We start from the raw sequence: 53879 nt of genomic DNA, 5'->3' as shown, positions 1-53879 counted from the left end.
CTGCTCGGCGGGCTCGCGGCCGTCATCCTCGCCGTGGTGCTGCTGAACGCCGTGACACCGACTTACACCGCCGTGACGCAGATCCTGGTCGATCCGGCCGATCTTCCGGTGATCCAGAACGACTTGAGCAACCGGCAGCCCCAGGCGGATAGCGGCGTCTCGATCGCCGAGAGCCAGACGCGGGTGATGCAGTCCGACAACGTCCTGCGGCGGGTCATCGACCGCCTCGATCTGACGCGGGACGAGGAGTTCGTTCCCGCAGCCTCGACAAATCCTCTGGTGCTGAGCCTCAAGGCGCTCCTCGGCATGGAGCCGCCGCCGGCGAGCCGCGAGCCGGTCAATCTCGCCCTCGACAACCTGCGCCTCAAGCTCGGCGTGCGTCGGGCCGAACGGACATTCGTCATCGACGTCTACGTCCAGACCCGGGACCCGGAGAAGTCGGCCCGGATCGCCAATGCCATCGCGGACGCGTATTTCGCGGAGGATGCGGCAGCGCGCACCGATGCGGCGCGCCGTGCCTCCGAGGCCCTGTCGGGCCGTTTGACGACGCTGCGCCAATCGGTCGAGGAGGCCGAGCGCAGGGTCCTGCAATATCGGGTGACGAACAAGCTGGTGACGTCGAGCGGGCGCCTCCTGAGCGACCAGCAGCTTAGCGACCTCAACCAACAGCTCGTCACCGCGACCCTGAAAATGGCCGAGGCCAAGGCCCGCCTCGATCAGGCGCGGCACATGCGCACCGGCGAAGCCGGGACCGCCCTGCCGGAGATGCTGCAATCCCTCGAGATGCAGAACCTGCGGCAGCAATACGCGACGCTCTCGCGCAACACCGCAGAACTCGCCCAGCGCCTCGGCGACCGCCACCCGGCCATGGCCGACCAGTATGCGCAGCAGCGCGATCTCCAACGCCTGATCCAGCGCGAGAAGGAGCGCATCATCGACACCTCGCAGAAGGACTACGACCGGGCCGTGGCGAGCGAGTCCGCCGTACGCCGGAGCCTGGAGCGGGCCAAGACCGAGACGGCGGGCAACGATCGCGCCAATGTCGGCCTGCGCGAACTCGAGCGCGAACTCGATGCCCGGCGGTCGATCTACGAGGCATTCCTGCGCCGCTCACGGGAGACCAACGAACAGGAGCGCGTGAACAGCTCCAACGTGCGGGTCATTTCGACGGCGACGCCGCCGCGGAGCCGAGCCTGGCCACCCTCCCCCAAGCTGGTGCTGCCGCTCGCCCTGCTACTGGGCATGGGTCTCGGCGCCGCCGCCGCTCTCTGGCTCGGGGCCCGTCGCGACCGACGCGTGATGACCCGTCCGCCTCGGACGAGCGGGTCGACCGGGGCCCGCAGCTTCCGAGCTGTCGATGCCTGAACGCAGCGCCGTCCGCCACGGCTCCCACGATCGATCCCCTCAAACCTCCCCCGCGCCAGCCTCCCCCGAGGCGCGATGGATCAGCCCCGGGTTCCCGTCGCTCATCCTCGGGGTGCGCACGGGACAGGTCCCAAAGGCGATGACATGAGCGTTCGCTTATTCGACATCACGTTCACGCCCGGATCGGCCTCCGACATCCTCGCGACCTCGGCCCGCCAGCCGGCGACTCGGCCGCGCATGATCGTCACCGCGAACCTCGATCACATCGTTACGCTGTCGGAGAACGCGGCGTTCCGGAAAGCGTATGAGGGCGCCGTCGCTCACACCCTCGACGGCATGCCCCTCGTCTGGCTCGCCCGGCTCCGCGGGGGCCGATCGGCACAGCGGGTCACGGGCCACGACCTGATCGCGGCCGCCTTCGCTGCGCCATGGCCTGCCGGCCAGCAGATCTTCCTCGTCTGCTCGACGGAGGCCGTCGGGCTCCACCTCGCCGAGCGCCTGGTGGCGGAGGGGATCCCGCGCGCGTCGATCGCCTTCACGGTGCCGCCCTTCGGATTCGAGAACGATGAGACCTATGGGGCGCAACTCTGTGCGGCCGTGCGGGCGCACGGGACGACCCTCCTGGTCTTCGGCGTCGGTGCGCCACGCTCGGAAATCTGGGTCGACCGCCAAGGAAATGCCCTCGGCGGTCCCGTGGTCCTGGCCGTCGGTGAAGCGCTGAACGTCGCGGCCGGGCTGGTGCCCCGCGCGCCCGCCCTGATGCAGCGCTTGGGGCTCGAGTGGTTCTTCCGGTTCTGGCACGCGCCGCACCGGCTGTTCCGCCGCTACTTCGTCCGCTCCTGGGGGCTGATCGGAATTGCCCTGCGCCGATCGCTGCTCATGACATCCCGCCGGCGTCCCCATGCTGCCCGGCCGCGTCCGACCCCCAACGCGCGGCGCGCGCCCGATACGCCCTGAAGCGTCGAGGAGGTATCAGGCCGCGGCGAACAGGTGCGGATGCCGCAGGCGTAGGGTCAGGATCAATGCCAGGGTCTTGATGTCGGTGACCTCGCCGCGATCCGTCATGGCCGCAAGTTCGCTCAGGGCCATCTCGCGAATGGTGATGTCCTCATGCTCCCCGGCAAGGCCGCCGCCGGGACCGACCCGGTCGGGCGCCTCGTACGGGGCCAGGAACAGGTCCATCTGCTCGGTCGAGATTCCCGGCATGCTCCAGCCGCAGGTCACCGGTTCGAGGGCACCGAGACGCAGGCCGGTCTCCTCGTAGGCCTCGCGCCGTGCGCCTTCCTCGGGCTCCGACTCGTCGAGGAGGCCGGCCGGGACCTCCAGCACGGAGGTGACCCCAGCCGCATAGAAGGCCGGGGTCCGGAACTGCTCGACCAGCAGGGCGACCCGCCGGGTCGGGTCGTAGGGCAGTACCGCTGTCGCCCGTCCGTGATCCTCGATCTCGCGCGCAAGGCGTGTGCCGTCGTCCATCGTCACCTCGGCGACGAGAAACCGGCTCCAGCCGTCGTGCACGATTCGGGTGCCGCGGATAATCGGCGCCATTCTGCTCTCCCCCGTCGGATCGCCGAGGCTGCGGCGACCGGATGGGAGGGCCCTAACAGGGCGTTGGCGCATCAATGAGGCGTGAGGCGCGTGTTTTCGGCAACAATCTCGGGGATTGTGCGGCTTCTGCGGATCGTAAACGTCATCCGATCCGCGTCCCGCGCCTGCGCGAGGAGGGTGTCGCCCTCCTCCCTGACTAGGTGCGGAATGTCGATCACCGCCATCGGATCGGTGCACGTCACCACCAGGACGGCGCCGGACGGCATCCGGCGCAGGGCTTTCCGGGTCCGCAGGGCCGGCAGGGGGCACTTCAAGCCGGTGAGGTCGAGATGCTCGGTCTCGCTGCCTCCGTCCGTCATCGGCAACGCATCCCAGCCCGCAGCTTTCCCGCTCACCGCTGCTCTACCCCCTGAAGGAATGAAAAATCCCGCCGACGGCTTTGACCGTCGGCGGGATCATGGACGTCCGATCCGGGCGCTAAGCGCACCCGGACGGCGAGACGTCAGTAACCGTAGCCGTAGGCCGGATAGCCGTAGCCATAACCGTAAGACGGGGCGGCATAGTAGCCATAGGCGGGCGCGCCGTAGCCATAGCCGTAGCCCGTTCCGACGTAGCCGCGATCGTAGTAGCCGTAGCGCGGGGCCTGACTGGCGGCGATGGCGCCACCGATGATGCCGAGGGCCGCACCGGCCGCGAGCGCGCCGCCGACTCCGGGCCCGCGACGGTAGCCACCGTGATAGCCCCGGCCATAGCCACGATAGCGCACGGTTTCGATGGCCGTGCCGCCACCGACCTGGGCGGCGCTGAGCATCGGCATCGGAGCGGCCTGAGCGGCGGTGAAGGAACCGGCCGAAAGACCGATGGCAGTGGTGCCCGCGAGGGCGAAGGACAAGATGCGCGACATGCGAACGTTCTCCGTCACAGGAAGAGATAGTCCTGGAAACGGCAACATTGGCGATCCGTTCCAGATTCGCGACAGTCAAGCCAGGATGGCGGGTGTTTTCGAGCACCTTCGCCTTTTGCCGGCGGATGTGCCCGGCTGTGACGGCGCGTCGTTCAGAAGACGCATTCGGTGAAAGCAGGCTCCACGGAGCGCTGCCAGCGGCCCTCGTAATCGGCGAGGCGCTCCTCGGCGAGGGAGCGTCCGGCGGCGACGATGGCCTCCAGCGGCTGCAGGAAATGGGTCTCGTCCCGCCCCTGAGCGTCGCGTCGCGCCCGGGCGGCAAGCCCGGCGCGGGCGATCGTCAGCGCCTCGGCCGCCACCGCCCCGAGGGATCGACCCGCGATGCGGGCGGCCAGACCGAGGCGGGGAACGGTGGCGCGCAGCCCCTCCCGGTCGCAGGCGTTCCAGTTCTTGGCGATGTCCCAGGCCGCCGTAAGCGAGGCTTCGTCGTAGAGCAACCCGACCCAGAAAGCAGCCTGCGCAGCGATCATCGACGGACCGCCCACATCGGATCCGCGCATCTCGATGAAGCGCTTGAGCCGGACCTCCGGGAAGGCGGTCGAAGCGTGGTTGGCCCAATCCGACACCGTCGCGCGCTCCCCCGGCAGCGTCGCGAGCCGGCCGGCCATCAGGTCGCGGAACGAGGCGCCGGAGACGTCGTGGTAGGTCTCGCCGCGCTTCACGAAGTACATCGGCATGTCGAGCAGCCAGTCGACGTAGGACTCGTAGCCGAAGCCGGGCTCGAAGGCCCGCGGCAGCATGCCGGTGCGGTCGCCATCGGTGTCGCGCCAGATCTCGGACCGGCGCGACAGGAAGCCGTTGGGACGCCCATCCGTGAAGGGCGAATTGGCGAAGAGGGCGGTCGCCACCGGCTGCAGCGCCAGGGCGACGCGCATCTTCGCCACCATGTCGGCCTCGGAGGCGAAATCGAGGTTCACCTGCACGGTGGCGGTACGCAGCATCATGTCCAGGCCGAGGCTGCCGACCTTGGGCATGTACGCCGCCATGATCTTGTAGCGGCTCTTCGGCATCACGGGGGTTTCCTCCCGCGTCCATTTCGGACTCATGCCGAGATCGAGGAAGCCGATGCCGAGACTGTCTGCAACCCGGGTCGTCGCCTCGAGATGCGTCCGCAACTCCGTGGCCGTCGCGTGCACGTCGGCCAGCGGTGCACCGGAGAGCTCGAACTGTCCGCCGGGCTCCAGGGAGATGGCGCCGCCCTCGGCACCGGCGAGACCGATCAGGTGGCCGGCATCCTCGATCGCCTCCCAGCCGGTCTCGCGGCCGAGCCCCTCCAGCAGCGCCCGGATGCCCTTCTCACCCGCATACGGGACCGGGCGGTGTCCGTCGCGGTAGAAGGGCACCTTCTCGTGTTCGGTGCCGATCGCGAAGCGCGCGCGCGGCTTCTCGCCCTCCGCGAACCAGGCGATGAGCTCGTCCCGCGTGGTCAGGGGCGTCGTATCGGACGTGTCGCGCGCCATGCGCTGCCTCTTCAGGAAGGTCGTTCAAAGGAGAGGCGCGCCGGACCGCAGCGGCGTGGCCCCTTACATCGGGTCAACGCGCCTCATAGGCCACGGGACCCGCGCGAACAACGCGGGCAAGCGACGCCTCAGCGAGCGTCGCCGAGCACCGCCTGAATCAGGGCCAGCACCATCACCGCCGCCGTGTCGGCCCGCAGGATGCGCGGACCGAGGGAGAGGGCCACCGTGTTCGGACGTTCCAGGATCATGGCGCGCTCGTCCGGTGAAAACCCGCCCTCGGGTCCGATCAGCACCGCGAGAGGCGGGGCGGCTGCGGGATCGGCGGCCTGCCGGAGAGCCAGGATCGGATCCGAAACCGGGGCGTCCTCGTCGCAGAACACGAGCAGGCGCAAGGGGTTGAGGTTTGCGAGCGCCGCCGGGAGCTTGGCCGCCTCCTGGATCTCCGGCAGATCGAGGATGCCGCATTGCTCGGCGGCCTCGATGGCGTTCGCGCGCAGGCGATCGACATTCAGCCGCTCGCTCTGGGTATAGCGGGTGTAGACAGGGCGAAGGGTACCGGCCCCCATCTCCACCGCCTTCTGGGCCAGGTAGTCGAGCCGGGCCGACTTCAACGGCGCAAACAGGTAGTGAAGGTCCGCGCGTGGCGGCTGCTGGCGTGTGCGCTCTCGCACGATCAGGTCCGCGCTCTTGCGCCCGGTCGGGGCGATCTCTGCGCGCCATTCGCCGTCGCGCCCGTTGAACAGGAGAACTGGATCGGAGGGCCCGCGCCGCAGGACGTTGAGGAGGTAGTTCGCCTGCGCCCGGTCGAGGGGCAGCGTCGCTCCGACGGAGAGGTCGGCCTCGACGAAGAGGCGTGGGGCGGTGAAGTCATAAGCGGCCATACCCGGCGTGGTCGCGTGGGGTGGGTCGGCTGTCAACGGCGCGGTCCCGACCCGCAGCGGCTGATGCAAACCCGCAACACGCGGCAACATTGCGCCGTAAATCCACCTTCGAATGCGACCCGGCGTTTGCGGCTCGAAAGACGCCACATTCCTATGCCGAAACGAAAGCAAGACCGAAAGGCGCGAACTCTTGTGCGCTTCCGGGCACGCATCAGGCCATTCCGCATCCGGTCGCCGGGCTCACCCCCATCGGATCGCGGATGGGGGGAGAAAGGATCTCAAGGCATGTCGTTCAAGACCATCGCGACGCTGGCCGTCGCCCTCGCCGGCACGGCGCTCTTCAGCGAACAGGCCTTCGCGCAGTCCGCCGAGTGCGGCGAGATCCAGCAGACCCTCCAGGCCCGCAAGGACCTGATCGGCAAGGCGAACGCCGCGTCGAACTCGAAGAAGAAGATGACGCCGGCCGAGGCCTGCACCCTGTTCGGCAAGCTCCAGGCCAACGGCACCGCCGGCCTGAAGTGGATCACCGCCAACAAGGAGTGGTGCTCGATCCCGGATTCCTTCGCGGAAGGCTTCAAGGCCGACCACCTCAAGGTGTCGGGCATCAAGACCAAGGTCTGCACCGTCGCGGCCCAGGCCTCCAAGATGGAAGCCCAGGCCCGTGCGCAGGCCCAGAACGGCGGCGGCGGTGGCCTCCTCGGCGGCCCCGGACTCACGGGCAGCCTGAAGATGCCGCAGGGCGCCCTCTGATCCGGTGCTGAAACCTTTCCGGACGAGTCGGCCCGACGCGCCCGTGCGTCCATGGACGGCGTGAGCTCCCCGCACGCGGACCGCCGCGTCGCCGATGCGGTGGCGGGACATTGGGTCGACCGGATCGCGCCGCGCTGGTCCCGGCCCTACCTGCGCCTCGCCCGTATCGACCGGCCGATCGGCTGGTGGCTCCTGCTTCTGCCTTGCTGGTGGTCGGCCTCCCTCGCGGCCATCCGGTCCGGTGCCGCTTTCCCTGACCCGATCCATCTGGCCCTGTTCTTCGTCGGCGCCGTCGCCATGCGGGGTGCGGGCTCGACCTATAACGACATCGCCGATCGGGACCTAGACGCCCAGGTGGAGCGCACCCGCTCGCGCCCCCTGCCCTCGGGCCAGGTCCGGGCGCGCCAAGCCGCCGTCTTCCTCGTGCTGCAGGCCCTGATGGGCCTCGCGGTACTGCTCCAGTTCAACGGTCCGGCGATCGGCGTCGGCATCGCCTCGCTGGTCCCGGTGGTGATCTATCCCTTCATGAAGCGCGTCATGCCGGTGCCGCAGGCGGTCCTCGGCCTCGCCTTCGCGTGGGGCGCGCTGATGGGCTGGGTCGCGGTGTTCGCACGCCTCGATGTGCCGGCCCTGCTGCTCTACGCGGGCACCATCGCCTGGGTGATCGGATACGACACGATCTACGCCGTACAGGATATCGAGGACGACGAGATCGCTGGCATCCGCTCATCGGCCCGCTTCTTCGGGCGCCGGATGCGGGGGGCGATCGGTCTGTGCTACGGCACCAGCGTCGGCTTCGTCGCGCTCGCTGCGGTCCTGGCGGGCGCAGGCCCCGTGGGCCTGCTCGGCGTCGCCCTGTTCGGCGCCCATCTCGGGCGACAGGTGCTGCGCCTCGACACGCGCGACGGGCGCGGTGCCCTGACGCTCTTCCGCTCCAATCGGGAAGCGGGTCTGATCCTGTTTCTCGGCCTCGCGGCGGATGCCGCCGTGACGCACATCCTCTGAGTCTCGCTCGGGATCCGGCGAACCGGCTCAGCAGCGGGCGCCGGAGATGATCTCGTTCTCGCCGCGATGGATCAGGGGACGAACCGGCAGCGCGCCGGTCTTGCGGCGGACGAGGAAGCGCGGGCGGCGGCCGTTGAGGAGGCCGTGACGGCGGCGGGTCCGGGTCCGGCCCAGGGCCACCGGGCCGAGTTGGTTCGAGACGCTGGCGAGTTCGCCGTCCTCCTTGACGATCATCCGTGGCAGGCCCGACTTGGCGGCGACGTCACGCCAATGTGCCACGACCTCGTCCTCGCAGAACGGTCCGAGGCGGGTGACGACCCGGCCGGTGGCGTCGACGAGGAGGAGGTCGAAGCGGTCCTCGCCGCAAGCATCCGAATCATCCTCGGCGTAGGCGAGGGCCACGCCGGCGGGCCGCCCCGGGCCCAGGCGGTCGATTACCGGGAGACGCGACAGCGTCAGAACGGGGGCAGCGCCGACGAAGGTGGCATCCGCCGACATGTCGTTCATGTTCGCGAAAGTGTTCATGGCTCGTACACCCTGTTGGCGCCGGCAACCTCTATGGGCCACCCGTCTATGACAAGCAGATTTACGTCTAACCTCCTCAGGCCAGCTTAAGAGTGAGCGTTAAGCGAGTATGGACAAGGGTGAAGCACGTGGAATGCTCAACGCTTCCTTGCTTCGATCTAAGAGATTTGTCCGTATCGACATCTGCGTCGCTCTCCTTGTGACAACCCGCCCGGCACCCTACAACGAAGGAAGCACCGCCCTCCATGCATCCGTGCCGGGGCGACGGGCCCTTCAACAAGCGCCCAGCCTGACCTCCTGAACCGTATGGAGACGCATGTCCGATCCGATCCCCCCGGAAGCCGCACACGCCCTCGTTCCCGCCCTGCGCGAGACGATCCGCGAAGCGGCCGCCCTCGCGTTGCCGTTCTACAAGGCAGGCGGACAGACGGGGGCGCGGGTCTGGTCGAAGGCGGGCGGCTCGCCGGTGACGGAAGCCGACGTGGCGGTGGACACCTTCCTGAAGGTTCGCCTCAGCGCGATGCTGCCCCGAGCAGCTTGGCTCTCGGAGGAGACCAGCGACAATCCGGTGCGGCTCGATGCCGGCCTCGTCTGGATCGTCGATCCCATCGATGGGACCCGCGCCTTCATGTCCGGGCATCCCGATTGGTCGATCGCCGTGGCGCTGCTGTCGGCCGGGCAACCCGTCCTCGGCTTCGTCCACGCGCCCGTGACCGACACCTTCTATGAAGCCATCGCGGGAGCGGGAGCCACCCGCAACGGACAGACCATCACCGTCTCCGGCCAGCGCGCCGTCGAAGGGGCTCGCGTCACCGGTCCGAAGCCGATGATGGACCGCCTGGCCCGGGGCGCCGGGACGAACGGGCAACAGGCCGAGCTCGTCTCCGTCGAGCGGGTTCCGTCCCTGGCCCTGCGCGTCGCGCGGGTTGCCGAGGGTTCCATCGATGTCGGATTGGTCTCGCCCCATGCGCGGGACTGGGATCTCGCGGGCGCCGACCTGATCCTGCGCGAGGCGGGCGGCACGGTCAGCGATCTTCAAGGCCGTCCCACGACCTACAACCGTCCGGACCCGGTGCATGGAGAACTCGTGGCCGTGTCCCAGACCTTGCGAAACGATGTCGTGGCGGCGCTGACACCCCGCTGAAAACGCCGGCGGAGGCGGCGCGCGGGTGCCTCGAAACAGGAAAGCCCAGCACCTGGGCGCTGGGCTCGATTGTAACGTCGGCTCGATGACGAGGCGCGTGGTCCGCCCCGACAGGATCAGGGCGGCCTCGGATCAGTGATGCTCGCGGAGAGCGACCGCCTCTGGGGCCATGCCGAACCGCTCGGCCAGATGCCAGCGCAGTTCGCGGAGCGAATGGTAGTTGTAGGAGGTGTCGATCAGATGGCTGAGGTCGACGGTCTTTGCCTCATGAGCCATGGTTTGCTTCAGGTGACCCACCTTGAAGGTCGCCGCATCGGTGACGGGCGAACGGACGCCGCGGCGTCGGGTATATTCAAACAACATATTTTTCTTGTGTACTTTCAATAACGTGCAGGTTTTGCGTGCCGTGTCTCGGACGCATCGGGCCGATTGAGCCGCGCGCGTCGTTGGTGTTGCGGGATATGCCGGATGCTAAACCCCTTCTCCCCAGAAGGGTGTCGGTCACCGGCGGCGCAGGCTTCGTGGGAAGCCCTTCAGGGTGACGCCAGCCCGGGGGCTGGCGCCGGGAGCATCAGGCCGCCTGGAGGTTACCAGCCGAGTCCTTGCCGCTGCGCTTGTCGGTCTGAATCTCGTAGGAGATCTTCTGACCCTCGATGAGGTTGCGCATGCCAGCGCGCTCGACTGCGGAGATGTGCACAAACACATCCTTGCCGCCGTCGTCAGGCTGAATGAAGCCGTAGCCCTTGGTCTCGTTGAACCACTTTACAGTGCCGGTATTCACGAAATAGATCCTCGTATCGTTCGTCGATCAACAGCCTGCGTCTGCTCGACACAAGCGGCAGATCCTCTTCGGTAGGCCTGACGGAATCAGCAGGACGTGAGACGCTTGCGGTACAAGATCCCAGCTCACCGATACCCGCTATCTCTCATGTAGTCCGATCATGCGGCGGCAACAAGGCGTTCTACCCGACGGAAACGACCCCGGTTCGGAGCGCCCCTAACGGCGTCCCCTGTGTTATTTGCGCGGCCCAGCGCATATAAGAGTTCCTGAGCAAGCGGTTAGGCGATTCATGGCGGGCATCTCGGTTTCCCTCGAAGGGGCGAACATCCAGCTTTCATTTCAGAAGGACGATCAGGCCACGGCCGTCGTGATGGATGCCCGGGCGGCTCGCGCCCTGGTGCGGGCGGTGGGCCAGCTTCTCACCGCCATCGACGAACCCGACGACAGCGATCTGCCCGAGGACATGTCCGACGAGGAGATTGCGATGCTCGACGTCACGTCGTCGGCGATCGAGATCGGTACGGACGAAAAAGGCCAGGCCGTCGTGGCCCTCCAGGCTGGCGCCCTGCCCCCGTTTCAGCTTCGCCTGACGGATGAAGAGGCCCGTCACGTGGCGACGAGCCTCTCCGAAATCCTGAGTGCACCGCGCGACGTGCGCGCGTCGCACGGGGACCACTGACCCCCCCTACATCCGGACGCCGGGATCGGTCGGACCGCCCGGCAGGTAATCCGGCTCCGAGCCCGGGCCGGCCGGCTCGTCGATCCCCGGATCGTTGACCGGATACGGCGTGCGCGGCCCCGTCGGTCCGATATCGGGCTGTTCGTCCGGCGGGGGCGGCGTCGGCAGATCGCCCGGAATTCCACCCGGCAGCGGCTCGGGAATCGGCAGGCCGGGATTGGCCATCTCGTGATTGGCCATGCGAAGCCTCCTGTCTGTCTGAGGGATGTGCGGACCAACACGGCCGAGCGCGGCCAGGTTCCCGCGCCCGAAGGGCCCGTCCGTTACCCGTGCGGAACCCGCATCTCACGGGACCTGTTCAGTGCCATATCTTTCGCATTCCGGAGAAAATCCATGTCTGACATCAGGCAGGCCAAGGTTTTGATCGTCGCCACCGATGGGTTCGAGGAGACCGAACTCACCGTCCCGCACAGCAAGCTCAAGGAGGCCGGCGCCACCGTGCACGTCGCGGCGCCGCAGTCTCGCACGGCGAAGGAATCCATTCGCGGGTGGGACAAGACCGATTGGGGCAAGAACGTCGCGGTCGACAAGGATCTCGAGTCCGTGTCACCGCAGGATTACGATGCCCTCGTCCTCCCGGGCGGCCAGATCAACCCGGACAAGCTGCGCCTGGAGCCGAAGGCCCTCGCGGTGATCCGCAGCTTCGTGGATTCCGGCAAGGTGGTCGCTGCCATCTGCCATGCGCCTTGGCTGCTGATCGAGGTCGGCGCCGCGAAGGGACGCCGGATGACCTCGTTCGAATCGATCCGGACGGATGTGGTGAATGCGGGCGCGGACTGGACGGACGAGCCCGTCGTGTCGGACCGGGGCCTGATCACGAGCCGCAACCCTGGCGACCTCGACGCCTTCTGCGCCAAGATCATCGCGGAGATCCAGGACGGCAATCACGCCAGCCGCGCCGCCGCCTGACCGATCCACGATCCCGTCGTCGACGGTCGCACGCCCCGGATTCGGGCGTGCGGTCCGTGGCATGGCCGGCTGACGGGCAGTAGGGACTTTGGTCCTAGCGCTTGACGGCCGTCTTCTGCACCTTCGCCTTCTCGGGCGCCGCACCGGCGAAGAGTTCGGAAAGGTGGCGCTGGTCGAGGGTCTTGGCAAAATCCGCAGCCGGCTCCGCCGGGACGGCAGGCTCTGCGTGCCGCGGCGTGATCGATCCGGTGGTGATCGGGTCGGGAAGCTCCGCCTGAGCGCGGAGCGGAAGGGTCGGCTCGCGCTGCAGGCGCAAGGTCCAGTGAGCGGCGGTGGAGAGCGCAGCGACCGCGAGGATCGCCTTGATGCCGCCCGTCAGGAGGCGTCTCATAGTGGTCTGGCCCGAAACTACGCAGTGGCACACGACCGGTTCCCCGGCCGATACCTACACTTGCCGAGGATCCTTAACGACCGGGACCGGGATGCAGCCGAAGACCGTCCCGGGATGAGACGGGGCCGATGAGGTGGGCCTTGCGCCAAGGCTGCGGTTCCTGTTCCCCGCGTCCCTGACACGCCTGTCGCCACCCGGCCCACTAGGCCTCACAGGAACCATGCAGAGAACTGGTCCGCACCGCCCCGTCACGACAAGCCCCGCTGCCATGCCAAGCCCGAGAGGGTTCGCGAAACCATCGAGCGCCTCGGCAGCAGGGACCGCCGATGTAGGCGGCGCCGATGGAGCCGGCAACCGGCTTCCCCCGCGTCATGACGGCTGCGACGATCCGCACGCCGCCGCGAAGGCTCGCAGGCGGGCGCTGTCACCCGCCTCGTCCGCGCCGGACAGACGCGCATAGAGGTCGGCCGCGCCGGCGAAGACCTGGCGCCCGGCGGCATCGTCACCAAGGAAATCGACGATCTCGTGCATCTCGGCGACCCAGCGCTGGGCTTTGGGAAGCATGTCGGGCAAGCCGCGGGCGAAGCGCGCGAGGAGAGCCGGCTCGGTTTCGGCGAGCTCCGCCCGCAGGGCTTCGCCGGCGCCCGCCCGTTCGGCCCCCAGCACCATGAGGGCGGCCAGAGCGGTGAGGCCCTTGTTGATGCCCGCATAGGCCATCTTCAGGCCCGAGGCCGCGCCGATACCACCGGTATTCACCCTGAGGTCGACACCGAGGTCGCGAAGAGGTCGCGCGGATTCGGCGGCATAGCCCGACACGTGGAGGCGCGGACCGGGCGTGCCGGGTTTCGGCGGCAGGCCGATGATCGCACCGTCGAGGAAGGCCGCCCCGGTCGGCGCGACGATCCCGGCGATGCGTCGGACCGTCACGACGTTCACCGCGTTGCAATCGACGTAGACGGGCTTGTGCGCCGCCGCCGCGAGGATCGGCGCCAGAGTGATGGCGAGGGCCTCGGCATCGGCCGGCGGGACGATGGAGAGCAGCAGGTCGGCCCGCATCAGGCCGGGCAGGTCGGTGTCGGTCATGCCGGCGGCGAGCGCCCGCGCCCGGGTCCCCGGGCTGCGTCCGTCGAGGACGGTCAGGACTTCGGCGCCGTTCCCGGTGAGGCGCGCGGCGAGTGCGCTCCCCATCGCGCCGGCGGCCAGGATGGCGATCGTCGTCATGGGCACGGACCTCCGAAAACGAGAACGACCGCGCCGCGGCTCTCGGCCGGGGCGCGGTCGTTCGAGGGACGCAAGATCCGGGCGAGGCCCGCGGGCCGCGCCGGACGCCGCCTTCAGCTCAGGGAGCCGCAGAAGCGCTGGATCCGGGTGCAGGCCTCTTCGAGGGCCGCGTTGGAGGTGGCGTAGGATATGCGCAGGTTGGGGCCGAGGCCGAAGGCCGAGCCGTGGACGGCCGCGACGCCCTCCGCCTGGAGCAGCTCCACCACGAAGTCCTCGTCGGTCGCGATGGTCTTGCCCGCCGGGGTCTTGCGCCCGATGGTCTCGGCACAGGACGGATAGACGTAGAACGCGCCCTCGGGCGTCGGGCACTTGAGGCCCTTGGTCTGGTTCAGCATCGACACCACGAGGTCGCGGCGGGTGTGGAAGGCCTTGCGGAACTCGGCGAGGTGGGCCTGCGTCCCCTCGAGGGCCGCCACCGCGGCCCATTGCGAGATCGTCGAGGCGCCGGAGGTCTGCTGGCCCTGGACGAAGTCCATCGCCTTGATCAGGTGCTCGGGGCCGGCGGCGTAGCCGATGCGCCAGCCGGTCATGGCGTAGGCCTTGGAGACGCCGTTCATCGTCAGCGTGCGCTCGTAGAGGCCGGGCTCGATCTGGGCCGGGGTGACGAATTCGAAGTCGCCGTAGGTCAGGTGCTCGTACATGTCGTCGGTGAGCACCCAGACCTGCGGGTGGCGCATCAGCACGTCGGTAATCTTCTTCAGCTCGTCGCGGGCATAGGCCGCGCCGGAGGGGTTCGAGGGCGAGTTGAGGATGATCCACTTGGTCTTCGGGGTGATCACCCGCTCCAGCTCCTCGGGCTGCAGCTTGAAGTCATGGGCCATGTCGGTCTCGGCGAAGACCGGGGTGCCGCCGCACAGCACCACCATCTCCGGGTAGGAGACCCAGTACGGACGCGGGATCACCACCTCGTCGCCGGGGTTCAGGGTGGCGAGGAGGGCGTTGTAGATGACGTGCTTGCCGCCGGTGCCGACGATGGTCTGGGACGGCTTGTAGTCGAGCCCGTTCTCGCGCTTGAACTTCTTGGCGATGGCCTCGCGCAAGGGCACGATGCCGGAGACGGGCGGGTACTTGGTCTCGCCGCGCCGGATCGCCTCGATGGCCGCATCCTTGATGTGCTGGGGGGTGTCGAAATCCGGCTCTCCGACGGAGAGGCTGATCACGTCCATGCCCTGCGCTTTCAGCTCGCGCGCCTTCTGCGTCATCGCGATGGTCGCGGACGGCTTCACGCGGGACAAGGCGTCGGCCAGAAAGCCCATGGGTGGTCACTCCCGTCTGTTTTCGAAGGTCGGATCGAGCGGCGCGGACCCTAGTCGCGCCGTCGCGCACGGGCAAGGGAGATGGGCGAGGGAGATGACCCTCGCCGCATCGATCCCCGCTTGCAAGCGGCACCGGCGCGCAGCGAACGCAAACCGCCGCGGCTCCGGGAGGAGCCGCGGCGGTGAGGCCGTCGGGGGTGGTCCCGCGGGCCCGGCGCTGCCGGGCCGGGTCCGGACCCGTCAGATCCCGCCGAAGACCCAGCGCAGCTTCGACAGGAAGCCGCCGCCGGAGCGCGTCTCGCGCACCTCCGCGGGCTCGTCCTTGACCGGGGTCGCCGCCGCATCGGCCTGGATCAGGCCGAGGGCCGCCGTGTCGGTGGTCTCGCGGTCGATCAGGATGAAGCCGCCGGTGTCGCGGTTGGCCGTATAGGCGTCCACCGCCACCGCCCGGTCGAGGGTCAGGGTCACGTCGGCGATGTCGTTGGCGGTCAGGCGCGCGGCCGGCTCGGGGTTGCCGGTCTCGGGATCGATCCGGGTCCGGATCGTGGAGACGACGGCGTTCACCGTCACGGTCCCGATCTTGGCGAGCAGCGTGGCGCCGGGCAGCAGCTCGGTCTCGGCCGCCCAGAACAGGCGGGCGTCGAGGCTGTCCGTCACCCGCATCGGGGCGTCCGCGGTGACGATCACCGAGCCGCGCGAGGCGTCGATCTCGTCGGCGAGCACCAGGGTCACCGACTGGCCCTCCACCGCATACGGCAGGTCGCCGTCGGCGGTGACGATGCGGGCGATGGTCGAGGTCCGGCCCGAGGGCTCGACGATGACGGCGTCGCCCGGGGCCACGCGGCCGCTGGCGATCAGGCCGGCAAAGCCCCGGAAATCCGAGTTCGGCCGGTTCACCCACTGCACCGCCATGCGGAACGGGGCGGCCTGCTCCTCGACGCGGACCGGGACCTCTTCGAGGTACTGGAGCAGCGGGGTGCCGGTGTACCAGGGTGCGGCGGCGCCCGGCAGCACCACGTTGTCGCCGTTCTTGGCCGAGAGCGGGATCGCCCGGATCTCGCTGAAGCCGAGGGGGCCTGCGAAGGCGTTAAAGGCCGACAGGAGCTCCTCGAACCGGGTCTGCGACCAGCCGACGAGGTCCATCTTGTTCACGGCCAGCGCCACGCGCTTGATCCCCAGCAGGGAGACCAGAAGCGCGTGCCGCCGGGTCTGCCGGGTGAGACCCTGGCGGGCATCCACCAGGATCACGGCCACGTCCGCCGTGGAGGCGCCGGTGGCCATGTTGCGGGTGTACTGCTCGTGGCCGGGGGTGTCCGCCACGATGAAGGAACGCTTGTCGGTGGAGAAGAAGCGGTAGGCGACGTCGATGGTGATGCCCTGCTCGCGCTCAGCCTGGAGGCCGTCCACGAGGAGCGCCAGGTCGATCTCGGCGCCCTGCGTGCCGTGCTTGCGCGAGTCGCGCTGCAGGGTCGTCACCTGGTCGTCGAAGATCTGCTTGGTGTCGTGCAGCAGGCGGCCGATCAGGGTCGACTTGCCGTCGTCGACGGAGCCGCAGGTGATGAAGCGCAGGACTTCCTTGTTCTGGTGGGCGGACAGGAACGCGTCGTAGCCGAAGGCTTCGGGTGACTGGTGGATAGTCATCTTAGAAATAGCCCTCCTGCTTCTTCCGCTCCATGGCGCCCGCGCCGTCCTTGTCGATGACCCGGCCCTGGCGCTCCGAGGTGCGGGCGGCCAGGGTCTCGCCGATGATCTCCGGCAGGGTCGCGGCGCCGCTCTCGACGGCACCGGTCAGGGGATAGTCGCCCAGCGTCCGGAAACGGACCGACACCTCCTGGGGCGTCTCGCCGGGGTTCAGCGGCAGCCGGTCGTCGTCGACCATGATGAGCTGGCCCTCGCGCTCCACCACCGGGCGGGGCTTGGCGAAGTAGAGCGGCACGATCGGGATCTGCTCCTGCTCGATGTAGAGCCAGACGTCGAGCTCGGTCCAATTCGAGAGCGGGAACACGCGCAGCGACTCACCGCGCTTCTTGCGCATGTTGTAGAGGTGCCAGGGCTCGGCGCGCTGGCGCTTCGGGTCCCAGCGGTGCTGCGCCGTGCGCAGGGAAACGATGCGCTCCTTGGCGCGCGAGGCCTCCTCGTCGCGCCGCGCGCCGCCGAAGGCCGCGTCGAACTTGTGCTTGTCCAGGGCCTGGCGCAGGGCCTGGGTCTTCATCACGTCGGTGTGCACCTCCGAGCCGTGGCTCACCGGACCGATGCCGCGGGCGAGACCGTCCTGGTTGGTGTGCACGATGAGGTCGAGGCCGAGTTCCTTCGCGCGCTGGTCGCGGAAGGCGATCATCTCCTTGAACTTCCAGGTGGTGTCGATGTGCATCAGCGGAAACGGCAGGCGCCCCGGCGCGAAGGCCTTCAGCGCCAGGTGCAGCAGCACCGAGGAATCCTTGCCGATGGAATAGAGCATCACCGGGTTCTCGGTCTCGGCGACCGTCTCCCGCATGATGTGGATGCTCTCGGCCTCCAGGCGCTGGAGGTGGGTGAGCCGGGCGGACCGGCTCGCCCCTTGGGCGGTGGCCGCGTGGGTGGTGAGGGGGGCGGCGCTCATCGGGCCATCTCCAGGGCGTTCGAGGTTCGGGTCGTTTCGAAGGCGGCCGCTTCCTGGCCGGGCGCGACATTCCGTTCGGGCGATCGCTCGTCGGGTGGCTGCTCTTCGGGGGCGTGGACGTGCAAGCCGCATTCCTTCTTGGACGCCTGTTCCCACCACCAGCGGCCGGCGCGCTCGTCCTCGCCGACGCGGATCGCCCGGGTGCAGGGCGCGCAGCCGATGGAGGGGAAGCCGCGATCGTGCAGCACGTTGTAGGGCACGTAATTGTCCGCGACGAAGCGCTCGACGTCGGCGCGGGACCAGTCGGCCAGGGGGTTGATCTTCAGGAGGCCGCGGCCCTCGTCGGCCTCGGCCAGGGGCGTGTCAGCCCGGTTGGCCGACTGCCCGGCCCGCAGGCCCGTGAGCCAGCCGGCGGCGCCCGCCAGGGCCCGGCCCAGGGGCTCGACCTTGCGGAAGCCGCAGCAGGCCTGCCGGGCGGCGACCGAGTGGCGGAACCCGTTGATGCCGGACTCGGCCACGAAACGCTCCTCGGCCTCGCGCTCGGGCGCATAGGCGCGGATGCGGATGCCATAGGCCGATTCGGTCTCGGTCCAGGTGTCGTAGGTCTCGGGGTAGAGCCGCCCGGTGTCGAGGGTGACGATCTCGGTCCGGCCCTTGTGCATCGCGACCGCGTGCGTGAGCGCCTGGTCCTCGATGCCGAGGCTGGTGGTGAACACGAGCCGGCCCGGCACCGTCGCCTCGATCAAGGCGATCCGGGCCTTCAGGTCGCGGCCTGCCATCGCGGACGCGAGGTCCCGCGCCGCGTGTTCCAGTTGAGAGCTCATGAGAGACTTCGCGATGTACCGTGGTGGAGGTGGCTTGGTGGCGAATGTGGCGATGTGACTTGTCTGGCACCTGAAATGTTCGCTATAACGAACGCTGTCAAGGCATGGCGGCCATCGATACCGGGCAACTCCCCGGTGCCGCGCCCCCATTGCCGAAATGGGCCGCAGGGGCATTCTGTTGCTCGACGAAGGAAATTCCTTCTCATTATGCGGCCACGATGTGCCGACCAGCACGTCGCCGCGTCTCACGAACCCGCGAGGCCAGCTTGGATTCGATCGACCTGAAGATCCTGGCGCTGCTGCAGCAGGACGCCACCCTGTCCATCGCCACCATCGGCGAGAAGGTCGGCCTGTCGCAGACGCCCTGCTGGAAGCGCATCCAGCGGCTGGAGGCGGACGGCGTCATCGATCGGCGCGTCGCCGTGCTCGATCCGGTGAAGCTCGGCCTGGGCCTCACCGTCTTCGTCTCCATCGAGACGGCGGATCACTCGCGCGAATGGCTGGAACGCTTCGCCGAGACCGTCTCGGCCATGCCGGAGGTGCTCGAGTTCTATCGCATGGCCGGCGACGTGGATTACATGCTCCGCGTCGTCGTCGCCGATATGCGCGCCTACGATACGTTCTATAAGCACCTCATCGCGACTCTACCCCTCAAGAACGTGACCTCCCGGTTCGCGATGGAAAAGGTCAAGTCCACCACCGCCCTGCCCCTTCCGGCCCCGCCCGCCAACGGACGCTTCACGCCGACGCTGTCGGTGGTGGCCGGGGAATAAAATTCTCTTTTGCCCTGCACACGCAGGCAGCTCCTTCTACCGTGACGTCGTTCTGTAAAACGGACAACCCCGTTGACAGCCGGCCTCTCAGGACGACATGGCTTCCCACATGGCACGACACGCGATCATTCCCCGCACGGCTCCCTTCGGCGACACCGAACGCGCGAGCCTCGACGCCGTCCTCGGCGCCGCCTCCCCGATTCAGCGGGCCTGGCTCGCGGGCTTCCTCGCCGGCCTCGACGCCAGCGGTGCGCCGCAGGCCGCCACCGTCCCCGCCGCGCCGCCCAAGGCCGCCGAGCCGCTGACCATCCTGTTCGCGAGCGAGTCGGGCAACTCCGAGAAGCTCGCCGGCGACATGGCCAAGCTCGCCCGCAAGAACGGCTTCAAGCCGAAGGTCCTCGACTTCGCCGATCTCGACATCGCCAGCCTCGCCAAGGAGAAGCGCATCGTCGCCATCGCGGCGACCTGGGGCGAAGGCGAGCCGCCGGCCCGGGCCGTGCGCGCCTACAACGAACTGATGGCCGACGGTGCGCCGCGCCTCGACGGCGTGTCCTTCGGCGTGCTGTCTCTCGGCGACACCTCCTACGCGGAGTTCTGCGCCATCGGGAAGGCGCTCGATGCCCGCTTCGAGGCCCTGGGGGGCACCCGGGCCCATGACCGCGCCGACCTCGACCTCGATTTCGAGACGCCGGCCGCCGCCTGGATCAAGGATACCCTCAAGGCACTGGCGCCGCCCCCGAGCGCCGACAACGTCGTGGCGGTGGACTTCGCCGCGCGCGCTGCCGGCGACGAGGACGAGGAGGCCGAGCCGAGCCGCGAGCCCCGGGTCGTGGAGGTCATCGACCACGTCAACCTGAACTCGTCGCGCTCCGACAAGGAGACGATCCACCTCGCCCTCGAATTCGAGGACGGCGCGCCCGCCTACGAGCCCGGCGATTCCCTGGAGATCTATCCGGAGAACGACCCGGCCCTGGTGGACGAGATCCTGGCGGCCACCGGCCTGTCCGGCGACGCGGCCCTGCGCCAGGCCCTGCTGGCCGAGCGCGACATCACCACCCTGTCGGCCACCACCGTCGAGCGCTTCGTCAAGGCGACGGGCCATGCCGAGGCGCAGAAACTCATCGACAGCGGCGAGGCCAAGGCCTGGATCGAGGGGCGCCACCTCATCGACCTCATCCAGAGCTTCCCGGCCACCGTCACGGCCGAGCACCTCACCACCATCACCCGGCCCCTGCCGCCGCGGGCCTATTCCATCGCGTCCTCCCGCAAGGAGGTGGGCGACGAGGTCCACCTCGTGATCGCGGCGGTGCGCTACGAGACCCACGGCCGAGCGCGCAGCGGCGTCGCCTCGACCCACGTGGCCGACCGGATCCGCAACGGCGCCAAGCTGCGGGTGAAGCTGAAGCCCAACCGGCACTTCCGCATGCCGCAGGACCCGGCCACCGACATCATCATGGTCGGTCCCGGCACCGGTGTCGCGCCGTTCCGCGCCTTCGTGCAGGAGCGCCGCGCCGTCGAAGCGCCCGGCCGCTCGTGGCTGTTCTTCGGCGACCGGCACTTCACCCACGACTTCCTGTACCAGCTCGAGTGGCAGGAGGCCCTGGAGGACGGATCGCTGTCGCAGATCGACGTGGCCTTCTCGCGCGACCAGCCCGAGAAGGTCTACGTGCAGGACCGGATCGCCCAGCACGCCAAGGAGGTCGTCGCTTGGCTCGACGGGGGCGCCAGCTTCTACGTCTGCGGCGATGCCACCCGGATGGCCAAGGACGTGCGCAACGCCGTGGTGAAGGCCTTCCAGGACGTGAAGGCCCTCAGCCCCGCCGAGGCCGAGGCCGCCGTCGCCGCCCTGGAGCGCGCCCACCGCTACCAGCAGGACGTCTACTGAGACCCCTCCCTCCCCCTTGTGGGGAGGGACCGAGGGTGGGGGTGGTGCAGGATCGAGCGCTCGCGGTGCCTCCTGCACCACCCCCACCTCCAGCTCCTCCCCACAGGGGGGAGGAGAGTTCCCGAACCGGATGCCCGCCATGGCCGACAAGACCACCACCCGCACCTACGAGACCCCGCCCACCGACCGCCCGATCTCGGAAGCGGAAGCGGCGCGCGCCGCGGGCCTGGCCGCCAACGAACACATCAAGATCGCCAGCGGCTACCTGCGCGGCACCCTGGCGGACGGCCTCCTCAAGCACGCCACCGGCGCCATCTCCGAGGATGACGGTCAGCTCGTGAAGTTCCACGGGATGTACCTGCAGGACGACCGCGACATCCGGGCCGAGCGCACCAAGAAGAAGCTCGAGAAGGCCTACAGCTTCATGATCCGCCTGCGCATCGCCGGCGGCGTCGTCACCCCGAAGCAGTGGCTGGCGCTGGACGAGATCGCCACGACCTATGCGGGCGGGGCGCTCCGGGCGACCACGCGCCAGACCTTCCAGTACCACGGCGTCATCAAGTCGAACCTGAAGCGCACGATGGCGGCCATCGACGCGACGCTCCTCGACACCATCGCGGCCTGCGGCGACGTCAACCGCAACGTGATGGCGGCGACCAACCCGGCCCAGACCGGCGCCCACAAGGCCGCCTACCAGCTCGCCAAGGACATCTCGGACTCGCTCCTGCCCAAGACCAGCGCCTGGCGCGAGATCTGGCTCGACGGCGAGCGCGTGGTCGGCGGCGAGGACGCGGCGGAGATCGAGCCGATCTACGGCAAGACCTACCTGCCCCGGAAGTTCAAGACCGTGGTCGCCGTGCCGCCCTCCAACGAGGTCGACATCTTCGCCCACGATCTCGGCTTCATCGCCATCCTCGACGAGAAGGGCGGGGTGACGGGCTGGAACGTCACGGTGGGCGGCGGCATGGGCATGACCCACGGCGAGACCGACACCTTTCCGCGCACCGCCGACGTGATGTGCTTCGTGGCGCCGGAGGATGCCCTGAAGGTAGCGGAAGCCGTGATGACGGTGCAGCGCGACTGGGGCAACCGCAAAGTCCGCAAGAACGCCCGCCTGAAGTACACCATCGAGCGCTACGGACTCGCCGCGTTCCGGGCCGAGGTGGAGACGCGCGTCGGCAAGCCGCTCGCCGACCCGAAGCCCTTCGCCTTCACGGCCAACGGCGACCGCTACGGCTGGACCGAGGGCGACGACGGGCGCCACCACCTCACGCTCTACGTCGCCTCGGGCCGGATCAAGGACTACGAGAACGGCCCGCAGCTGCTCACCGGCCTGCGCCGGATCGCCGAGATCCACGAAGGCGACTTCCGCCTCACCGGCAACCAGAACGTCATCATCGCCAACGTGCCGTCCGAGAAGCGGGCGGAGATCGAGGCCCTGGTGGACCAGTACGGCATGCTGAAGGGCGCCAGCGCCCTGCGCCGCAACTCCATGGCCTGCGTCGCCCTGCCGACCTGCGGCCTGGCCCTGGCCGAGAGCGAGCGCTACCTGCCGAGCCTGATGGACGAGCTGGAGGCAAGCCTCGCCTCCCACGGCCTGCAGGACGACGAGATCACCATCCGGATGACCGGCTGCCCCAACGGCTGCGCCCGGCCGTTCATCGCCGAGATCGGCCTCGTCGGCCGCGGGCCCGAGCGCTACCACCTCTATCTCGGGGCGGCCTTCGACGGCTCGCGCCTCGGCAAGCTCTACGCCGAGGACGTCACCGCCTCCGAGATCAAGCCCCTCCTCGACCCGCTCTTCGCCGCCTATGCCCGGAACAAGCAGGCCGGCGAACGGTTTGGCGATTACCTGATCCGCGACGGCTACGTGACCCGGACGACCAACGGCCCGGATTTCCACGACAGCACGGGCGCGCTGAAGAGCGCCGCCTGATCCCGGAGCGCCCGGGCTCCGTGACGCCGGGAGGCCATCCCCCCGCGGCCACGGACCCGGCGGCAATCTCCGCAAGACCAGGATAGTTGCGGCGCACCATCGGACAGTGCGGCGCGGGGACGCCCAAAGCTAACGGTCAAGCTCGAACTTCGTTAACCGGGAGCGCAACCGTTCCCGTGCCGGCCCGTTGTCTGGTGAGACAGCCGGGGAGGCCCTCATGGCCAAGCATGAGATCTTGAATTTCTTCGAACATCGGCGCGACGGCGCCTGGGTCTGCGTGAAGCCCTTCACGTTGACGACCAAGAGCAGCAGCGTCGACATCCGCCAGGGGATGCGCTTCGACTACGGCAAGCGGATCGGCGGCGTCGATCTGGCCGAGTACCTGGAACAGCTGGGCTCGCAGTTCGGATCCTGATCCGTTCCGATCCGGTTCCAGCCCGAAACTGTCCGGCGCGGTGCCGGGCCGCGTCGTGCGTCGGCAGGCCATCGGCGAGGGACTGTAGGGCGCGGCGTGTTTTTGACGCCAGCGTGGCAACAGCCTAGTTAAACGCTATGACCCGTACAGCGGCCCTCGTCCGCGACATCCCCGACGAAGCGGCCCCCACCACGCGCTGCCGCATTCTCGCGACGGCGGAAGAGGCGTTCCGGCTCGTCGGCTACCAGAAGACCACCGTCGCCGACATCGCCAAGACGCTGCGGATGAGCCCGGCCAACGTGTACCGCTTCTTCGAGTCGAAGAAGGCGATCCACGAGGCCGTCATCAAGCGCCTGATGGACGACACGGAGCAGCGGGTGGCCCACGCCGCCGCCGCGCCGGACCGGACCGCCGCCGCGCGGATCGCCGGGGTCGTCACGGTCATGCACCAGGCCTGCGTCGAGCGTTGCGAAGCGAACCCGCGCCTCCACGAGATGGTGGAAGCGGCCATCACCGAGAGCTGGGACGTCTGCCGCGCCCATGTGGACCAGATCGGCTCGGTCCTGCGCGAACTCGTCCAGGCGGGGGTGGCGGCCGGCGAGTTCGACGTCGCCGATCCGTCGACCGCGGCGGCCTGCATCCATACCGCCGTCATCCGCTACTGCCATCCCGCCCTGGTCAGCCATTACCCGGACGCGGGTGCCCCGCCCCTCGACGCGATGATCGCCTTCCTGCTGGGAAGCCTGCGCGCTAGGAGCTGAACCCCTATCGCATCTCCGCGACGATGCCCTGCGCCACCGCGCGGGGGTCCGCCGCCTGGGTGATGGGACGCCCCACCACGACGTGATCGATCCCGATCCGGCGCGCCCCGCCGGGCGTCATGACGCGCTTCTGGTCGCCCGCCTCGGCGCCCGCCGGCCGGATGCCGGGGGTGACGATGGCGCGGTCCGCCCCGATCCGGGCGCGCACCGCCGGGGCCTCGGCGGCGCTGCAGACGATGCCGTCGATCCCGGCCTCCGCCGCCTGGCCGGCGCGCCGGGCCACGAGGTCCGCCACCGGCAGGGCATAGCCCGCCTCCACCGCATCGGCATCGTCGTAGGAGGTCAGCACCGTGACGGCGAGGATCCGGGGGCCGTTCGCACCCCGGCCCCGGATCGCCGCCCGCATGGTCTGCGGATAGGCGTGGACGGTGAGGAAGGTGGCGCCGAGGTCGGTGAGGGCCCGGACCCCCTCCTCCACGGTGTTGCCGATGTCATGGAGCTTGAGGTCGAGGAAGACCTTGTGGCCGGCGGCGGCGAGGCGCGGCACCAGGGCGAGCCCGCCCGCATAGGCCAGCCGGTAGCCGATCTTGTAGAAGGTCGCCGCATCGCCGATCCGGTCGACCAGACGTTCGGCCTCGTCCACGGTGCCCACGTCGAGGGCGACGATCAGGCGGTCGCGCGGGTCCAGCAATGCGGTCATGGGGCTCTCCGGTTCCGCCGCGAGCGATCCCGCGCAGGGCCGTTCCTGTCAACGGGCAATCCCGCCGGGGGGAACGCCGTCAACGGGGCGCCATCGCCCGCGCCACCTCGGCCTTCAGGACCGGCAGTAGCTCGGCCTCGTACCAGGGATTGGCCTTGAGCCAGCCGCTGTTGCGCCAGGAGGGATGGGGCAGCGGCAGAACCCGCGGCGTGCCGGGGCTCGCCAGGATCTCGCGCCAGCGCCGGACCGTGTCGGTGAGCCCGGCCTTGGCGCGGCCGAGATGCCAAGCCTGCGCGTATTGCCCGATCACCAGGATGAGTTCGAGGTTCGGCAGGCCGGCGAACAGCTCGTCCCGCCAGCGCTCGGCGCATTCCCGGCGCGGGGGTTTGTCACCCCCCTTCGCGTCGTAGCCGGGAAAGCAGGCCCCCATGGGTACGATGGCAAGGCGGCGCGCGTCGTAGAAGGCCGCCTCGTCGAGGCCGAGCCAGTCCCGCAGGCGGGTGCCCGAGGGATCCATGAAGGGGATGCCGCTCTTGTCGGCCCGGTTGCCGGGCGCCTGGCTCGCGACGCAGAGCCGGGCCGAGGCCAGGCCCTGGACGATGGGGCGCGGCTCCTGCGGCAGGGGCGCGCCGTAGTGCGGCGCATCCCGGCAGATCCGGCAGGCGCGCAGGCGCGCCACGGTGGCGTCGAAGGGCGTCTCGGTGGGCTTGATCTCGGAGAGCATGATGCCCTCCGAGATAGGCGGCGCCGGAGCGGCGGGCGAGGGCCCGTGTCGTCGCGCCGGCTCAGGCCCCCTTCAGGCCGCTGAGGTCGAGGGGCAGCGAGCGCAGGCGCTGGCCGGTGGCGGCGAAGATCGCATTCGAGATCGCCGGCGCGATGACGGGCACGCCGGGCTCGCCGATGCCGGTGGGCGCCGCGGTGGAGGGCACGATGTGGACCTCGACCACCGGCATCTCGCTCATCCGGGTCGGCTCGTAGGCGTCGAAGTTCTTCTCCTGCACCACGCCGTCCTTGAGCGTGATCTTGTTGCGCAGAACCGAGGACAGGGCGAAACCCACGGCGCCCTCGACCTGGGCGCGGATCACGTCCGGGTTGACCGCGATGCCGACATCCACCGCCGCCACGATGCGGTTCACCTTCACCTTGGCGTCCTCGGCCGTCACGTCCGCCACCATGGCCACGTAGGAACCGAAGGATTCGTGCGCCGCGACGCCGAGGCCGCGATTCTTGTCGCGATTCTTGTCGGCGCCCTTCTTCGGATCCCAGCCGGCCTTCTCGGCGGCGAGCTTCAGGGTGGCGGAGAGGCGCGGCGCGCCCCCCAGCAGCCCGAGGCGGTAGGCGACGGGATCGGCGCCGGCCGCGTGGGCGAGCTCGTCGATGAACACCTCCATCGCCTGGGCGGTGTGGGTGTGGCCCACCGAGCGCCACCACAGCACCGGCACGCCCTCGCGGGCGTTGTGGACCTCGAAGCGGTAGGCGGGCAGCGCGTAGGGGGTGTCCGAGGCGCCCTCCACCGTGGTCGCGTCGACGCCGTCCTTCACGATCATGGTCTCGAAGGCGGTGCCGATCATGATCGACTTGCCGATGGTCCGGTGCTCCCAGCCCGTGATCCCGCCCTTGGCGTCGAGGCCGGCGCGGAGGCGGTGGACCACCATCGGCCGGTAGAAGCCGCCGGCCATGTCGTCCTCGCGGGTCCAGACGAGGTGGACGGGAGCCTTGCCGCCGGTGGCGCGGACGATGGAGGCGGTCTCGGCGAAGTAGTCGGCGCCCGGGGTCGCGCGCCGGCCGAAGGAGCCGCCGGCCCATTGCGTGTGCAGCCGGACCTTGTCGGTGGTCACCCCGAGCGTGGCCGCCACCACGGCCTGCTCGATCGTCTGGAGCTGGCAGCCGGCGAAGACGTCGTAGGTGCCGTCCGAGGCCTTCTCGATGGTGGCGTTCAGGGGCTCCATCGCCGCGTGGGCGAGGTAGGGGAAGGTGAACTCGGCCTCCAGCACCTTGGCCGAGCCGGCGATCGCGCCGGCGGCGTCGCCCTTCTTGGACGCGACGAGGCCGGGCGTCTCCAGGCGCTTGCGGTGATCAGCCAGGATCGCGTCGGACGAGCGAGTCTCGGCCGCGCTGTCGTCCCAGGTGATCTTGAGCGCCTCGCGGCCCTTCATGGCCGACCAGGTGTCACGCGCCAGCACCGCGACGCCGGTGGGGATCGTGAGCACGTCGACCACGCCCGCCACCGCGCGGGCGGCCTTGTCGTCGACGGTCTTCACGGTGCCGCCGAAGCGGGGCGCATGGGCCACCACCGCGGTCAGCTGCCCGGGGCGGCGGATGTCGAGGGAGTAGATCGCCGTGCCGTCGGTCTTGGCCACCGAATCGGTCCGCGGCACCTTCTTGCCGATGAGGGTGAACTGGCTCGCCTCCTTGAGGCGCGGTTCCTTCGGCACCGGCTGAGCCGCGGCGGCTTCCGCGAGTTCGCCGAACCGGGCCTGCCGGTTCGAGGCCGCGTGGCGCACCGTGCCGGATTCGACCGTGATCTCGGAGGCCGGGACCGTCCAGCGCTCGGCGGCCGCCGCCACCAGCATGGCGCGGGCGGCCGCCCCCGCCTTGCGCAGCTGGACCCAGGAATTGGCGATGGCGGTGGAGCCGCCGGTGCCCTGGACGGGGCCGAAGGCGAAGTTGTTGTAGAGCGTGGCGTCGGCCGGCGCGAAGGTGGTGCGGATGGTGGCCCAGTCCGCATTGAGCTCGTCGGCCAGGATGGTGGCGAGGCCGGTGGTGTTGCCCTGGCCCATGTCGAGGTGCTTGATCACCACCGTCACGGTGTCGTCGGCGGCGATCCGCACGAAGGCGTTCGGCATCGGCGGCAGGGCCGAGAGGTCGGGGCCGGGGGCGGCCTGGGCGAACTTCGCCGGGTCGAGGGTGAAGCCGATGACGAGGGCCCCGGCGGCCACGGTGGCGCCGCCCAGGAAGGCGCGGCGGGACGGCACGGGCGGGGCGGCCTGACGGACCTTCAGCATGGGGGGCTCCAGTTCAGACGCGAGAGTCGGAAAGATCGGGAATTCGGGGTCGCGGCGGGCCTGAGGCTCAGGCGAGGGTTCGCGACGCCTCGTGGATCGCCGCGCGGATGCGCTGGTAGGTGCCGCAGCGGCAGACGTTGCCATCCATGGCCCCGTCGATGTCGGCATCGGTGGGCTTCGGGTTCCCGGACAGGAGGCCGATCGCCGACATGATCTGGCCGGACTGGCAGTAGCCGCACTGGACCACGTCGAGGCCGCGCCAGGCGGTGCGCACCGCTTCGGCGACCTTGCCGGAGACGCCCTCGATGGTGGTGATCTGGGCCGCGCCCACATCGCCGATGCGGGTCTGGCAGGCGCGGACGGGCTGGCCGTCGAGATGGACCGTGCAGGCGCCGCACTGGGCGATGCCGCAGCCGTACTTGGTGCCGGTCTGGTTGAGGTGGTCGCGCAGCGCCCAGAGGAGCGGCATCTCCGGGTCGGCATCGACCTCGTGGGAGACCCCGTTGACGGTGAGTTTCAGCATCTCGGCCTCCCGATTGCAGTTTGGAACGAGGCTAAGCGTTGCTTGATCGTAACCATGTGCGGCAGCACACCCCGGCAGACCGCATTCCATCGCCGCACCGTGGCCAAGCGCCCCTGAAATCCTTGCCGGAATCCTGTTCACAGGCCGCCGCCGTGATGCGGATTCCGACAATCCGCCCGGTTCCGGCAGGCGCTTCTTAACATATCCGGCGCAGGTTCCGAGCGGTTGTATCCCGGCCTCTCCGCGGTCCCGATCTCGACCGCGACGCCCCCTCCGACTCCTCGCGACGGTGATGACCGACCTGACTGCCGAGATGATTCAGCGCGGCCGCGGCCCCTCCGCCCAGGAGGCGGCCCGTCGACGCGAGGTGGCGCGCGACATGCGATCGGCGCGGGAGAAGCTCACCTCGACGAGCGGGCTGGAACGTGCCTTCGACTACGAGCTGATCCGGGTCTACGCGCAGTACCGATCGGGCGCGGTCATCCCCCTGGCGCTGCTCGGCCTCGCGGTGGCGGGGATCGCGGCGGTCTGGACCCCGCCGGCCCTCGCGGCGGGCTGGGGGCTGTGCCTCCTGGCGACGGTGACGGTCTCCAAGCTGCTCACGCGCCGCTTCCTGGCCCAGGACCCGGACCTCGTCTCGGTGCGGAGCTGGCGCCGCACCTTCATGGCCGCGGAGTTCCTCCAGAGCACGGCCTGGGCGATGATGGTGCTGGTCGGCGCCTCCGGGGCGCGGACCTTCGTGCTGTTCGGCCTCGTCATCGTGGCCGCCATGGCGACGATGCTGGCCGCGACCCTGCCGGCCGCCGCCGGGGCCGCCCTGGTGCCCCTGTGCATCGCCGCCCTCTCGCTCCTGGCGGTGTCCCAGGACATGAACACGATGATGCTGGTCACCATGGTGGTCGGCGCGCAGCTGTTCTTCCTCGGCCTCGGGCGCCGCGTCTACGCCTCCACGGTGGAGGCGCTGCAATCCCAGGCGGAGAAGGATTCGATCTTCGGCGAGCTCGAGCAGGCCAAGGCCAATTCCGACGAGGCCCGCCGCCGCGCCGAGGAGGCCAACCTCGCCAAGTCCCGCTTCCTGGCCACCATGAGCCACGAGCTGCGCACGCCGCTCAACGCCATCCTGGGCTTCTCCGAGGTGATGAAGAACGAGGTGTTCGGCGTCCACGTCGCGCCTTCGTACAAGGAATACGCCTCCGACATCCACGACAGCGGGATGCACCTCCTCAACCTGATCAACGAGATCCTCGACCTCTCGCGCATCGAGGCCGGGCGCTACGAGCTCAACGAGGAGGCGGTTCAGCTCGGCCACGCCGTGGAGGAGTGCCGCCACATGATGGGCCTGCGCGCCCGCGGCAAGAACCAGGTCGTCCACGAGTTCATCGACGGCAGCCTGCCCCGGCTCTGGGCCGACGAACGGGCCCTGCGCCAGATCGTGCTGAATCTCCTGTCGAACGCGGTGAAGTTCACGCCGCCGGGGGGCGAGATCACCATCAAGGTCGGCTGGACCTCGTCCGGGGGCCAGTACGTCAGCGTGAAGGACAGCGGCCCCGGCATCCCCGAGGACGAGATCGGCACCGTGATGTCGTCCTTCGGACGCGGGTCGCTGGCGATCAAGACGGCCGAGCAGGGCTCGGGTCTCGGCCTGCCCATCGTGAAGGGCCTCGTCGACCTGCACGGCGGCAACTTCCAGCTGAAGTCGAAGCCCCGCGAGGGCACCGAGGTCGTGGTGATCTTCCCCGCGAGCCGCGTGATGGAGACCCTGCCGGCGCTGGAAGTGCCGGGGGAATCCCAGGCCGCCCCCGCCGAGAAGCGTGCCCGGGCCGCCTGAGGGCGTCAGCCCGCGCTGCGCTCCGAGACCCCGGCCTGGGCGAAGGTCGCCATGTCCCGGTGGCAGGCGAGCGCGCCCTTGAGGAGGCCCAGGGCCAGGGCCGCGCCGGAGGCCTCGCCGAGGCGCATCCCGAGGGCCAGCAGCGGCACGAGGCCCAGGCGCTCCAGCACGTCCGCATGGGCCCCCTCCGCCGAGACGTGCCCGGCGAGGCAATGGTCGAGGAGCGTCGGGTCGAGCCGGTGCAGGAGCGCGGCGGCGGCGGTCGCCACGTAGCCGTCGAGCACCACCGGCACCCGCTGCAGGCGGGCCGCCAGGATCGCCCCCGCCATGGCGGCGATCTCGCGGCCGCCGAGGCGCGCCAGGATCTCCAGGGGATCGTCGAGGTGGCCGGCATGCTGGGCGAGGGCCGCCTCCACGGCCGCGACCTTGCGGGCGAGCCCCGCCGCGTCGACGCCCGTTCCGCGCCCGACCCAATGGGCGGCCTCTCCCCCGTAGAGGGCCGCGTAAATCGCCGCCGCCACGGTGGTGTTGCCGATGCCCATCTCGCCGAGCGCCAGGCAGTCGGTCCCGGCGGCCACCGCCTCCATCCCGAACGCCATGGTGGCGACGCAGGCCTTCTCGTCGAAGGCCGGCCCGACCGTGATGTCGCCCGTGGGCATGTCGATGGCGAGGTCGAACACCTTGAAGCCCAGGCCGTAGGCGGCGCAGATCTGGTTGATCGCCCCGCCGCCGGCCGCGAAATTGTCGAGCATCTGGCGGTTCACCGCATCCGGGAAGGCCGAGACGCCCCGGGCGGTGACGCCGTGGCTGCCGGCAAAGACGCAGACGAGGGGACGGTCGAGGCTCGGCTGGCCCTTGCCCTGCCAGGCGGCGAGCCAGGAGACGAGATGTTCCAGGCGCCCCAGGGAGCCGGCGGGCTTGGTCAGGGTGGCGTCGCGCTCGGCCACCATCGCCACCGCGTCCCGGTCCGGCCCCGGCAGGGATTCGACGAGGCGGCGGATGTCGCCGAAGGGGCTGTCGGGGGCGGTCGTCTCGGAGGTCATGGAGCGATTCCGGTGGCCGGCCCCGGTGCCAGGATAGCGGGCCGCCCGTCGCGGGAGCTATAACGCTCCGGGCACGGGTGGTGAAGGCGAGGCAGGGTCGCGATGAACGAGGAGGCCGAACCCGCGTTTCCGGGGGCCCGCCTGGCCTACGACCTGGCGGGCTGCCTGCGCTTCTACTCCCGCCTGCCCGTGCCGGCGCTGCCCGGCGAGGGCGACCCGCACGCGGTCCCGGACTTCCGCACCCTCCCCCGGATGCTGCCCCTGGCGGGCTTCCTCCTCGGCCTGCCCGGAGCCGGGGTGCTGCTCGCCGCCTGGGGCCTCGGCCTCGGGCCCTTCCTCGCCGCCGCCCTCGCGGTGACGGCGGGCGTCCTGGTGACGGGGGCCCTGCACGAGGACGGCCTCGCCGACGTCGCCGACGGATTCGGCGGCGGGACCACACCCGCCCGGCGCCTGGAGATCATGCGCGACAGCCGCATCGGCGCCTATGGCGGCGTCGCCCTGATGTTGTCCCTGGCCCTGCGGATCGGCGCCCTGGCGACGCTCCTCGACCGGGTCGAGCTCCTGGCGGCTCCGGCCCTGCTGCTGGCCGCCGCGCTCTCGCGCAGCGCCGCCCTGGCGCCCCTCGCCCTGCTGCCGCCCGCCCGTGCGGACGGAGCCGGCGCCGCCGTGGGACGTCCGAGCCGGCGGACCCTGGCCACCGCCGGGGGCCTCACCCTCCTCGTCGCCCTGGTGGCCCTGGTCCTCGGCCTTCCGGTGCCCGGCCTCGTCCTGATGCTCGGCCTCGGCCTCGGCGCGTCCCTCGCGGTCACCGCCCTGGCGCGACGGATGATCGGCGGGCAGAGCGGCGACGTGGTCGGTGCCGCCCAGCAGGCGGCCGAGATCGCCGCCCTCATCGGTCTCCTGGCGGCGGTCCCCGCCTGATCCGCGGCCGGACTTGATCCGGACGCCATGGCCCTGGCATGGACAGGGGCGATGACCCAGCTCCGCCCCAAACCCTCCAGCCCCTGCACGAAGCTCTGCCTCCTTGATGCGGCCACCGGCCTGTGCGAGGGCTGCGGCCGGACCCGCGACGAGATCGCCCTCTGGGGCTCGATGTCGGAGCCCCAGCGCCGGGCGGTGATGGCCACGCTCGACGCACGCCTGCGGAACGCCTTCCCGACCCGGGTCCCGGCCCCGGCGGCGTCATGATCCTGGTCGGACTGCTCATCCTGGGCGGCGCCCTGGCGGTGCTGCTCCTGTCCGATGACACCCAGCGCATCGCCGGGATGGAGCCGGACCAGTTTGCCCAGCTCGCCATGAGCGCCGGCCTCCTCGCCGTGGTGGCGGCGGGATTCTGGCACCAGTTCCGGGGCCGCATGAGCGCGAACCTGACGGCCCTGCTGCTCTGGGGCGCCCTTGGGGCCGCCCTGGTGGCCGGCTACGCCTACCGCGACGACGCCCGGATCATCGGCGACCGGATGCTCGGGGCCTTGCGCCCCGGCAGCGCGGTAACGGGGTCGGACGGCACGGTGACGATCACCCGGCGCAGCGACGGCAACTTCCACGTCCGGGCCGAGGTGAACGGCCAGCCCCAAGGCTTCCAGTTCGACACCGGCGCCAGCTCCGTGGTGCTCACCGCCGAGAGCGCGGCCGCCCTCGGCATCCGCCCGGCGGAGTCCGAATTCAGCGTCCGGGTCTCCACCGCCAACGGCGTCACCGTGGCGGCCCCGGCCTTCCTCGACAGCCTCCGGGTCGGGGGTATCGTCGCGCGGCGGGTCCCGGCCCTGGTGAGCCGGCCGGGAGCCCTGCGCGAAAACCTCCTCGGCATGAGCTTCCTCGACCGCCTCGCTTCCTTCGAGGTCCGCGGGGACCGGCTGGTGCTGCGCGGCCGCTGAGGTTCTTCGCCAAAGGAGACGCCGCCCGGCCGACGGGGCGGGCGGCGTCTTCGCGTCTCCGACCCGGCCGGTCGCGTCTCAGAACCGGTAGGTGAAGCTGCCCTTCACCGCGTGGTCCTGGGCGCGTTCGCCGACCTGGCCGGTATAAGCCACGCCCAGGGTGGTGGCGCGGTCCACCCGCACGTCGAGGCCGGCCTCGGCCACCAGCGCGTCCCGGCCGATCGGCGTGCCGGCCACGAGGAAGCTCGGACCGGTGCCGAAGCCGAGGAGCGCCTTCGGCACCACGTCGCCATAGGCCCGGCGATAGCCCATCAGACCGTGCAGGGACACCGGCGCCCCGGAGCCCAGGCCCAGGTCCAGGCTGGTCTGGCCGCGCACGCCCACCGTGGAGGTCGCCACCTCGGTGGTTTGCGCCGCGCCCGTCAGGGCGGCGAGCCCCCCGGTCTCGGCGAAGCGGTCGCGCCCGATCGACACGTAGGCCCCGCCCACGAAGGGCTCGAGGTAGGTCGGCTGCAGGGCGGACGCCTGGAGCGCGAGCGCCGGCGCCGCACCCAGCACGATCCGGTATCCGATTTCGCCGAAGCCCTGCACGGTGGAGCCGCCGATGCGGGCCGTGTCGCTGTCGGAGACGCCCGCGAAGGTCACCGCCCGGCGCAGGCGGCTCGCCTGATCGGCATAGACCGCGCCGAGGCGCAGGGCGAAGGCCCCCCGCGCGAAGCCGCCATAGACGCCGCCGAAGCCGCTCTCGATCGTGCCGGTGGCGAGCCGTCCGGCGCTGTCGAGGCTGGTCAGCGTGTAGCCGCCCGTGAACCCGAGGCGGAAGCCGGTTTCGAGGCGCAGATCGGCGCCGAGCACGAAGCCGGAGGTCTGGCGCGCCAGGGACGCGGCATTGCCGTCACCGCGGACCTGGCCGAAGCTGCCGAAGCCCTGGCCCCAGAGCCCGAACACCTGCGGATCGAGCACCCGCATGGGCACGGGCACCACCGGGGCGGCCCGGCCCGGCAGGTCGGCGGTGTAGGTCGCCGGAAGGGCGCCGTAGTCGGTGGCCTCGCCCGCGCCCCAGCGCAGGCGGTCGAGGATCGCTTCGCGCACGAAGAAGGCGGTCTCGAACTGGGCGCCGGCCGCGCTGGCGTGGATGTCACCGGTGAGCGCCCCGAAGGCGGCGCGGGCCTCGGGCGTGCTCAGCCCGACGGTGCGGCCGTAGAGGGCGGCGCCCGCCCCGGCCGCCTGGATGGCGTCGGCGACGCTGCCCTGGTTGCGGGTCTGGGCGATGGTGGAGAACGCGACGTCGTTGCGGGTCAGGGTCAGGTCGACCGCGTTCGCGCCATAGCCCAGGGTGGGCGTCAGGAAGGCGAAGTTGGCGGTGACGCCGGAGAACTGGCCCTGCACGCCGCCGCCGGCGGTCAGGACGGTGTAGCGGGTGCGCGGATCGTAGGCGCCGTCGGCCGCCAGCACCTGGACGGTGCCGCCCGACAGCGTCGCGGTCCCCGTCACGGCGAGGCGGTCGGCCTGGCCGGCGGCGTTGGCCTCGACCCGGAGGGTGGTGCCGGCGGCGAAGGCGGCGTTGCCGGCCACGTTCAGGGTGCCGATGGAATTGCCCGGCGCCACCACGGCCCCGGACTGGGCCACGAGCCCGCCCATCGTGCCGGTGCCGCCGAGAAGACCGCCCGTGCCCACCGTGACGGTCCCCGCGATGGTGCCGTTGGCATAGAGGGCCCCGGTCTGGCCGATGGTGACGTCGGTGGCGACACGGTCGCTCGCGGCCATCGACAGCGTGCCGACGACGTTCCGGAAGTAGCCGGCGGCGCTGTAGAGGTCGATGCGCGCCCAGTAGCTCAGCGGCATGCCGTAGAAGGCGCTGAGCGCGTTCGTCTCGGTGTTGACGATGATCTGATTGATCGTGCTGTCCTGGAGCGCGCCATAGAGGCCGCCTTTCGGCGCGATCTGCGCGGCCGCGCTGCTGCTACCGCCATACAGAGGCGCAAGCAGAATGGCGGCATCCGGCCCGCCGGCAGGTGCGGCTTCGCGCGGCGCCTCGGCGAAGGTGAGGACCGGCAAACCATAGGTCAGGCGCGACTGGTACAAGGCCTGATTGGCGGCGGACGGGAGATAGGGGTTGCCCCCCGTGTTGGCCGCGCTCGTGGCGCAGGTCGCGACGGCGGCGCCGCAGCCGGCCGACAGGTAGCTCTGGAGTTCGCCCTGGGCCTGGGTGAAGAGCGAGGTCAGGTTGATGGCCGTGCCGGTGGTGGCGGCATTGTCGATATAGGCCGGGTTGGTGAAGGCCTGCGCGAGATTATAAGCCGAGAAGGCGCGACTTCCGATGATGTCGAGCGGATAATGGACGCCGAGCACGATGCGGCTGTCGCCGTATTCCGAGCCGCGCATGAGCATGCTCTGGTAGAGCGACGGCGTCAGCATGCCGAGCAGAATCGAGTCGGTAATCCCGTAATTGGTGTGGCCGCTGGGGAACGAAGGGTTGGTGGTCAGGCCATTGATCGAGGTCGGATCGAACGGGTCGATGCCCTTCGGACGGACCTGGACCGGGCGCGAACTCCCGTAGACGTCCTGTCCGTCTTGCGTGTTGGTCACGCCGGCAGCGATATCGAGGACGCTCGTCGTCGTGTTGGGCAGCCCGTTGAAGCGGGGCAGCGTGTATCCGGCAGGCGCGACGGCGGGAACCGGGACATAGCCGGCCGGCGTCACGCTCGGGTTGTTGGCCGCACCGTTGGCGAAGTAGTTCTTCGCGACGCCCAGATCGGAGCTGGTGAACTTGTAGGCCCGGTTCAGGAAATCAAAAGTCCGGGCCAGCGGTCCCGTCGTGTCCGTGCTGGCGCGGATGCCCTGCTGATAGAGCGGACCCAGCACCGGGCCGTAACCGCCCACCGGCTGGATCGGGTTGATCGTGCCCGGCATTCCCGGATTGCTCTGGATGGCCTGGAGCGGGAGGCCGCCGGCCAGATTGTCGGCCGGTCCGAGCTTCACCACCGATCCGTCGACCAGGGTGATCGAGCCGAGGAAGGGGGTGCCGCCCGGGAGGGCCTTGCCGCTGATGGCGAGGGCGCGCTGGTCCGGCGTCGACTGGTTGTTGATGGCGATGGCTTGCGAGAGGTTGCCTTGCAGCGTCGCCTGGCCAATCGCACTGGCGTTCAGGGACAGGAACGGTGCGAGGAGGTTCAGCACATTGGCATTGGACGGCGTGATAGTCGCGGTCTGTGCCTGCGCAGAGGCTATACCCGATGCCGCGAGAATGATGGCCGCACTCGAAACACTGTATTGGAATCGCATCGTTCGCCCCATCGAATCCGCTGGTCGGATCGATGGTTGAAATACCGAAAACTACAGCCGCAAATTGTTCATAATGATGTCACAATCTAAGCTGTGATCTTGCGTGCCATATCAGCAACAACCCCAATGCACTTCCTGAATATTGCGCCAGCAAACAAGAAGACGCCCGCTTCTAGTTATAAAGGCCCGGACGGGAAGGCTCAGGCGGCATCCTGTGCCCCGTCCCTGTCCGGAATGGCCGGATCGGAAGCCTGACCGCCGCGGGAGACCCGATTCACTGCCTCCCGCAGGGTCGCGAGGCCGGCCTCGGGCTGGAGGCCGAAGGTGGAGAGATGGCGGCGATAGGCGCGCGCGCCCGGGCGGCCGTTGAACAGGCCGAGCATGTGTCGGGTCACCGCGTGCAGGCGCACGCCCTCCTGCAGCATTCCGGCGAGGACGGGCTCGAAGGCCGCGATCGCGGCGAACGGGTCGGCCGCCGGGGCGGGCTCGCCGAACAGGACCGGATCGACGTCGAGGAGGATCGCTGGGTCGCTGTAGGCGGCCCGGCCGATCATGACGCCGTCGACCTCCGCCAGACGGGCGACCGCGTCCGCGAGGGTGGCGATGCCGCCGTTGATGGCGATGGGCAGCGTGGGATGGGCCCGCTTCAGCCGGGCCACCCGCGGATAATCGAGGGGCGGCACGTCGCGGTTCTCCTTGGGCGACAGGCCCTGGAGCCAGGCCTTGCGGGCATGCACCACGAGGCCGTCGACGCCGGCCGCGACCACGGCGTCCGCGAGGGCGTCGAGGGCCCGCTCGGGGTCCTGGTCGTCGACGCCGATGCGGCACTTCACCGTGATCGGCACCGACACGGCCGCCTTCATGGCGGCGACGCAGTCGGCCACCACGGCGGGCTCGCGCATCAGGCAGGCGCCGAAGCGCCCGTCCTGAACCCGGTCGGACGGGCAGCCGACGTTTAGGTTGACCTCGTCGTAGCCGAAATCCTCGGCGATGCGGGCGGCGTGCGCGAGGTCGGCCGGGTCTGAGCCGCCGAGCTGCACCGCCACCGGGTGCTCCAGCGCGTCGAAGCCGAGCAGCCGGTCGCGCGGGCCGTGGATGACCGCCCCGGTGGTCACCATCTCGGTGTAGAGGCGGGCGTGCCGCGACAGGGTGCGGTGGAAGGCCCGACAGTAACGGTCGGTCCAGTCCATCATGGGGGCGACGGAGAAGCGGAGGTCGCGGGCGATCATCCGGCGGACATAACGGTCCGCGCCGCCGGCTTCAACGCGAGGCGGCTCCGCTCAGTGGTCGTGCTTGCAGTCCGGCCCGTGCACGTGGCCGTGCGCGCCGTGCTCTTTGGCAGGGTCTTTGGCATGATCGTGCGCGTGGGCATGATCGTGCCCATGGGAATGGGTGTGCGCGTGATCATGGCCGTGATCATGGTCATGCCCCGCATGGGTATGGCCGTGGTCGTGATCCGCGTGGTCGTGCGCGTGGTGCCCGTGATCGTGATGATCGTGGCCGCACTGGCTGTGGTCGTGGGCGGCGCGCTCGGGCTTGAAGGCGCGGGTGACCGGCGTGGCGGCGCAGCCCTGGCCGCGCACCAACTCGGCGGCGCTGCGGGGCACGTAGAGCACCTCGGCGGCGATCTCGGCCGGCACGTGGCTGCCGCCGAGCTGCCAGGCGAGGCGCAGGAGCCGGGCCGGGTTCTCGGCACGGACCTCGAGGAGCGGCTCGCCGGCGGCGCGGATCGCGACGAGGCGCCCGTCCTCCAGGCGCAGGGCATCGCCGTCCTCGAAGGCCGCCGCCTTCGCGAGCGCGAGGGTCAGGCTCAGCCCGCCTTCCCCGGTCAGGCTGTCCGGGGGGGCCTGCCGGGCGGCATGGTCGAGCACGATCGTGTCGACGATCGCATCGGCGCGGACGGCGACCTTGCGGACGATGGCGGTGGCGCGCTGCATGGAGTCCTCGCGGCGGGATGGGCGGACGGCGCCGCCCGGATGGGCCCTGATCGGCGCATCACTAGAGGGTTTTTCGACGAAACGGAAAGGCAGGACGGAACCTGAGCCGTTTCGCGTGCATTTCTCGCGCGGAATGCTTAAGCTCGGGCGGCACGAACATCACGGCCGAAGGCCGGGTCACGACGACGCACAAGGGAGTCTCGGAACCATGAAGAAGCTCATCGCCGCCACCCTCGCGGGTGCTCTCGCCCTCTCGGTCGGCGCCTGCAACACCCCGCAGGACCGCGCCCTCGGCGGCGCCGGCCTCGGCGCCCTCGCCGGTGCCGCCATCGGCGGTGCCGCCACCGGCCGCGCCGGCGGCGCGCTCGCGGGTGCCGCCATCGGCGGTGCCGGCGGTGCCATCGTCGGCGCCTCCACCGCCCCGCGCTGCCCCTACGGCACCTACCGCGACGCCTACGGCGACGTGTACTGCCGCTGAGACCCGGCACCGCGCGGCCCGGAACGGCCGCGCCGGACCATCAGGCTCCCTCTCCCCCGAGAGGGAGCCTTTTTCGTGAGACGGCGAATCACGCGCCTCGGGCGGCGTCCCGCGCGATCCAGGCCAGCATGCCCGCCGCAGCCGCGCGGCCCGAGGCGAAGGCCCCCTGGAGGAGGTAGCCCCCCGTCGGGGCCTCCCAGTCCAGCATCTCGCCGGCCACGAAGGTGCCGGGCCGCCGGACGAGCATGAAGCCGGCATCGACGTCGCCGAAGCGGACCCCGCCCGCCGTGGAGATCGCCCGGTCGAGGCCGCGCGGCGCCAGGAGACGGAGCGGTACCGCCTTGATCAGGGCCGCCAGGGCCTCGGCGGCCGCGGGCAGCGGGTGCGCCGCCTCGCGCAGGAGGCCGATCCCCACGGGCGTCAGCGCCGCGGCCTTGCGCAGGCGGTTGGCGAGGGAGAGCCCGGGTTTCGGATCGCGGAGCGCCCGTGCCAGCGCGGCCTCCTCCACGTCCGGCCGGAGATCGATCTCCAGCCGGGCCTCGCCGCGTTCGGTGGCGGCCCGGATTCGATGTGCGAGGGCGTAGATCGCCCCGCCCTCGATCCCGTCGGCGCTGATCACGGCCTCGCCGCGCACGCGGGTGCCCTCGAGGCTGAGGGCGATCCGCTTCAGGGGCGTGCCGGCGAAGCGCGCGGAGAAGACCGGCGACCAGGCCACGGTGAACCCGACATTGGCGGGCTTGAGGGGCGCCACCGCGATGCCGTCCCGTTCGAGCAGGGGCACCCAGGCCCCATCGGAGCCGAGGCGCGGCCAGCTCGCGCCGCCGAGAGCCAGGAGCACCGGGCGGTGCGCGGCCTCGACCCGTCCGTCCGGGGTTTCGAAGACCGGCCCGCCCGCGTCCGACCAGCCGGTGAAGCGGTGGCGGGTGCGGATGCGGACGCCCAGCCCGTCGAGGCGCTGGAGCCAGGCCCGGAGCAGCGGCGAGGCCTTGAAGGCCTCGGGAAAGACGCGGCCGCTCGACCCGACGAAGGTCGGCTGGCCGAGGTCGTCGCACCAGGCGCGCAGGGCGCTCGGCGGAAACGCCGCGATCGCCCCGGCGAGGGCGTCCTCAGCCGGCTGGTAGCGCGCCAGGAAGGCCGGTAGCGGCTCGGAATGCGTGAGGTTGAGCCCGCCGCGTCCGGCGATGAGGAATTTTCGCCCCACGCTCGGCATCCGGTCGTAGAGGGTCACGCCGTGGCCGGCCTGCGCCAGCACCTCCGCCGCCGCGAGGCCGGCCGGGCCGGCCCCGATCACCGCGGGGCCGCGAGCCTCGCGGCCGTTGCGTTCGCTGTCAGTCATGCGCTTTGGGAAGCCGCCGGGGGCCGGCCCTGTCAAGCGTGACGGCCCGATGCCCTTGATTCGCCCGGTTCAGAGTCCCAACTGCGCCTCATCGGCTGCGGGCCCCTCTGGCGGGATGCTGCATGATGCGTTCCGTGATGTCGGAGCCGATGCTTTCTCTCCTCAAGAAGCATCGACGGTCCTGCGTCATGGTTGATTTTCTGTATTACGAGTGGCTCGGCAAGCCCGTGTGGATGTGGCTCGGGTTCCACGCCCTCGTGGCCGGGTTGCTGGCCTTCGATCTCGGACTCCTGCATCGCGACAAGAATCACGAGATCGGCGTGAAGGAGAGCCTGCTCCTCACGCTGTTCTACTTTACCCTGGGCATGATCTTCGGCGGCTGGGTCTGGTGGTATCTCGGGCCCCAGGCGGGCCAGGAATACGTCGCCGGCCTCGTGGTCGAGAAGTCGCTGTCGATGGACAACGTCTTCGTGATCGCCGTCATCCTCACGGCGCTCGGCATCCCCCGCGCCGCCCAGCACCGGGTCCTGGTCTGGGGCATCCTCGCGGCCGTCCTGCTGCGCGGGCTGATGATCGGCCTCGGCGCGGCCCTCGTGCACCAGGCCGCCTGGGTGCTGTCGATCTTCGCCGCCTTCCTGATCTTCGCCGGCCTCAAGATGCTGCTCTCGAAGGACGAGGAGCCGGGCGACATCCGCGAGAACCGGGCCGTCCGGTTCCTGCAGCGGGTCCTGCGCATCACGCCCGAGCTGCACGGGCAGCACTTCGTCGTGCGCAAGCCCGACCCGAAGACCGGCAAGACCGCCCTCTGGCTGACGCCCCTGGCCCTGGCGCTCATTCTCGTGAACGGCGCCGACGTGATCTTCGCCGTCGACAGCGTGCCGGCGATCTTCGCCATCACCACCGACACCTTCGTGGTCTACACCTCGAACATCTTCGCGATCCTCGGCCTGCGCGCGCTCTACTTCGCCCTGGCCGCGATGGTAGACCGCTTCGCCTATCTCAAGACGGCGCTGGCCTTCATCCTGATCTTCATCGGCGGCAAGATCGTGGTCGCCGACACCTTCGACCTCGTCCACGTGCCGCCGTGGGTCTCCCTCGCGGTCACCGTCGTGTTCCTCATCGCGGGCATCGCCTACAGCCTGTGGCGCACCCGCGGCTCGGTGACGGAAGAGGCGCACGGGCAGGGCGGCGGGGCGGTACAGCACCGGGCCTGAGCCGGCTCCCAGAGGTGAGCCGGGATCTCCCGGCTTACCCGAGCGGGATCGCAGGCCGCACGCCCGCGAAGTGCCCGTCGGCCCTGGCGCAGGCGCCTTCCTCTCCCGGGGCTCCGCGCCCACCCTCTTCCGCAGGAGGACGCGAGCGGAAGCGCGCCCTCTCGTCCCCTACCGTCCCGGCAGCGCCGCGATCAGGTCCCGCAGGGTCGTGATCGTCGAGGCGTCGGCGACACCATCGATGCGGGCCGGACGGAAGTGGCGCTGGAACGCCGCCACCACCGCGCCCATGCGGGCATCGAAGGTGGCGCTCACCGGCAGGTCGTAGCCGTAGAGGGCGAACATCGCCTGCAGCGCCTCGATCGGCGGCCCGGCATCGCCCTGCGCGAAGAAGCGGCCGTCGCGGATCGGGGTTGGCGGCACCCAGTGGCCGATGCCGGCGCGGGCGAGGGTCTCCCAGGGGAAGTGCTCGCCCGGGTCCTCCTTGCGCTCGGGGGCGATGTCGGAATGGGCGAGGATCCGGTGCGGAGCGAGGCTCCAGCGCTTGGCGAGATCGCCGCACAGGGCGATCACGGCCTCGATCTGTGCCGGGGGGTAGGCCGGCAGGCCGCCCGCATGGCCGCCATTGACGATCTCGACGCCGAGGGAGCGTGAATTCACGTCGCTGAGCCCGGCCCAGGAGCCCTGGCCCGCATGCCAGGCCCGGCGTCCCTCGGGCACCATCTGCACCACGCGGCCGTCCTCCAGCACCACGTAATGGGCCGAGACCTCCGCCACGGGGTTGGCAAGGCGCTGCAGGGCGACGGCCGCGCTTTCCATGCCGGTATAGTGCAGGATGAGGAGATCCACCGGGCCGGACCGCCGCTCGCCGTGATTCGGCGACGGGTGGACGCTGGTGGCGACGGCGCTCTCGGGCGTCGGTTTCACGTGAGGCCCCGCTCGGCGCTGATCCGGTCATAGGCGGCGTTGATGGCCGCGAGCCGGCGGGTGGCGATGGCCACCGCCTCCGGCGGCAGGCCGCGCGCGATGGCCCGGTCGGGATGGTTCTCCCGCACCAGGGCCCGGTGGGCGGCCTTCAGCCCGGCATCGTCGACGTCGTGGTCGAGGCCGAGGACGAGGTAGGGATCGTCGGAGAGCCGGACGTGGCGGGCGGCGATGCGGCGGAACGCGGCCTCGTCGTAGCCGAAGGTCTCCGCCACCGCCCGCAGGTAGCGCTCCTCCGCCTCGTGGATGGCGCCGTCGGCCTTGGCGATGTGGAACAGGCCGTCGAGCACGTCCTCCAGCAGGGCCGGCTCGTCGTGGAAGGTGGTGGCCAATTGCCGGGCATAGGCCTCGAAGCCGTTCGCGGTGCCCTTGGCGAGGTCGAACAGGCGCTGCACGCCGGGCCGGGCGCGCTCGTCCACCTGCACCACCTTGGCGAAGGCCTCCACCTCGGCCTGCGTCACCACGCCGTCGGATTTGGCCATCTTGGCGGCCAGGGCCACGAGGCCGGTGGTGAAGACCACGTCGCGCGGCGTGGTGCCGAACAGCGCGCCCTCGCGGTCGACCAGGAAGTGCCCGGCCACCCCGCCGACGAGGCCGCCGAGGGGACCGCCGATGGCGAGGCCGAGGCCGGCCCCGCCGAGCTTGCCCCAGATGCCCAGGGTCATCGGACGACCCCGCGGGCGCGGGGAACGGGGCTGGCAGGGGCAGGGAGCATGGACGGTATCGACACGGGTGGGATCGACTTCGGCGCGAAACGAAGCGCGTCCTTACACCGGACGGCTCCGTTTCGGCGAGGGGCGATCGCCCGGGTCGTTTGTCCCCTCAGCGCCGGGCGCAGAGGCCGACGAGGCCCTGGCTCTCAGTGGGGCAGGCCGCGCTCAAGGTTCCGTCGGCGCCCGCCGTCACGATGGCGCTGCCGCCCTTCAGGCAGAGGGCCGAGGCGAGGATCTCGGTGCCCTCGCAGGTGATCGCGCAGCCCGAGGCCGGGCAGGTGTCCTGGCGCACCACCCGGAACGGGGATGCGGGTGCGGCGGCCGCCAGGGCGGCCTGACCGGGCTCGCCCTTCTGACCCGCCGGGCCGCGCTCGCCGGCCGGCCCCTTCGCGCCCGTCTCGCCCTTCGGTCCGGCGTCCCCCTTCGGACCCGTCTCTCCCTTGGGGCCGGGTTCCCCCTTCGGTCCGACCTCGCCCTTGGCACCCGGCTCGCCCTTGGCACCCGGCTCGCCCTTGGGCCCCTGGGGACCGGGCAAGCCGGCAACGCCCTGCGGGCCGGCGGGGCCGGTCTCGCCCTTGTCACCCGTGTCGCCCTTCTGCCCCGTCTCGCCCTTCGAGCCGGGCTGGCCGGCGGGGCCGCAATTGGCGATGACCGCCTCGCGCTCGTCCTCGCCCGCCTTCAGGGTGGCGATGCAGTTGGTGGGCACGTAAGGCAGGCGGAAGACGAAGCGGCCCCGGCTGTCGGCGATGATCGAGATGTCCTCGTCGAGCACCACCACGGTGCCGGGCTTGCGCACGCTGCCGGAGATGCGCAGGTCCCCGTTCTCGAAGCGGGCATCGTAGACCTGGATCGGCTGCGACACGACCTGGGGCCGGCGCGCCTTGGCCTCGCCCCGGGGCTGGGCCGCCGTCTGCGCGGCGGCGGGGAGGCCGCCCGCGACGGTGATCAGGCCCGACAGGACCACGAGGGCACGAGCGAAACGCATGGAGTTCTCCCGGCTGATCCGCGTCTTGTGCGCGGCAGGTGAGGAGTGCTGCCCTGCCCTCGCTATAGGGTCAAGCGCTGCGGATCGGCCGGTCCGGAAACCATCGTCCACAAGCGTCCACAGCCGTCCACAGGCCAAGTCCCTGTGGGCAGGCGAAATTCCGAATCCCCCCGGAAACCGATTGAGTGTGTTCCTGTTTTGTTCTTAGCGTAGCGGGATGGAGCGGAGCCGATGAGACAGAGCCCTGAAGACCCTCCCGATGCCGAGACCGAGACTTTGCCGGCGGATCCACCAAATCCGGATGCCGCGAATCCGGGTGCGCCCCCGGATCTGGCGGCCCTGCGCGCCTTCGTGGCCGATCGCGGAGGCGCATCCGTCCTCCGGGGCGCCCTACCCCTCGGCATCCACGACGTCGATACGCGCCTCGCACAGGGCGGCCTCGCCCTCGGTCAGTTGCACGAGATCGCCCCGGCGCAGGCGGGCGACGAGCCGGCGGCGCTGGGCTTCGCCCTTGCGCTGGTGGCGCGCCACCTCGCCCGGGTGCGCGGCGAGGCCCTGCTCGTGGCGGGCCGGGGGCATCCCCTCCCCTACGGGCACGGGCTGGCCGGGCTCGGCCTCGATCCCGGCCGCCTGCTGCTGTTCGAGGTGGCGAGCGACGGGGACGCCTACCGGGCCCTGGAGGAATCCCTGCGCGCGCAGGGGCTGGCGGCCGTGGCGGGCCTCATCGATGCCGCCCTGCCCCTCGCCCAGAGCCGCCGGCTCCACCTCGCGGCGGCCCGGACCGACCTGCTCCTCCTTGTCCTGAGGCCACCGGAGGCGGAGAGCCCCAACGTGGCGGCGACACGCTGGCGGGTCGCCGCCGGCAAGGCCCTGCGCGACCGCTTCGGCTGCATCGAGCGGCCGTGCTGGCAGGTGACCCTCGACCGGAGCCGCAACGGGCGGACCGGACATTGGCTTCTGGAGTGGGATCATGCCGCGCATCGTTTCGGTCTGGCTGGAGCACTGGCCGGTCACGCGGCTGAGGCGGGCGCAGGCGGCGTCCGTCCCGAGCGGCGCGCCCAGCGCTCGGGCTGACGGCGACCGCGACAGCGGCCCGATGGTCGTGGCCGCCATGGAGGCCAACGGCCTGCGCCTGGTGGCGGTGGATTCCGCCGCCCGCGCCCTCGGCCTCGTGCCCGGTGAAACCCTGGCCCGGGCCCGCGCCCGGATCGGGACGCCGGTCGCCGTCCATCCGGCCGATCCAGAGGCCGACGCCGCCGCCTTGCACCGCCTCTGCCTGTGGGCCAAGCGCTACACGCCCGTCGTCGCTTCCTACGGCCCGGCGGAGGGCGGCGACGGGTTCTTCCTCGACATCGCGGGGGCGAGCCACCTGTTCGGCGGCGAGGCCGCGCTGCTGGAAGACCTCGCCCGGCGGCTGTCGACCCGCGACATGCCGGCCCGGATCGCCCTCGCCGACACGCCGGCCTGCGCCTACGCCCTGGCGCGCCACGGCGGGGGCGGCCTCGTGGCCCCGGGCTGCAACGCGGAGGCCCTGCACGCCCTGCCCGTCTCGGCCCTGCGCCTCGATGGGGCCACGGCGCAGGCCCTGGCCCGCCTCGGCCTGCGCCGGATCGGCGACCTCGCCACGGCGCCCCGGGCGCCGCTGGCCCGGCGCTTCGGCGAAACCCTGCTGCTGCGCCTCGACCAGGCCCTCGGACACCGGCCCGAACCCCTGGTCACGGCCGAGGACCCGCGCGAATTCCAGGCGGCGCGGGGCTTCCTCGAACCGATCGGGCAGCCGGAAACCATCGTGGCCACCGCCATGGGTCTGATGGAGGGCATCGCCCCCCGGCTGGAAGCGGCCGGCCTCGGCGCCCGGGCCGTACGGCTGACCCTGACCCGCGTCGATGGGATCCTGCGCAGCCTCGACCTCGGCCTGAGCCTGCCGACCCGCTGCCCGGCCCAGATCGGACGCCTGCTCGCCCTGCGCCTCGACCGCCTCGGCCCGGCCCTCGATGCCGGCTTCGGCTTCGAGACGGTGGGCCTCGAGGTCACCGCCACGGGCCCGATCGCGGCACGCCAGACGGCCCTGATGGAGCCCCCCGGCGGGGGCGAAGGCACCGAGCATCTGGGCGATGCCCTGCGTCAGCGCCTCGGCCGGCGGATGATGCGCCTCGGGTTTCGCCAGACCCACCTGCCCGAGCGGGCCGAGGCCGTGGAGCCGTGGCGCGCGAGCCTCCCCGCGCAGGCGGGCCGACCCGATCCGGGAGCCCGCGCGCCCCTGCCGCCGCGCCCGCTGGTGCTGCTCAGCCGGGGCGAAGCGGCCGAGGACGTCATCGCGCTGGCCCCCGACGGGCCGCCGCACCGCTTCCGCTGGCGCCGGCGCCTGCACCACGTCGCCCATGCGGACGGACCCGAGCGCATCGCCGACGAGTGGTGGCGGGCGCCGGGTCCGCTGCGGGACTACTACGTGGTCGAAGACGAGGCCGGCCGCCGCCTCTGGGTCTATCGCGAGGGCTTCCCCACGATGGAGGCGCCCGCGCGCTGGTTCGTGCACGGGCTGTTCGCGTGACGCGACGGGGGAGAACCGCGCCGGGGCGATGCCGCGCCACGCAACCTGTGATAGCACTCCGCGCGATCGGGCACGCCCGTCCGGGACGGAAACGCAGGGCCATCGGAATGATCCCCACCGGACGGGCGTGGAATCGGGTGCGGCCGTTCGCGGCGGCGCTGCCGGGGATCGTCCACGTCCCGACCTCGGACGCCGCGTCGGACGCTCGCGGCCGCGCCGCCTTCGTCGCGGCTCATCGCTGCGAAGTGGTCGCGCGGCTGAGCAGCATCCACCTGCACGGCCCGCGCAGCACGTCCCGGGATCGGTTCCTCACCGTGAGCATCGTCCGAACGGATCAGCGCTACGTGCAGTGCATCTTCTTCGACGAGGATACGCGGATGGGCTGCGAAGCCGCGTCGGGCGGGTGTGCGCAGGGGCCGGAGGCGTCTGGCGATGTCCTGCCCGACTCCGCGAAGGCGGCCCTTCACCGGCTGGGCTTCGTGCAGTTCCGGCGGAACGAGAACTATGAGCGGGAGATTTCGCTGGGCACGCCGCCCGACTTCGATGCCGCGGCCGTTGTCATGATCGGCACGCTCTCCGATGCCTACGACGCGCGCGCGCACACGCCTCTGGAATTCCACGCACCGCGGGCGGTCCTTCCCCGCGATGCCTGTCCCGGGCTGGTCAGCGAAAACCAGCCGGCCCGGGACGCGGGGGCCTACTCCGCCGCGTCGACGTAGAGCTTGCCACCCTCGGCCTGGAACTCGGCCGATTTCGCCGCCATGCCGGCCTCGCGCTCGGCCGCGCTCAAGGGCGCGGCCTCGCCCAGCACCTGGCCGGCCGCCTCCATCGCCAGCACCTCGGCGCGCAGGTCCTGCGTGATCTTCATCGAGCAGAACTTCGGGCCGCACATCGAGCAGAAATGGGCGACCTTGTGGGCGTCCTTCGGAAGGGTCTCGTCGTGGTAGGCGCGGGCGGTGTCGGGATCGAGGGAGAGGTTGAACTGGTCCTCCCAGCGGAAGTCGAACCGGGCCCGCGACAGGGCGTCGTCGCGCAGTTGCGCCGCCGGATGGCCCTTGGCGAGGTCGGCGGCATGGGCCGCGATCTTGTAGGTGATCACGCCTTCCTTGACGTCGTCGCGGTTGGGCAGGCCGAGATGCTCCTTCGGGGTGACGTAGCAGAGCATGGCGCAGCCGAACCAGCCGATCATGGCGGCGCCGATGCCCGACGTGATGTGGTCGTAGCCGGGGGCGATGTCGGTGGTCAGCGGGCCGAGGGTGTAGAACGGCGCCTCGCCGCACTCCACGAGCTGCTTCTCCATGTTCACCTTGATCTTGTGCATCGGCACGTGGCCGGGGCCCTCGATCATGGTCTGGCAGCCCTTGTCCCAGGCGATCTTGGTCAGTTCGCCCAGGGTCTCCAGCTCGGCGAACTGGGCCGCGTCGTTGGCATCCGCGATGGAGCCGGGGCGCAGGCCGTCGCCGAGCGAGAACGACACGTCGTAGGCCCGCATGATGTCGCAGATCTCGTCGAAGCGCTCGTAGAGGAACGATTCGCGGTGCCCGGCCAGGCACCAGCGCGCCATGATCGAGCCGCCGCGGCTGACGATGCCGGTGACCCGGCGGGCGGTGAGCGGCACGTGGGCGAGGCGCACGCCGGCATGGATGGTGAAGTAGTCGATGCCCTGCTCGGCCTGCTCGATCAGGGTGTCCTTGAAGACCTCCCAGTCGAGCTTCAGCGGGTCGCCGCCGACCTTCTCCAGAGCCTGATAGATCGGCACCGTGCCGATCGGCACGGGCGAGTTGCGCACGATCCACGAGCGGATGTTGTGGATGTTGCGGCCCGTCGAGAGGTCCATCACCGTGTCGGCGCCCCAGCGGGTCGCCCAGACCAGCTTCTCGACCTCCTCGGCGGCGGACGAGGTCACGGCGGAATTGCCGATGTTGGCGTTGATCTTCACGAGGAAGTTGCGGCCGATCGCCATCGGCTCCACCTCGGGGTGGTTGATGTTGGCCGGGATGATGGCGCGGCCCCGGGCCACCTCGTCGCGCACGAATTCCGGCGTGATGAAGGCCGGCAGGGCGGCGCCGAAGCTGTTGCCGTCGGCCAGGGCCGCCTGAGCGCCCTCCAGCATCGTCTCGCGCGCCAGGTTCTCGCGGTGCGCGACGTAGATCATCTCCTCGGTGATGATCCCGGCGCGGGCGAACTCGTACTGCGTCACCATCTGGCCGGGCGCGGCCTTGCGGATCTCGCGGGTGGCCGGACACGGGGCCACGAGCTTGTCCTCGGGCACGAAGCCGTTGTCCTCGGGCTTGACCGCGCGCGGGGTCACGGTGGCGTAGCCGCGCCGGGCGATCCAGGGCTCGCGCACCAGCGGAAGGCCGGCCCCGAGGTCGATCCCCGCATCCGTCTCCGTGTAGGGACCCGACGGATCGTAGACCCGCACCGGCGCCTCCTTCGGATCGCTCAAGGTGATCTCGCGGAACGGTACCCGGATGTCGTCGTGCCCGGCCACCGCCGCGTAGACCTTGCGCGAGCCCATGATCGGGCCGGTGGTCACCGTGGGCGCCTGCCCCTGCGGCAGATCCTTCGGAAGAACGGGTGCATTCATCGGGTTCGCTCCTGGCGTGGGAGACGATCCGGACTCGCGAACGGCGGTGTCGGATGGGACGACGCCTGAACATGCGCGCCGCGTCTTGGAATTCCCGTCCCTCCGCCGGTACGAACCGGATCAGGTTCAAGGGTCAGGGCGTCGCGCCCAATCTCAGCCCCCGCACTCGGAGCTCCCCTCGGAATGCTTCCAGATTCGAGGTCGGCGGCCGTTTTGTCAATCGCCGGCCCGACGAACTGAGACGGAATAGGGCCTGAAACGAACTTTATCGTCAGGCCCCGCGTTCCTTTACCAGAAGTTCGATCCTCGGGATCGGCATGCGAACGACAGGTTCTCCCATGAAGCGCATACTCCTGGCATCGGCCGCCCTGGTCGGGGCCCTCTCGATGATTCCCGCCTCAGCGGACGCACGTCCGGGCGGCGGTGGTGGTTTCCGTGGCGGTGGCGGCGGGTTCCACGGCGGCGGCCTGGGTGGCGGCGGATTCCGCGGCGGCAACTTCGGCGGCGGTGGCTTCCGCGGTGGTCTCGCCCAGGGCGGCGGGTTCCGCGGCGGCAATGTCGGGGGCAACTTCGGCGGCGGCGGGTTCCGCGGCGGCCTCGCGCAGGGTGGCTTCAACCGCGGCGGGTTCAACCGCGGCGGGACCATCGGCGTGGGCGCCGGTGCCGTCGGTGCCGGGGCGGGCCTCGCTGCCGGCAACGGCTTCCGGGGTGATCGCGGCGGCTTCAACCGCGGTGGGTTCAACCGGGGTGGCGCCTATGCCGGGCGCGGCTACGGCTACCGTCGCGGCTATGGCGGCCTCGGCCTCGGGCTCGGCCTGGGTCTCGCCGGCGCCGGGATCGGCTACGGCCTCGGCAGCGCCTATGGCGGCTACTACGGCGACGACTATTACGCCAGCGGCTATGCGCCGGCCTATTACGGCGGTTACGCGCCCTATGGTGGCGGCTATGCCGCGACGGGCTACGAGGCCACCCCGGAGGTCGCGACCAGCGGCGAGGACGTCGCCTACTGCGTCCAGCGCTTCCGGTCCTACGACCGCCGCACCGGGACCTATCTCGGCAATGACGGTCAGCGCCACGCCTGCCCGTAACGGCTGACAGGCTCCGGGACGATTAGAAGGGGCTCCGCCGCGCGGCGGGGCCCTTTCGCGTCCGCGGGGCACTTTGATCGGGGGTGCGGAGGCCGGACGCGTCGGGCCTCACGAGCCCTGCAGGCTCTCGGCGAAGTCGTCCGGCACCTCGCCGAAGCTGCCGAGGATCGTGGCGCTCTCCAGTTCCCCCGTCTCGTCGTCGGCCACGACCTTGATCGCCGCCGTCCCGGGAAAGCGGGCGGCCATCGCCTCGGCCTTCTTCAGGGCGCCGCTCTCCGTCACCGCCACCTCACTGTCGCCCGGCGAGAGCCGCTTGCGCTTGAGCACGAAGGTCTGCACCAGGAACGTCGTCTTGAGGGCCATCGCAGGGTCTCTCCACCGGGCCGCGCCGGATCGCGTCGGATCCGGATACCGAGCGCACCTAGCACGAAAGCCCGGTTCCCACGCGACCCGAACGCCGCGGACAGGCCCGGGCCGCGCTCCTCCGCTCAGGCTATCGGTTCGTGTGGTGCCTCGAGCCGCTGGATCAGGCGCCCCCCGTCCCAGAGCTCGACCGAACGGCCGTCCATGAAGGCCCGTGCCCGCTCCAGCGCCTCCGCCTCGGTGCAGCCCGCGAGGGACTTGGTGCGAAGGACGCGGCCGGCATTGTTCAGCAGCAGCACGCGGTAGGCCGACGGCGGCGTCCCCTGCCCCGGCGCATCGTCCCGCATGCCCCCCTCCCGCCTCGACGATCGCGACGGGCCGGTGCGTCGCCCCGAATTCAAGACGAACCGCGCACCGACTCCGCATGTGTCGCAAGAGTACGGCTCTGCTCGTTAACGTACACACCGCATCGGCAAATCATTCCACGATGGGTTCAAGTCTTCCGTTCGCGGTGGTCGCCCCGCACGAGCGGATCACCACAGGCGCACCAGCCGGAAACCTGCGATCACATCTGCGAGATCGATGCCGAGCAGGTCCGTCAACAGCAAGCTGGCGCGGAACAGCGGCCGGGTGAAGGCGGCGGATACGAGGAAAAGACCCAGCAGCACCAGCCCCGAATGCCGGGCCATCCGGTCCACGAAGGCCCAGGGCGGGGATGGCGGCGAAGCCGGCGGGCCGGAGAGCCAGGGTCGGACGATGCCGTAGCCGTCGAGCCCTGGGATCGGCATCAGCCCGAGCACCAGGGCTGTGCCCTGGAACAGCACCGAGACGGCGAGCACCGCACGCAGCGTCTCGGCCTTCGGACTGGCCAGGGCATAGAGCAGCGCGAGAACGACGAGGAAGAGGACGCTCATCGCCGGGCCGGCGGCGGCCACCGCCGATTGCCGTCCCCGGCTCAACCCGGCCTCGGGCGGACCGCCGACGCGGCCTGGCAATCCCACGTCGCCCGGAAATCCCACGCCCCCCGGAAATCCCACACCCCCCATGATGGTGAAGAGCGCCGGCAGCAGCATGGTCACCACGGGGTTGGGGGACCGCAGGGGATCGAGGCTGAGCGCGCCGGTCGGGGACAGGCCCCAGAACAGCGCGGCCCGGGCATGGCCGTATTCGTGCAGGCACAGGCCCAGCACCCAGCCGGACATCAGGAACACGAAGGCGGCGCCCGAGCCCGCGAGCGCCCCGGCGCCGATGCCGAAGCCGACTCCGCAGAAGATCAGCCCGATGAGGAGCGCGTTCGGGCTCAGGCCGGGACCGCCCATGCCCTCCGCGCGGCCGGACGCGTCCCTCATGCCACGCCGCGCCGGACCGGTGCGGGCGCGGCGGACCGGTGACGCGTCGTCAGGAGGCGGCTTTGGGGCCGGAGGCCGCTTCGGGGAGGGACGGGCGCGGGAGCATTCACGCGACGCAACATCGCTGGTGACACGCCAAAGTCCAGCCCTACCTCTCGGAGACGCCCCAGTGTCCCCTCCATCCCCAGGGTCCGGCGCGGTTCGGCGCCCCGCCACGACGGTCCGGGGTCGTCGCTCGGTCGCGGCTTCCCCTTCATCGAGCGCATGCGCCTTCTCGCTTCCCTCGTGGCCACCGCCATCCTCGGTCTCTCCGTCCTGGCTGTGACCCTGCTGACCGTCTTCCAGCGGCACCTGATCTATCCGGGCGCCTTCCGCAGCCGAGCGCCCGCACCCGCCCGGCCGGCGCCCCCGGGCACGGAGGCGATCAGCCTGCCCACGGCCGACGGCGAGCGGCTGTTCGGGTTCTGGCGCGCGCCGGAGCCGGGCTGTCCCGTGGTGCTCAGCTTCCACGGCAACGGCTCGCGGCCGGAGCCCGGTGCGGCGCGCTTTGCCGGCGCTCCCTGGCGCGGGGCGGGCTGGGGCGTCCTCGCCATCGCCTATCCCGGCTCGACCGGGAGTCCGAGCGAGGCGGGGCTGATCGCCGACGGACAGGCGGCCTACGCGATGGTCCAGGCGCGGGTCCCCGGAACCCCGGTGCTGCTGCACGGCCACTCCCTCGGGGCCGCGGTGGCGGTGGCCCTGGCCGAGGCCCGGCCGCATCTCGGCCTCTATCTCGAGGCGCCCTTCGACTCCCTCTCCGCCATCGTCGCCGGGCGCTTCCCCTTCCTGCCGACCAGCCTGCTCCTTCGGGACACCTTCCGGTCTGATGCGCGCATCGCCGCCGAGGGCGGTCCGATCGTCATCGTCCACGGCCGGGACGACCCGGTGGTGCCCCTCGCGCATGCCGAGCGGCTGGCGGCGCAGGCCGGTCCGCGCACGCGCCTGACGGTCATCGCCGGCGACCACGTCTCCATTCTCGGGACCCAGGACCGCGAGGCCGCGGCCGTGTTCCAACCGAACGACCCCGCCCAGCGCCGGCCTGTTCCGGCAGCGGTCCACTGACGCACGCATCCGACGGGAGACACCCTTGGGACGACGAGCCCGACTCTGGCGCGACGACGACCCGGCGACGCACGGTCCGCAGGCTAAGTCTCCGGTGATCTGCCCGCTCTGCGAGCGGCCGATCCCGCCCCATGCCAAATCGAGCCTGCACCACCTGACCCCGAAGCTGAAGGGCGGGGCGCGGGCCGGCACCGTGCGCCTACACCAGATCTGCCATTCGGCGATCCACGCCCGCTTCAGCGAGGCCGAGATCGCCCGGCGCCTCGCCGACGTCGATGCCCTGCGGGCGGCGCCCGAGATGGCAGAGTTCCTGGCCTGGGTCCGCACCAAGCCGGACGACTTTCACGCCGCGACCCGCATGACCCGCGACCGCCGGGGCGCCAAGCGCGACCCGCATTGAGGGCGGCGAGGGGTGGCCGCACGCGGGCAAGGCGTGGCCCAAACCGGAGCCGGTCACGGCCCGGCCTTTACCCTCCGTTCGGCATGATCCGCGGGCGGTCCTCGCCGTATCGCCATCCTTAAGACCTGGCGCCGAAGGATCGCGGTCCTGTGGGCGGGGGCGGATCATGGCGGCGGTCGCGGTGGGACAAGGCACGGCGGAAGGAACGGTGGACGGAACGGGGCAGCGCGCAGCGGGATCCCCGCGGGATGCCGCCCGGCTCGCCTGGGTGGATGTCGCCAAGGGCCTGTGCATCATCCTCGTGGTCATGATGCATGCGACGCTCGGCACCGGAATCGCGATGGAG

56 protein-coding genes and 1 riboswitch (2 of these 57 running past the window's edge) are annotated in these 53879 nt (G+C 70.7%); of the genes, 25 read left to right on the top strand and 31 right to left on the bottom strand.

Features of this window, described 5'->3' with window-relative positions; genetic code table 11:
* Together ASF20_RS22375 and ASF20_RS22370 are read left to right on the top strand one after the other, a co-directional pair.
* Nucleotides 1-1365, top strand: partial view of a GumC family protein gene (locus ASF20_RS22375; RefSeq protein WP_056212158.1) — the 3' portion only. The gene continues 117 nt to the left of window position 1, outside the view; 1365 of the gene's 1482 nt are visible here — the last part of the coding sequence; the start codon falls outside the window, past its left edge; its stop codon occupies nucleotides 1363-1365.
* A 144-nt stretch (nucleotides 1366-1509) separates the two neighbouring features.
* Nucleotides 1510-2322, top strand: coding sequence for a WecB/TagA/CpsF family glycosyltransferase (locus ASF20_RS22370; RefSeq protein ID WP_244476524.1), 813 nt, complete (start codon nucleotides 1510-1512; stop codon nucleotides 2320-2322).
* A 15-nt stretch (nucleotides 2323-2337) separates the two neighbouring features.
* On the opposite strand, the gene ASF20_RS22365 is transcribed toward ASF20_RS22370, so the two are convergent.
* The 5 genes from ASF20_RS22365 to ASF20_RS22345 form a co-directional block, all read right to left on the bottom strand.
* Nucleotides 2338-2910, bottom strand: a complete 573-nt coding sequence (locus tag ASF20_RS22365) for an NUDIX hydrolase (RefSeq protein WP_056278168.1) — start codon at nucleotides 2908-2910, stop codon at nucleotides 2338-2340.
* 71 nt (nucleotides 2911-2981) lie between these two features.
* On the bottom strand, nucleotides 2982-3269 hold the full coding sequence (locus ASF20_RS22360) for a sulfurtransferase TusA family protein (RefSeq protein WP_056278165.1): 288 nt from the start codon (nucleotides 3267-3269) through the stop codon (nucleotides 2982-2984).
* A gap of 143 nt (nucleotides 3270-3412) precedes the next feature.
* Nucleotides 3413-3814, bottom strand: coding sequence for a hypothetical protein (locus ASF20_RS22355; protein ID WP_056278161.1), 402 nt, complete (start codon nucleotides 3812-3814; stop codon nucleotides 3413-3415).
* A 152-nt stretch (nucleotides 3815-3966) separates the two neighbouring features.
* Nucleotides 3967-5334: a glutamate--cysteine ligase gene (locus ASF20_RS22350; protein WP_056278158.1), complete on the bottom strand. Its 1368-nt coding sequence runs from the start codon at nucleotides 5332-5334 to the stop codon at nucleotides 3967-3969.
* A 128-nt stretch (nucleotides 5335-5462) separates the two neighbouring features.
* Nucleotides 5463-6215, bottom strand: a complete 753-nt coding sequence (locus tag ASF20_RS22345) for a 16S rRNA (uracil(1498)-N(3))-methyltransferase (protein WP_056278156.1) — start codon at nucleotides 6213-6215, stop codon at nucleotides 5463-5465.
* A gap of 285 nt (nucleotides 6216-6500) precedes the next feature.
* On the opposite strand from ASF20_RS22345, the gene ASF20_RS22340 reads away from it, so the two are divergent.
* Together ASF20_RS22340 and ubiA are read left to right on the top strand one after the other, a co-directional pair.
* The gene (locus ASF20_RS22340; RefSeq protein ID WP_056212170.1) at nucleotides 6501-6965 is read left to right on the top strand and encodes a hypothetical protein; all 465 of its coding nucleotides are present in this window, start codon (nucleotides 6501-6503) and stop codon (nucleotides 6963-6965) included.
* Between the two features lie 51 nt (nucleotides 6966-7016).
* Complete coding sequence (gene ubiA / locus ASF20_RS22335) at nucleotides 7017-7970, top strand: 4-hydroxybenzoate octaprenyltransferase (protein WP_056278152.1); 954 nt, start codon at nucleotides 7017-7019, stop codon at nucleotides 7968-7970.
* Between the two features lie 27 nt (nucleotides 7971-7997).
* Here the strand turns inward: ubiA and ASF20_RS22330 are convergent, their stop codons facing one another.
* On the bottom strand, nucleotides 7998-8468 hold the full coding sequence (locus ASF20_RS22330; RefSeq protein WP_056212352.1) for a DUF6101 family protein: 471 nt from the start codon (nucleotides 8466-8468) through the stop codon (nucleotides 7998-8000).
* A 343-nt stretch (nucleotides 8469-8811) separates the two neighbouring features.
* On the opposite strand from ASF20_RS22330, the gene ASF20_RS22325 reads away from it, so the two are divergent.
* Nucleotides 8812-9639 (top strand): 3'(2'),5'-bisphosphate nucleotidase CysQ, encoded by an 828-nt coding sequence (locus ASF20_RS22325; RefSeq protein ID WP_056278149.1) that lies wholly within the window; start codon nucleotides 8812-8814, stop codon nucleotides 9637-9639.
* Nucleotides 9640-9771: 132 nt separating this feature from the next.
* On the opposite strand, the gene ASF20_RS22320 is transcribed toward ASF20_RS22325, so the two are convergent.
* Both ASF20_RS22320 and ASF20_RS22315 read right to left on the bottom strand, forming a co-directional pair.
* Nucleotides 9772-10002, bottom strand: a complete 231-nt coding sequence (locus tag ASF20_RS22320) for a hypothetical protein (RefSeq protein ID WP_056278145.1) — start codon at nucleotides 10000-10002, stop codon at nucleotides 9772-9774.
* A 208-nt stretch (nucleotides 10003-10210) separates the two neighbouring features.
* Entirely contained in the window at nucleotides 10211-10420 is a 210-nt protein-coding gene (locus ASF20_RS22315; protein ID WP_055956856.1) for a cold-shock protein, read from the bottom strand.
* 289 nt (nucleotides 10421-10709) lie between these two features.
* On the opposite strand from ASF20_RS22315, the gene ASF20_RS22310 reads away from it, so the two are divergent.
* A complete protein-coding gene (locus tag ASF20_RS22310; RefSeq protein WP_056212179.1) occupies nucleotides 10710-11099 on the top strand; it encodes a hypothetical protein in 390 nt (129 codons plus the stop codon).
* 6 nt (nucleotides 11100-11105) lie between these two features.
* Here the strand turns inward: ASF20_RS22310 and ASF20_RS22305 are convergent, their stop codons facing one another.
* On the bottom strand, nucleotides 11106-11324 hold the full coding sequence (locus ASF20_RS22305; protein ID WP_055957152.1) for a hypothetical protein: 219 nt from the start codon (nucleotides 11322-11324) through the stop codon (nucleotides 11106-11108).
* A 168-nt stretch (nucleotides 11325-11492) separates the two neighbouring features.
* Between ASF20_RS22305 and ASF20_RS22300 the strand changes: the two genes are divergently transcribed.
* Nucleotides 11493-12068: a type 1 glutamine amidotransferase domain-containing protein gene (locus ASF20_RS22300; RefSeq protein ID WP_056278142.1), complete on the top strand. Its 576-nt coding sequence runs from the start codon at nucleotides 11493-11495 to the stop codon at nucleotides 12066-12068.
* A 94-nt stretch (nucleotides 12069-12162) separates the two neighbouring features.
* On the opposite strand, the gene ASF20_RS22295 is transcribed toward ASF20_RS22300, so the two are convergent.
* The 6 genes from ASF20_RS22295 to ASF20_RS22270 all read right to left on the bottom strand — a co-directional run bounded on the left by ASF20_RS22295 (nucleotide 12163) and on the right by ASF20_RS22270 (nucleotide 18419).
* Nucleotides 12163-12459 carry a hypothetical protein gene (locus ASF20_RS22295; RefSeq protein ID WP_056278139.1) on the bottom strand — a complete coding sequence of 99 codons (297 nt, stop codon included), beginning with the start codon at nucleotides 12457-12459 and terminating at the stop codon, nucleotides 12163-12165.
* Nucleotides 12460-12828: 369 nt separating this feature from the next.
* A complete protein-coding gene (locus ASF20_RS22290; protein WP_056278137.1) occupies nucleotides 12829-13680 on the bottom strand; it encodes an NAD(P)-dependent oxidoreductase in 852 nt (283 codons plus the stop codon).
* 113 nt (nucleotides 13681-13793) lie between these two features.
* Entirely contained in the window at nucleotides 13794-14996 is a 1203-nt protein-coding gene (locus ASF20_RS22285) for a pyridoxal phosphate-dependent aminotransferase (RefSeq protein ID WP_056212186.1), read from the bottom strand.
* A gap of 240 nt (nucleotides 14997-15236) precedes the next feature.
* On the bottom strand, nucleotides 15237-16637 hold the full coding sequence (cysN, locus tag ASF20_RS22280; protein WP_056278134.1) for a sulfate adenylyltransferase subunit CysN: 1401 nt from the start codon (nucleotides 16635-16637) through the stop codon (nucleotides 15237-15239).
* A gap of 1 nt (nucleotide 16638) precedes the next feature.
* On the bottom strand, nucleotides 16639-17595 hold the full coding sequence (cysD, locus tag ASF20_RS22275) for a sulfate adenylyltransferase subunit CysD (protein WP_056212190.1): 957 nt from the start codon (nucleotides 17593-17595) through the stop codon (nucleotides 16639-16641).
* A complete protein-coding gene (locus tag ASF20_RS22270) occupies nucleotides 17592-18419 on the bottom strand; it encodes a phosphoadenylyl-sulfate reductase (RefSeq protein WP_056212193.1) in 828 nt (275 codons plus the stop codon). The genes cysD and ASF20_RS22270 overlap by 4 nt, the downstream gene beginning before the upstream one ends.
* 266 nt (nucleotides 18420-18685) lie before the next feature.
* Between ASF20_RS22270 and ASF20_RS22265 the strand changes: the two genes are divergently transcribed.
* The 5 genes from ASF20_RS22265 to ASF20_RS22245 all read left to right on the top strand — a co-directional run bounded on the left by ASF20_RS22265 (nucleotide 18686) and on the right by ASF20_RS22245 (nucleotide 24189).
* A complete protein-coding gene (locus ASF20_RS22265; RefSeq protein WP_056212195.1) occupies nucleotides 18686-19192 on the top strand; it encodes an Lrp/AsnC family transcriptional regulator in 507 nt (168 codons plus the stop codon).
* A 109-nt stretch (nucleotides 19193-19301) separates the two neighbouring features.
* Nucleotides 19302-21077 carry a flavodoxin domain-containing protein gene (locus ASF20_RS22260; protein ID WP_056278128.1) on the top strand — a complete coding sequence of 592 codons (1776 nt, stop codon included), beginning with the start codon at nucleotides 19302-19304 and terminating at the stop codon, nucleotides 21075-21077.
* A 139-nt stretch (nucleotides 21078-21216) separates the two neighbouring features.
* The gene (locus tag ASF20_RS22255; RefSeq protein ID WP_082501561.1) at nucleotides 21217-23013 is read left to right on the top strand and encodes an NADPH-dependent assimilatory sulfite reductase hemoprotein subunit; all 1797 of its coding nucleotides are present in this window, start codon (nucleotides 21217-21219) and stop codon (nucleotides 23011-23013) included.
* Between the two features lie 217 nt (nucleotides 23014-23230).
* The gene (locus ASF20_RS22250) at nucleotides 23231-23428 is read left to right on the top strand and encodes a hypothetical protein (protein ID WP_055956893.1); all 198 of its coding nucleotides are present in this window, start codon (nucleotides 23231-23233) and stop codon (nucleotides 23426-23428) included.
* Between the two features lie 137 nt (nucleotides 23429-23565).
* A complete protein-coding gene (locus tag ASF20_RS22245; protein WP_056278122.1) occupies nucleotides 23566-24189 on the top strand; it encodes a TetR family transcriptional regulator in 624 nt (207 codons plus the stop codon).
* A 4-nt stretch (nucleotides 24190-24193) separates the two neighbouring features.
* Here ASF20_RS22245 and pyrF read toward each other — a convergent pair whose 3' ends face one another.
* The 4 genes from pyrF to ASF20_RS22225 form a co-directional block, all read right to left on the bottom strand.
* Entirely contained in the window at nucleotides 24194-24889 is a 696-nt protein-coding gene (gene pyrF, locus ASF20_RS22240) for an orotidine-5'-phosphate decarboxylase (protein WP_056278119.1), read from the bottom strand.
* 79 nt (nucleotides 24890-24968) lie between these two features.
* Nucleotides 24969-25613 carry a uracil-DNA glycosylase family protein gene (locus ASF20_RS22235; RefSeq protein WP_056278114.1) on the bottom strand — a complete coding sequence of 215 codons (645 nt, stop codon included), beginning with the start codon at nucleotides 25611-25613 and terminating at the stop codon, nucleotides 24969-24971.
* A 61-nt stretch (nucleotides 25614-25674) separates the two neighbouring features.
* Nucleotides 25675-27894, bottom strand: coding sequence for a xanthine dehydrogenase family protein molybdopterin-binding subunit (locus ASF20_RS22230; RefSeq protein ID WP_056278111.1), 2220 nt, complete (start codon nucleotides 27892-27894; stop codon nucleotides 25675-25677).
* Nucleotides 27895-27961: 67 nt separating this feature from the next.
* Nucleotides 27962-28417, bottom strand: a complete 456-nt coding sequence (locus tag ASF20_RS22225; RefSeq protein WP_056278107.1) for a (2Fe-2S)-binding protein — start codon at nucleotides 28415-28417, stop codon at nucleotides 27962-27964.
* A gap of 292 nt (nucleotides 28418-28709) precedes the next feature.
* On the opposite strand from ASF20_RS22225, the gene ASF20_RS22220 reads away from it, so the two are divergent.
* Complete coding sequence (locus tag ASF20_RS22220; RefSeq protein ID WP_056278104.1) at nucleotides 28710-30245, top strand: HAMP domain-containing sensor histidine kinase; 1536 nt, start codon at nucleotides 28710-28712, stop codon at nucleotides 30243-30245.
* A 5-nt stretch (nucleotides 30246-30250) separates the two neighbouring features.
* Here ASF20_RS22220 and cobT read toward each other — a convergent pair whose 3' ends face one another.
* Nucleotides 30251-31288: a nicotinate-nucleotide--dimethylbenzimidazole phosphoribosyltransferase gene (gene cobT, locus ASF20_RS22215; protein ID WP_056278101.1), complete on the bottom strand. Its 1038-nt coding sequence runs from the start codon at nucleotides 31286-31288 to the stop codon at nucleotides 30251-30253.
* Nucleotides 31289-31390: 102 nt separating this feature from the next.
* Between cobT and cobS the strand changes: the two genes are divergently transcribed.
* Genes cobS through ASF20_RS22200 form a run of 3 tightly spaced genes read left to right on the top strand, consistent with a single transcriptional unit; the run spans nucleotide 31391 to nucleotide 33162 of the window.
* Nucleotides 31391-32209 carry an adenosylcobinamide-GDP ribazoletransferase gene (cobS, locus tag ASF20_RS22210; RefSeq protein WP_056278098.1) on the top strand — a complete coding sequence of 273 codons (819 nt, stop codon included), beginning with the start codon at nucleotides 31391-31393 and terminating at the stop codon, nucleotides 32207-32209.
* A 51-nt stretch (nucleotides 32210-32260) separates the two neighbouring features.
* Complete coding sequence (locus tag ASF20_RS22205) at nucleotides 32261-32476, top strand: DUF1289 domain-containing protein (RefSeq protein WP_056278093.1); 216 nt, start codon at nucleotides 32261-32263, stop codon at nucleotides 32474-32476.
* Nucleotides 32473-33162 carry a TIGR02281 family clan AA aspartic protease gene (locus tag ASF20_RS22200; protein ID WP_056212218.1) on the top strand — a complete coding sequence of 230 codons (690 nt, stop codon included), beginning with the start codon at nucleotides 32473-32475 and terminating at the stop codon, nucleotides 33160-33162. The genes ASF20_RS22205 and ASF20_RS22200 overlap by 4 nt, the downstream gene beginning before the upstream one ends.
* A gap of 78 nt (nucleotides 33163-33240) precedes the next feature.
* Here the strand turns inward: ASF20_RS22200 and ASF20_RS22195 are convergent, their stop codons facing one another.
* From ASF20_RS22195 to ASF20_RS22185, 3 genes are all read right to left on the bottom strand, one after another.
* Nucleotides 33241-36342, bottom strand: a complete 3102-nt coding sequence (locus ASF20_RS22195) for an autotransporter domain-containing protein (protein WP_244476523.1) — start codon at nucleotides 36340-36342, stop codon at nucleotides 33241-33243.
* Between the two features lie 305 nt (nucleotides 36343-36647).
* The gene (gene dusA / locus ASF20_RS22190) at nucleotides 36648-37676 is read right to left on the bottom strand and encodes a tRNA dihydrouridine(20/20a) synthase DusA (protein ID WP_082501535.1); all 1029 of its coding nucleotides are present in this window, start codon (nucleotides 37674-37676) and stop codon (nucleotides 36648-36650) included.
* Between the two features lie 51 nt (nucleotides 37677-37727).
* Nucleotides 37728-38384, bottom strand: a complete 657-nt coding sequence (locus ASF20_RS22185) for an urease accessory protein UreE (RefSeq protein WP_056278086.1) — start codon at nucleotides 38382-38384, stop codon at nucleotides 37728-37730.
* A 208-nt stretch (nucleotides 38385-38592) separates the two neighbouring features.
* Between ASF20_RS22185 and ASF20_RS22180 the strand changes: the two genes are divergently transcribed.
* Nucleotides 38593-38862 carry a hypothetical protein gene (locus ASF20_RS22180; protein WP_056212224.1) on the top strand — a complete coding sequence of 90 codons (270 nt, stop codon included), beginning with the start codon at nucleotides 38593-38595 and terminating at the stop codon, nucleotides 38860-38862.
* 88 nt (nucleotides 38863-38950) lie between these two features.
* Here ASF20_RS22180 and ASF20_RS22175 read toward each other — a convergent pair whose 3' ends face one another.
* Nucleotides 38951-40198 carry a TIGR03862 family flavoprotein gene (locus ASF20_RS22175; protein ID WP_056278083.1) on the bottom strand — a complete coding sequence of 416 codons (1248 nt, stop codon included), beginning with the start codon at nucleotides 40196-40198 and terminating at the stop codon, nucleotides 38951-38953.
* Between the two features lie 188 nt (nucleotides 40199-40386).
* On the opposite strand from ASF20_RS22175, the gene ASF20_RS22170 reads away from it, so the two are divergent.
* Nucleotides 40387-41412, top strand: a complete 1026-nt coding sequence (locus ASF20_RS22170) for a TerC family protein (protein WP_056278495.1) — start codon at nucleotides 40387-40389, stop codon at nucleotides 41410-41412.
* Nucleotides 41413-41580: 168 nt separating this feature from the next.
* Here the strand turns inward: ASF20_RS22170 and ASF20_RS22165 are convergent, their stop codons facing one another.
* The 3 genes from ASF20_RS22165 to ASF20_RS22155 all read right to left on the bottom strand — a co-directional run bounded on the left by ASF20_RS22165 (nucleotide 41581) and on the right by ASF20_RS22155 (nucleotide 44091).
* Entirely contained in the window at nucleotides 41581-42336 is a 756-nt protein-coding gene (locus ASF20_RS22165; RefSeq protein WP_056278080.1) for an N-acetylmuramoyl-L-alanine amidase, read from the bottom strand.
* Nucleotides 42333-43058, bottom strand: coding sequence for a molecular chaperone DjiA (locus ASF20_RS22160; RefSeq protein ID WP_056212231.1), 726 nt, complete (start codon nucleotides 43056-43058; stop codon nucleotides 42333-42335). Before ASF20_RS22160 ends, ASF20_RS22165 begins: the two co-directional genes overlap by 4 nt.
* Before the next feature lie 157 nt (nucleotides 43059-43215).
* Nucleotides 43216-44091 (bottom strand): collagen-like protein, encoded by an 876-nt coding sequence (locus tag ASF20_RS22155; RefSeq protein WP_056278078.1) that lies wholly within the window; start codon nucleotides 44089-44091, stop codon nucleotides 43216-43218.
* A 231-nt stretch (nucleotides 44092-44322) separates the two neighbouring features.
* On the opposite strand from ASF20_RS22155, the gene ASF20_RS22150 reads away from it, so the two are divergent.
* The 3 genes from ASF20_RS22150 to ASF20_RS22140 all read left to right on the top strand — a co-directional run bounded on the left by ASF20_RS22150 (nucleotide 44323) and on the right by ASF20_RS22140 (nucleotide 47361).
* On the top strand, nucleotides 44323-45165 hold the full coding sequence (locus tag ASF20_RS22150; protein ID WP_244476522.1) for an ImuA protein: 843 nt from the start codon (nucleotides 44323-44325) through the stop codon (nucleotides 45163-45165).
* Nucleotides 45062-46642: a DNA polymerase Y family protein gene (locus ASF20_RS22145; RefSeq protein ID WP_082501533.1), complete on the top strand. Its 1581-nt coding sequence runs from the start codon at nucleotides 45062-45064 to the stop codon at nucleotides 46640-46642. The genes ASF20_RS22150 and ASF20_RS22145 overlap by 104 nt, the downstream gene beginning before the upstream one ends.
* Before the next feature lie 107 nt (nucleotides 46643-46749).
* Nucleotides 46750-47361: a hypothetical protein gene (locus tag ASF20_RS22140; protein WP_056278074.1), complete on the top strand. Its 612-nt coding sequence runs from the start codon at nucleotides 46750-46752 to the stop codon at nucleotides 47359-47361.
* On the opposite strand, the gene thiC is transcribed toward ASF20_RS22140, so the two are convergent.
* On the bottom strand, nucleotides 47340-49232 hold the full coding sequence (gene thiC / locus ASF20_RS22135) for a phosphomethylpyrimidine synthase ThiC (RefSeq protein ID WP_056212238.1): 1893 nt from the start codon (nucleotides 49230-49232) through the stop codon (nucleotides 47340-47342). The two genes, ASF20_RS22140 and thiC, sit on opposite strands and share 22 nt — an antisense overlap.
* An 80-nt stretch (nucleotides 49233-49312) precedes the next feature.
* A riboswitch (TPP riboswitch) is annotated at nucleotides 49313-49421 on the bottom strand.
* Nucleotides 49422-49570: 149 nt separating this feature from the next.
* On the opposite strand from thiC, the gene ASF20_RS22130 reads away from it, so the two are divergent.
* Entirely contained in the window at nucleotides 49571-50320 is a 750-nt protein-coding gene (locus ASF20_RS22130; RefSeq protein WP_056278072.1) for a BA14K family protein, read from the top strand.
* Between the two features lie 108 nt (nucleotides 50321-50428).
* Here the strand turns inward: ASF20_RS22130 and ASF20_RS22125 are convergent, their stop codons facing one another.
* The 3 genes from ASF20_RS22125 to ASF20_RS22115 form a co-directional block, all read right to left on the bottom strand.
* Nucleotides 50429-50683, bottom strand: a complete 255-nt coding sequence (locus tag ASF20_RS22125) for a hypothetical protein (protein WP_056278069.1) — start codon at nucleotides 50681-50683, stop codon at nucleotides 50429-50431.
* 125 nt (nucleotides 50684-50808) lie between these two features.
* Complete coding sequence (locus tag ASF20_RS22120; protein WP_056278065.1) at nucleotides 50809-51030, bottom strand: hypothetical protein; 222 nt, start codon at nucleotides 51028-51030, stop codon at nucleotides 50809-50811.
* A gap of 186 nt (nucleotides 51031-51216) precedes the next feature.
* The gene (locus ASF20_RS22115; RefSeq protein WP_056278062.1) at nucleotides 51217-52032 is read right to left on the bottom strand and encodes a hypothetical protein; all 816 of its coding nucleotides are present in this window, start codon (nucleotides 52030-52032) and stop codon (nucleotides 51217-51219) included.
* A gap of 264 nt (nucleotides 52033-52296) precedes the next feature.
* Here ASF20_RS22115 and ASF20_RS22110 point away from each other — a divergent pair, with 264 nt between their 5' ends.
* The 3 genes from ASF20_RS22110 to ASF20_RS22100 all read left to right on the top strand — a co-directional run.
* Nucleotides 52297-53133, top strand: a complete 837-nt coding sequence (locus tag ASF20_RS22110; RefSeq protein WP_056278057.1) for an alpha/beta hydrolase — start codon at nucleotides 52297-52299, stop codon at nucleotides 53131-53133.
* Between the two features lie 25 nt (nucleotides 53134-53158).
* The gene (locus ASF20_RS22105; protein ID WP_056278054.1) at nucleotides 53159-53533 is read left to right on the top strand and encodes a hypothetical protein; all 375 of its coding nucleotides are present in this window, start codon (nucleotides 53159-53161) and stop codon (nucleotides 53531-53533) included.
* Nucleotides 53534-53741: 208 nt separating this feature from the next.
* Nucleotides 53742-53879, top strand: partial view of an acyltransferase family protein gene (locus ASF20_RS22100; protein WP_056278487.1) — the beginning only. It continues 957 nt past the right edge of the window; 138 of the gene's 1095 nt are visible here — the first part of the coding sequence; it begins with the start codon at nucleotides 53742-53744; the stop codon falls past the right edge of the window.

The organism is Methylobacterium sp. Leaf88 (assembly GCF_001422795.1).
GTDB lineage: Bacteria > Pseudomonadota > Alphaproteobacteria > Rhizobiales > Beijerinckiaceae > Methylobacterium.
Note: the sequence above shows the minus strand (reverse complement) of the source record. Positions and strands in the feature narration are given on the sequence as shown.

Bases quoted from the DNA above. Each gene is read 5' to 3' on its own strand.
- ASF20_RS22370 (WP_244476524.1), top strand. From the start codon at position 1,510: ATGAGCGTTCGCTTATTCGACATCACGTTCACGCCCGGATCGGCCTCC.
- ASF20_RS22365 (WP_056278168.1), bottom strand. From the start codon at position 2,910: ATGGCGCCGATTATCCGCGGCACCCGAATCGTGCACGACGGCTGGAGC.
- ASF20_RS22360 (WP_056278165.1), bottom strand. From the start codon at position 3,269: ATGACGGACGGAGGCAGCGAGACCGAGCATCTCGACCTCACCGGCTTG.
- ASF20_RS22355 (WP_056278161.1), bottom strand. From the start codon at position 3,814: ATGTCGCGCATCTTGTCCTTCGCCCTCGCGGGCACCACTGCCATCGGT.
- ASF20_RS22350 (WP_056278158.1), bottom strand. From the start codon at position 5,334: ATGGCGCGCGACACGTCCGATACGACGCCCCTGACCACGCGGGACGAG.
- ASF20_RS22345 (WP_056278156.1), bottom strand. From the start codon at position 6,215: ATGGCCGCTTATGACTTCACCGCCCCACGCCTCTTCGTCGAGGCCGAC.
- ASF20_RS22340 (WP_056212170.1), top strand. From the start codon at position 6,501: ATGTCGTTCAAGACCATCGCGACGCTGGCCGTCGCCCTCGCCGGCACG.
- ubiA (WP_056278152.1), top strand. From the start codon at position 7,017: ATGGACGGCGTGAGCTCCCCGCACGCGGACCGCCGCGTCGCCGATGCG.
- ASF20_RS22330 (WP_056212352.1), bottom strand. From the start codon at position 8,468: ATGTCGGCGGATGCCACCTTCGTCGGCGCTGCCCCCGTTCTGACGCTG.
- ASF20_RS22325 (WP_056278149.1), top strand. From the start codon at position 8,812: ATGTCCGATCCGATCCCCCCGGAAGCCGCACACGCCCTCGTTCCCGCC.
- ASF20_RS22320 (WP_056278145.1), bottom strand. From the start codon at position 10,002: ATGTTGTTTGAATATACCCGACGCCGCGGCGTCCGTTCGCCCGTCACC.
- ASF20_RS22310 (WP_056212179.1), top strand. From the start codon at position 10,710: ATGGCGGGCATCTCGGTTTCCCTCGAAGGGGCGAACATCCAGCTTTCA.
- ASF20_RS22305 (WP_055957152.1), bottom strand. From the start codon at position 11,324: ATGGCCAATCCCGGCCTGCCGATTCCCGAGCCGCTGCCGGGTGGAATT.
- ASF20_RS22300 (WP_056278142.1), top strand. From the start codon at position 11,493: ATGTCTGACATCAGGCAGGCCAAGGTTTTGATCGTCGCCACCGATGGG.
- ASF20_RS22295 (WP_056278139.1), bottom strand. From the start codon at position 12,459: ATGAGACGCCTCCTGACGGGCGGCATCAAGGCGATCCTCGCGGTCGCT.
- ASF20_RS22290 (WP_056278137.1), bottom strand. From the start codon at position 13,680: ATGACGACGATCGCCATCCTGGCCGCCGGCGCGATGGGGAGCGCACTC.
- ASF20_RS22285 (WP_056212186.1), bottom strand. From the start codon at position 14,996: ATGGGCTTTCTGGCCGACGCCTTGTCCCGCGTGAAGCCGTCCGCGACC.
- cysN (WP_056278134.1), bottom strand. From the start codon at position 16,637: ATGACTATCCACCAGTCACCCGAAGCCTTCGGCTACGACGCGTTCCTG.
- cysD (WP_056212190.1), bottom strand. From the start codon at position 17,595: ATGAGCGCCGCCCCCCTCACCACCCACGCGGCCACCGCCCAAGGGGCG.
- ASF20_RS22270 (WP_056212193.1), bottom strand. From the start codon at position 18,419: ATGAGCTCTCAACTGGAACACGCGGCGCGGGACCTCGCGTCCGCGATG.
- ASF20_RS22260 (WP_056278128.1), top strand. From the start codon at position 19,302: ATGGCACGACACGCGATCATTCCCCGCACGGCTCCCTTCGGCGACACC.
- ASF20_RS22255 (WP_082501561.1), top strand. From the start codon at position 21,217: ATGGCCGACAAGACCACCACCCGCACCTACGAGACCCCGCCCACCGAC.
- ASF20_RS22250 (WP_055956893.1), top strand. From the start codon at position 23,231: ATGGCCAAGCATGAGATCTTGAATTTCTTCGAACATCGGCGCGACGGC.
- ASF20_RS22245 (WP_056278122.1), top strand. From the start codon at position 23,566: ATGACCCGTACAGCGGCCCTCGTCCGCGACATCCCCGACGAAGCGGCC.
- pyrF (WP_056278119.1), bottom strand. From the start codon at position 24,889: ATGACCGCATTGCTGGACCCGCGCGACCGCCTGATCGTCGCCCTCGAC.
- ASF20_RS22235 (WP_056278114.1), bottom strand. From the start codon at position 25,613: ATGCTCTCCGAGATCAAGCCCACCGAGACGCCCTTCGACGCCACCGTG.
- ASF20_RS22230 (WP_056278111.1), bottom strand. From the start codon at position 27,894: ATGCTGAAGGTCCGTCAGGCCGCCCCGCCCGTGCCGTCCCGCCGCGCC.
- ASF20_RS22225 (WP_056278107.1), bottom strand. From the start codon at position 28,417: ATGCTGAAACTCACCGTCAACGGGGTCTCCCACGAGGTCGATGCCGAC.
- ASF20_RS22220 (WP_056278104.1), top strand. From the start codon at position 28,710: ATGACCGACCTGACTGCCGAGATGATTCAGCGCGGCCGCGGCCCCTCC.
- cobT (WP_056278101.1), bottom strand. From the start codon at position 31,288: ATGACCTCCGAGACGACCGCCCCCGACAGCCCCTTCGGCGACATCCGC.
- cobS (WP_056278098.1), top strand. From the start codon at position 31,391: ATGAACGAGGAGGCCGAACCCGCGTTTCCGGGGGCCCGCCTGGCCTAC.
- ASF20_RS22205 (WP_056278093.1), top strand. From the start codon at position 32,261: ATGACCCAGCTCCGCCCCAAACCCTCCAGCCCCTGCACGAAGCTCTGC.
- ASF20_RS22200 (WP_056212218.1), top strand. From the start codon at position 32,473: ATGATCCTGGTCGGACTGCTCATCCTGGGCGGCGCCCTGGCGGTGCTG.
- dusA (WP_082501535.1), bottom strand. From the start codon at position 37,676: ATGATCGCCCGCGACCTCCGCTTCTCCGTCGCCCCCATGATGGACTGG.
- ASF20_RS22185 (WP_056278086.1), bottom strand. From the start codon at position 38,384: ATGCAGCGCGCCACCGCCATCGTCCGCAAGGTCGCCGTCCGCGCCGAT.
- ASF20_RS22180 (WP_056212224.1), top strand. From the start codon at position 38,593: ATGAAGAAGCTCATCGCCGCCACCCTCGCGGGTGCTCTCGCCCTCTCG.
- ASF20_RS22175 (WP_056278083.1), bottom strand. From the start codon at position 40,198: ATGACTGACAGCGAACGCAACGGCCGCGAGGCTCGCGGCCCCGCGGTG.
- ASF20_RS22170 (WP_056278495.1), top strand. From the start codon at position 40,387: ATGGTTGATTTTCTGTATTACGAGTGGCTCGGCAAGCCCGTGTGGATG.
- ASF20_RS22160 (WP_056212231.1), bottom strand. From the start codon at position 43,058: ATGACCCTGGGCATCTGGGGCAAGCTCGGCGGGGCCGGCCTCGGCCTC.
- ASF20_RS22155 (WP_056278078.1), bottom strand. From the start codon at position 44,091: ATGCGTTTCGCTCGTGCCCTCGTGGTCCTGTCGGGCCTGATCACCGTC.
- ASF20_RS22150 (WP_244476522.1), top strand. From the start codon at position 44,323: ATGAGACAGAGCCCTGAAGACCCTCCCGATGCCGAGACCGAGACTTTG.
- ASF20_RS22145 (WP_082501533.1), top strand. From the start codon at position 45,062: ATGCCGCGCATCGTTTCGGTCTGGCTGGAGCACTGGCCGGTCACGCGG.
- ASF20_RS22140 (WP_056278074.1), top strand. From the start codon at position 46,750: ATGATCCCCACCGGACGGGCGTGGAATCGGGTGCGGCCGTTCGCGGCG.
- thiC (WP_056212238.1), bottom strand. From the start codon at position 49,232: ATGAATGCACCCGTTCTTCCGAAGGATCTGCCGCAGGGGCAGGCGCCC.
- ASF20_RS22130 (WP_056278072.1), top strand. From the start codon at position 49,571: ATGAAGCGCATACTCCTGGCATCGGCCGCCCTGGTCGGGGCCCTCTCG.
- ASF20_RS22125 (WP_056278069.1), bottom strand. From the start codon at position 50,683: ATGGCCCTCAAGACGACGTTCCTGGTGCAGACCTTCGTGCTCAAGCGC.
- ASF20_RS22120 (WP_056278065.1), bottom strand. From the start codon at position 51,030: ATGCGGGACGATGCGCCGGGGCAGGGGACGCCGCCGTCGGCCTACCGC.
- ASF20_RS22115 (WP_056278062.1), bottom strand. From the start codon at position 52,032: ATGAGGGACGCGTCCGGCCGCGCGGAGGGCATGGGCGGTCCCGGCCTG.
- ASF20_RS22110 (WP_056278057.1), top strand. From the start codon at position 52,297: ATGCGCCTTCTCGCTTCCCTCGTGGCCACCGCCATCCTCGGTCTCTCC.